At 62.1% G+C, this 56,702-nt stretch carries 54 protein-coding genes (2 of these 54 cut by a window edge); 26 read left to right on the top strand and 28 right to left on the bottom strand.

The genetic code is table 11. The features are described 5' to 3' along the window. Positions 1–1,114, bottom strand: partial view of a cardiolipin synthase gene (gene cls, locus C8C89_RS23330; protein ID WP_101480349.1) — the 5' portion only. It extends 278 nt beyond the left edge of the window; only the first 1,114 of its 1,392 coding nucleotides appear in the window; the start codon lies at positions 1,112–1,114; the stop codon falls past the left edge of the window. After that, complete coding sequence (locus C8C89_RS23325) at positions 1,111–3,222, bottom strand: site-specific recombinase (protein ID WP_101484431.1); 2,112 nt, start codon at positions 3,220–3,222, stop codon at positions 1,111–1,113. The genes cls and C8C89_RS23325 overlap by 4 nt, the downstream gene beginning before the upstream one ends. Positions 3,223–3,541: 319 nt before the next feature. Between C8C89_RS23325 and C8C89_RS23320 the strand changes: the two genes are divergently transcribed. Beyond that, positions 3,542–4,651: a porin gene (locus C8C89_RS23320; RefSeq protein ID WP_101480350.1), complete on the top strand. Its 1,110-nt coding sequence runs from the start codon at positions 3,542–3,544 to the stop codon at positions 4,649–4,651. On the opposite strand, the gene C8C89_RS23315 is transcribed toward C8C89_RS23320, so the two are convergent. The 3 genes from C8C89_RS23315 to C8C89_RS23305 all read right to left on the bottom strand — a co-directional run bounded on the left by C8C89_RS23315 (position 4,639) and on the right by C8C89_RS23305 (position 7,192). After that, complete coding sequence (locus tag C8C89_RS23315; RefSeq protein ID WP_101484432.1) at positions 4,639–5,217, bottom strand: DUF3617 domain-containing protein; 579 nt, start codon at positions 5,215–5,217, stop codon at positions 4,639–4,641. The two genes, C8C89_RS23320 and C8C89_RS23315, sit on opposite strands and share 13 nt — an antisense overlap. Before the next feature lie 67 nt (positions 5,218–5,284). Next, a complete protein-coding gene (locus C8C89_RS23310; RefSeq protein ID WP_101480351.1) occupies positions 5,285–6,832 on the bottom strand; it encodes a TerC family protein in 1,548 nt (515 codons plus the stop codon). Between the two features lie 84 nt (positions 6,833–6,916). After that, entirely contained in the window at positions 6,917–7,192 is a 276-nt protein-coding gene (locus C8C89_RS23305; protein ID WP_133992793.1) for a hypothetical protein, read from the bottom strand. A gap of 301 nt (positions 7,193–7,493) precedes the next feature. On the opposite strand from C8C89_RS23305, the gene C8C89_RS23300 reads away from it, so the two are divergent. Next, a complete protein-coding gene (locus tag C8C89_RS23300) occupies positions 7,494–10,340 on the top strand; it encodes a pitrilysin family protein (protein ID WP_133992792.1) in 2,847 nt (948 codons plus the stop codon). Positions 10,341–10,410: 70 nt separating this feature from the next. On the opposite strand, the gene C8C89_RS23295 is transcribed toward C8C89_RS23300, so the two are convergent. The 4 genes from C8C89_RS23295 to C8C89_RS23280 form a co-directional block, all read right to left on the bottom strand. Then, complete coding sequence (locus C8C89_RS23295; protein ID WP_243858203.1) at positions 10,411–11,094, bottom strand: OmpA family protein; 684 nt, start codon at positions 11,092–11,094, stop codon at positions 10,411–10,413. Between the two features lie 167 nt (positions 11,095–11,261). After that, a complete protein-coding gene (locus tag C8C89_RS23290; RefSeq protein WP_121670992.1) occupies positions 11,262–11,408 on the bottom strand; it encodes a lmo0937 family membrane protein in 147 nt (48 codons plus the stop codon). 185 nt (positions 11,409–11,593) lie between these two features. Continuing rightward, positions 11,594–11,839 carry a hypothetical protein gene (locus tag C8C89_RS23285; protein WP_101480354.1) on the bottom strand — a complete coding sequence of 82 codons (246 nt, stop codon included), beginning with the start codon at positions 11,837–11,839 and terminating at the stop codon, positions 11,594–11,596. Positions 11,840–12,004: 165 nt separating this feature from the next. Further along, positions 12,005–12,658: a glycine zipper 2TM domain-containing protein gene (locus tag C8C89_RS23280; RefSeq protein ID WP_133992790.1), complete on the bottom strand. Its 654-nt coding sequence runs from the start codon at positions 12,656–12,658 to the stop codon at positions 12,005–12,007. A gap of 197 nt (positions 12,659–12,855) precedes the next feature. Here C8C89_RS23280 and C8C89_RS23275 point away from each other — a divergent pair, with 197 nt between their 5' ends. After that, entirely contained in the window at positions 12,856–13,611 is a 756-nt protein-coding gene (locus tag C8C89_RS23275; protein WP_243858201.1) for a Crp/Fnr family transcriptional regulator, read from the top strand. Positions 13,612–13,689: 78 nt separating this feature from the next. Here the strand turns inward: C8C89_RS23275 and C8C89_RS23270 are convergent, their stop codons facing one another. After that, a complete protein-coding gene (locus C8C89_RS23270) occupies positions 13,690–13,908 on the bottom strand; it encodes a glycine zipper 2TM domain-containing protein (RefSeq protein ID WP_034758955.1) in 219 nt (72 codons plus the stop codon). A 174-nt stretch (positions 13,909–14,082) separates the two neighbouring features. Then, positions 14,083–16,131 carry an AsmA family protein gene (locus C8C89_RS23265; RefSeq protein WP_133992786.1) on the bottom strand — a complete coding sequence of 683 codons (2,049 nt, stop codon included), beginning with the start codon at positions 16,129–16,131 and terminating at the stop codon, positions 14,083–14,085. A 268-nt stretch (positions 16,132–16,399) separates the two neighbouring features. Here C8C89_RS23265 and C8C89_RS23260 point away from each other — a divergent pair, with 268 nt between their 5' ends. From C8C89_RS23260 to C8C89_RS23230, 7 genes are all read left to right on the top strand, one after another. Next, positions 16,400–16,804 (top strand): DUF4398 domain-containing protein, encoded by a 405-nt coding sequence (locus tag C8C89_RS23260; RefSeq protein ID WP_101480358.1) that lies wholly within the window; start codon positions 16,400–16,402, stop codon positions 16,802–16,804. Positions 16,805–16,841: 37 nt separating this feature from the next. Then, positions 16,842–17,741 carry an OmpA family protein gene (locus tag C8C89_RS23255; RefSeq protein ID WP_101480359.1) on the top strand — a complete coding sequence of 300 codons (900 nt, stop codon included), beginning with the start codon at positions 16,842–16,844 and terminating at the stop codon, positions 17,739–17,741. Between the two features lie 91 nt (positions 17,742–17,832). Further along, positions 17,833–18,369 carry a ferritin-like domain-containing protein gene (locus C8C89_RS23250; RefSeq protein ID WP_070304102.1) on the top strand — a complete coding sequence of 179 codons (537 nt, stop codon included), beginning with the start codon at positions 17,833–17,835 and terminating at the stop codon, positions 18,367–18,369. 58 nt (positions 18,370–18,427) lie between these two features. Beyond that, positions 18,428–18,730: a DUF883 family protein gene (locus tag C8C89_RS23245; RefSeq protein ID WP_034786336.1), complete on the top strand. Its 303-nt coding sequence runs from the start codon at positions 18,428–18,430 to the stop codon at positions 18,728–18,730. Positions 18,731–18,748: 18 nt separating this feature from the next. Further along, positions 18,749–19,135, top strand: a complete 387-nt coding sequence (locus C8C89_RS23240; protein WP_101480360.1) for a phage holin family protein — start codon at positions 18,749–18,751, stop codon at positions 19,133–19,135. A 73-nt stretch (positions 19,136–19,208) separates the two neighbouring features. Then, positions 19,209–19,547 carry a hypothetical protein gene (locus C8C89_RS23235; protein ID WP_133992784.1) on the top strand — a complete coding sequence of 113 codons (339 nt, stop codon included), beginning with the start codon at positions 19,209–19,211 and terminating at the stop codon, positions 19,545–19,547. A gap of 156 nt (positions 19,548–19,703) precedes the next feature. After that, complete coding sequence (locus C8C89_RS23230; protein WP_101480361.1) at positions 19,704–20,858, top strand: patatin-like phospholipase family protein; 1,155 nt, start codon at positions 19,704–19,706, stop codon at positions 20,856–20,858. A gap of 136 nt (positions 20,859–20,994) precedes the next feature. Here the strand turns inward: C8C89_RS23230 and C8C89_RS23225 are convergent, their stop codons facing one another. The 3 genes from C8C89_RS23225 to C8C89_RS23215 all read right to left on the bottom strand — a co-directional run bounded on the left by C8C89_RS23225 (position 20,995) and on the right by C8C89_RS23215 (position 22,008). Beyond that, a complete protein-coding gene (locus C8C89_RS23225) occupies positions 20,995–21,297 on the bottom strand; it encodes a hypothetical protein (RefSeq protein ID WP_133992782.1) in 303 nt (100 codons plus the stop codon). 44 nt (positions 21,298–21,341) lie between these two features. Further along, positions 21,342–21,494, bottom strand: a complete 153-nt coding sequence (locus tag C8C89_RS23220; protein ID WP_010396415.1) for a DUF3309 family protein — start codon at positions 21,492–21,494, stop codon at positions 21,342–21,344. A gap of 67 nt (positions 21,495–21,561) precedes the next feature. Beyond that, positions 21,562–22,008, bottom strand: a complete 447-nt coding sequence (locus C8C89_RS23215) for a glycine zipper 2TM domain-containing protein (protein WP_070278587.1) — start codon at positions 22,006–22,008, stop codon at positions 21,562–21,564. Between the two features lie 266 nt (positions 22,009–22,274). Between C8C89_RS23215 and C8C89_RS23210 the strand changes: the two genes are divergently transcribed. The 3 genes from C8C89_RS23210 to C8C89_RS23200 all read left to right on the top strand — a co-directional run bounded on the left by C8C89_RS23210 (position 22,275) and on the right by C8C89_RS23200 (position 24,491). Further along, the gene (locus C8C89_RS23210; RefSeq protein ID WP_046682431.1) at positions 22,275–22,829 is read left to right on the top strand and encodes a hypothetical protein; all 555 of its coding nucleotides are present in this window, start codon (positions 22,275–22,277) and stop codon (positions 22,827–22,829) included. 81 nt (positions 22,830–22,910) lie between these two features. Beyond that, on the top strand, positions 22,911–23,222 hold the full coding sequence (locus tag C8C89_RS23205; protein WP_034786324.1) for a BON domain-containing protein: 312 nt from the start codon (positions 22,911–22,913) through the stop codon (positions 23,220–23,222). A gap of 177 nt (positions 23,223–23,399) precedes the next feature. Beyond that, complete coding sequence (locus tag C8C89_RS23200) at positions 23,400–24,491, top strand: AI-2E family transporter (RefSeq protein ID WP_133992780.1); 1,092 nt, start codon at positions 23,400–23,402, stop codon at positions 24,489–24,491. A gap of 62 nt (positions 24,492–24,553) precedes the next feature. Here C8C89_RS23200 and C8C89_RS23195 read toward each other — a convergent pair whose 3' ends face one another. Both C8C89_RS23195 and C8C89_RS23190 read right to left on the bottom strand, forming a co-directional pair. Continuing rightward, a complete protein-coding gene (locus C8C89_RS23195) occupies positions 24,554–25,501 on the bottom strand; it encodes a YihY/virulence factor BrkB family protein (RefSeq protein ID WP_133992778.1) in 948 nt (315 codons plus the stop codon). Between the two features lie 70 nt (positions 25,502–25,571). After that, positions 25,572–26,597: an OmpA family protein gene (locus C8C89_RS23190; protein WP_101480364.1), complete on the bottom strand. Its 1,026-nt coding sequence runs from the start codon at positions 26,595–26,597 to the stop codon at positions 25,572–25,574. 471 nt (positions 26,598–27,068) lie between these two features. Between C8C89_RS23190 and C8C89_RS23185 the strand changes: the two genes are divergently transcribed. From C8C89_RS23185 to C8C89_RS23175, 3 genes are all read left to right on the top strand, one after another. After that, the gene (locus tag C8C89_RS23185; protein WP_243858199.1) at positions 27,069–32,831 is read left to right on the top strand and encodes an MG2 domain-containing protein; all 5,763 of its coding nucleotides are present in this window, start codon (positions 27,069–27,071) and stop codon (positions 32,829–32,831) included. 11 nt (positions 32,832–32,842) lie between these two features. Further along, positions 32,843–34,948: a penicillin-binding protein 1C gene (gene pbpC / locus C8C89_RS23180; protein WP_347876599.1), complete on the top strand. Its 2,106-nt coding sequence runs from the start codon at positions 32,843–32,845 to the stop codon at positions 34,946–34,948. Positions 34,949–35,233: 285 nt separating this feature from the next. Further along, a complete protein-coding gene (locus C8C89_RS23175) occupies positions 35,234–35,800 on the top strand; it encodes a hypothetical protein (protein ID WP_133992776.1) in 567 nt (188 codons plus the stop codon). Positions 35,801–35,818: 18 nt separating this feature from the next. Here C8C89_RS23175 and C8C89_RS23170 read toward each other — a convergent pair whose 3' ends face one another. The 9 genes from C8C89_RS23170 to C8C89_RS23130 all read right to left on the bottom strand — a co-directional run bounded on the left by C8C89_RS23170 (position 35,819) and on the right by C8C89_RS23130 (position 44,021). Then, a complete protein-coding gene (locus tag C8C89_RS23170; protein WP_133992774.1) occupies positions 35,819–36,052 on the bottom strand; it encodes a hypothetical protein in 234 nt (77 codons plus the stop codon). Positions 36,053–36,108: 56 nt separating this feature from the next. Beyond that, positions 36,109–36,789, bottom strand: coding sequence for a hypothetical protein (locus C8C89_RS23165; RefSeq protein ID WP_133992772.1), 681 nt, complete (start codon positions 36,787–36,789; stop codon positions 36,109–36,111). A 69-nt stretch (positions 36,790–36,858) separates the two neighbouring features. Continuing rightward, complete coding sequence (locus C8C89_RS23160) at positions 36,859–37,149, bottom strand: hypothetical protein (protein ID WP_133992770.1); 291 nt, start codon at positions 37,147–37,149, stop codon at positions 36,859–36,861. Between the two features lie 105 nt (positions 37,150–37,254). Continuing rightward, positions 37,255–38,601 (bottom strand): sigma-54 dependent transcriptional regulator, encoded by a 1,347-nt coding sequence (locus tag C8C89_RS23155; protein ID WP_101480370.1) that lies wholly within the window; start codon positions 38,599–38,601, stop codon positions 37,255–37,257. After that, positions 38,601–40,487 (bottom strand): ATP-binding protein, encoded by a 1,887-nt coding sequence (locus tag C8C89_RS23150; RefSeq protein ID WP_133992768.1) that lies wholly within the window; start codon positions 40,485–40,487, stop codon positions 38,601–38,603. Before C8C89_RS23150 ends, C8C89_RS23155 begins: the two co-directional genes overlap by 1 nt. 234 nt (positions 40,488–40,721) lie before the next feature. Continuing rightward, on the bottom strand, positions 40,722–41,513 hold the full coding sequence (locus C8C89_RS23145) for an ABC transporter ATP-binding protein (protein ID WP_034786306.1): 792 nt from the start codon (positions 41,511–41,513) through the stop codon (positions 40,722–40,724). A gap of 11 nt (positions 41,514–41,524) precedes the next feature. Beyond that, positions 41,525–42,346, bottom strand: a complete 822-nt coding sequence (locus C8C89_RS23140; RefSeq protein WP_101480372.1) for an ABC transporter permease — start codon at positions 42,344–42,346, stop codon at positions 41,525–41,527. A 30-nt stretch (positions 42,347–42,376) separates the two neighbouring features. Next, entirely contained in the window at positions 42,377–43,378 is a 1,002-nt protein-coding gene (locus tag C8C89_RS23135) for an ABC transporter substrate-binding protein (protein ID WP_101480373.1), read from the bottom strand. Positions 43,379–43,784: 406 nt separating this feature from the next. Beyond that, a complete protein-coding gene (locus C8C89_RS23130; protein WP_133992766.1) occupies positions 43,785–44,021 on the bottom strand; it encodes a hypothetical protein in 237 nt (78 codons plus the stop codon). Positions 44,022–44,468: 447 nt separating this feature from the next. On the opposite strand from C8C89_RS23130, the gene C8C89_RS23125 reads away from it, so the two are divergent. Both C8C89_RS23125 and C8C89_RS23120 read left to right on the top strand, forming a co-directional pair. After that, positions 44,469–44,969 carry a winged helix-turn-helix domain-containing protein gene (locus tag C8C89_RS23125; protein WP_010396453.1) on the top strand — a complete coding sequence of 167 codons (501 nt, stop codon included), beginning with the start codon at positions 44,469–44,471 and terminating at the stop codon, positions 44,967–44,969. Between the two features lie 274 nt (positions 44,970–45,243). After that, positions 45,244–46,116 (top strand): M90 family metallopeptidase, encoded by an 873-nt coding sequence (locus C8C89_RS23120; protein ID WP_101480376.1) that lies wholly within the window; start codon positions 45,244–45,246, stop codon positions 46,114–46,116. A gap of 12 nt (positions 46,117–46,128) precedes the next feature. Here the strand turns inward: C8C89_RS23120 and C8C89_RS23115 are convergent, their stop codons facing one another. Together C8C89_RS23115 and C8C89_RS23110 are read right to left on the bottom strand one after the other, a co-directional pair. Then, complete coding sequence (locus C8C89_RS23115; RefSeq protein WP_101480377.1) at positions 46,129–46,818, bottom strand: LytTR family DNA-binding domain-containing protein; 690 nt, start codon at positions 46,816–46,818, stop codon at positions 46,129–46,131. Then, positions 46,806–48,488 carry a sensor histidine kinase gene (locus tag C8C89_RS23110; protein WP_133992764.1) on the bottom strand — a complete coding sequence of 561 codons (1,683 nt, stop codon included), beginning with the start codon at positions 48,486–48,488 and terminating at the stop codon, positions 46,806–46,808. Before C8C89_RS23110 ends, C8C89_RS23115 begins: the two co-directional genes overlap by 13 nt. A gap of 164 nt (positions 48,489–48,652) precedes the next feature. On the opposite strand from C8C89_RS23110, the gene C8C89_RS23105 reads away from it, so the two are divergent. From C8C89_RS23105 to C8C89_RS23075, 7 genes are all read left to right on the top strand, one after another. Continuing rightward, complete coding sequence (locus C8C89_RS23105) at positions 48,653–50,767, top strand: serine hydrolase domain-containing protein (RefSeq protein WP_133992762.1); 2,115 nt, start codon at positions 48,653–48,655, stop codon at positions 50,765–50,767. A 95-nt stretch (positions 50,768–50,862) separates the two neighbouring features. After that, positions 50,863–51,693 (top strand): transporter substrate-binding domain-containing protein, encoded by an 831-nt coding sequence (locus C8C89_RS23100; RefSeq protein WP_101480380.1) that lies wholly within the window; start codon positions 50,863–50,865, stop codon positions 51,691–51,693. A gap of 20 nt (positions 51,694–51,713) precedes the next feature. Beyond that, on the top strand, positions 51,714–52,391 hold the full coding sequence (locus C8C89_RS23095; RefSeq protein ID WP_133992760.1) for an amino acid ABC transporter permease: 678 nt from the start codon (positions 51,714–51,716) through the stop codon (positions 52,389–52,391). Beyond that, positions 52,391–53,083, top strand: a complete 693-nt coding sequence (locus tag C8C89_RS23090; protein WP_133992758.1) for an amino acid ABC transporter permease — start codon at positions 52,391–52,393, stop codon at positions 53,081–53,083. The genes C8C89_RS23095 and C8C89_RS23090 overlap by 1 nt, the downstream gene beginning before the upstream one ends. Next, the gene (locus tag C8C89_RS23085) at positions 53,080–53,823 is read left to right on the top strand and encodes an amino acid ABC transporter ATP-binding protein (protein WP_133992756.1); all 744 of its coding nucleotides are present in this window, start codon (positions 53,080–53,082) and stop codon (positions 53,821–53,823) included. The genes C8C89_RS23090 and C8C89_RS23085 overlap by 4 nt, the downstream gene beginning before the upstream one ends. 98 nt (positions 53,824–53,921) lie before the next feature. Further along, the gene (locus C8C89_RS23080) at positions 53,922–54,488 is read left to right on the top strand and encodes a glycine zipper domain-containing protein (protein ID WP_133992754.1); all 567 of its coding nucleotides are present in this window, start codon (positions 53,922–53,924) and stop codon (positions 54,486–54,488) included. Positions 54,489–54,674: 186 nt separating this feature from the next. Next, positions 54,675–55,031 (top strand): hypothetical protein, encoded by a 357-nt coding sequence (locus C8C89_RS23075; protein WP_101480385.1) that lies wholly within the window; start codon positions 54,675–54,677, stop codon positions 55,029–55,031. Between the two features lie 21 nt (positions 55,032–55,052). On the opposite strand, the gene C8C89_RS23070 is transcribed toward C8C89_RS23075, so the two are convergent. After that, complete coding sequence (locus C8C89_RS23070) at positions 55,053–55,919, bottom strand: universal stress protein (protein ID WP_101480386.1); 867 nt, start codon at positions 55,917–55,919, stop codon at positions 55,053–55,055. Positions 55,920–56,087: 168 nt separating this feature from the next. Between C8C89_RS23070 and phbB the strand changes: the two genes are divergently transcribed. Beyond that, positions 56,088–56,702, top strand: partial view of an acetoacetyl-CoA reductase gene (phbB, locus tag C8C89_RS23065; RefSeq protein WP_101480387.1) — the 5' portion only. The gene runs 132 nt beyond the window's last position; the window shows 615 of its 747 coding nt (coding positions 1–615); it begins with the start codon at positions 56,088–56,090; its stop codon lies beyond the right edge, outside the window.

The raw sequence follows: 56,702 nt of genomic DNA, 5'->3' as shown, positions 1-56,702 counted from the left end.
TGCGGATGCCGCCAGCCAGCAGCTGGTCGTATAGCGCGTGTCCCGCATGAAATACCAGGCCGCTGTCGGACACGCCGGGCAGCACCACAGTGACATCCACGCCCCGCTTGGCGGCTGCGACCAGCGCGTCGACTGTCTGCTGGTCGGGCACGAAATAGGCGGAGGTGATGTGGATGGACTTTTTTGCTTCCTGGATGGCTAAAATATACGCCTTGTAGATTTCAAAGCCGCCGTCCGGCTCGCTGGCCACCACGCGCACCAGCTTGTCGCCCACTTCGGACAGCACGGGGAAATAATTGGCGTCCGGCAAGTCGGCCTGGTCTTGCTGGGCCCAGGTGCGGATGAACAGCCACTGGAAGGCGGCCACGGCCGGGCCTTCCACTTTCACGTGCGTATCGCGCCAGCCCACGTCCTTCTTGTCGGTGGGTTTCGATTTCGAGCGGAACAGCGAGCTCTTGGCATAGGTATCGCTGATATTGATGCCGCCCGTAAATGCCATCTTGCCGTCGACGATCAGCACCTTGCGGTGATCGCGGTTGTTGATCTTCCAGTCGTCGCCCTTGAGCTTGGCGGGATTGACGGGGTTGAACGCCACCAGGTGCACGCCGGCCGCGCGCATGCGGTCAAAGAAGGCTTGCGGCACGCCCAGGGTGCCCACGCTGTCGTAGATGACGTTGACCGTCACGCCCGATTGCTGCTTTTCGATCAGCATGTCGGCAAATTTCAGGCCCAGCGGGTCCTGGTCGAAAATATACGTTTCCAGGTTGATGCTGTTCTTCGCTTCGCTGATGGCCTGGAACATGGCGGCCATGGTTTGCGGGCCGTCAAACAGCAGGGTTACCTTGTTGCCCTTGATCAAAGGCACGCCCGTGGCCGCCTCTTCCAGTGCGGCCTGGGCCTTCAAGTCCATGCCGGACTTGGCCCAGCGCTTGTTGAGCAGGGCGGCGCGGCTGTTGACGTTCAGCAAGGCGCCCTTGCCCGTGATCACATTGGGCTTGGCTACGGGTTCCAGGGTGGTATTGAGGTTCTTGACATTGGGCAGCGAGGCGCATGCAGCCAGGGTCCAGCACAGCAGTAGGGCGGTGAGACAGGGTTGCATGCGCCTGGCGGTCATTTTTGAGCCTTGGTCGTGGGTGACAGGTTTGCCGAATCATCGGCCAGTGCCAGTGGTGGCGGGTTTTTCGAGCCGAAGAAGAAGACGATGGGCGAGCGCAGGAAGCGCTTGCCCAGAATCTTCAACAATTGCATGCCGTGCTTGAAACGCACCTGGCGCGAACGCAGTGCCACCCACAGGGCCAGACCGAAACTGACCAGCAGGTTGGCCGTGCCGATGGCGAAGATGCCCGACAGCGACTTGACGGCCAGCTGCCAGCTCATGTTGTGGTCGAGTCCCACCAGCGCGGTCGCAAAGTTGGCGGCCGAGAAAGTGATGTGGCGGATATCGATCGGCAAGCCGATCAAAAAGCCCAGGGTGCCGATGGATCCCAGCAGGATACCGAAATAAAAATTACCCATCAGGCCGCCCAAGTTGTTTTCCAGGTACAAGCCCAGCCGTTGCAAGCGATCCTGGCCGATCACGCGGCCCAGGCCGCGCAATTGCGCGATGCGCTGCGCCCAGCGCGTGTACAGCGCCTGGTTGTCATAGTAGCCCGAAATCAGGCCTGCCACGAACAGGCACACGCCGGCGATCATGGCGTAAAAGATGGCGGGGCTGCCGATGGGGTCGATATCGTGCAGCAGATGCATGGCTTTTTCCGGCGACACCAGGTGGTGGCCCGTGATTGCCTTGTAGCCGAGCGCGATCAGCCAGGCCGTGGGGATAGCCGTGGCAAGGTTGCCCAGCACGGCCATGTTTTGCGTGCGGAAGACCTTGTTGATCAGTTCCGCCATGCTGTCGAGGTCGATATTTCGCCCATCCTTGCTGTGCAGGCCGGCGGCGATGCGCGAGGCCGTCATGGCCGGCTGCTTGGTAGCCACCGTAAAGTGCAGCAAGTGGATGAACATGAAGCCGATCGAGTAATTCATGCTGAACATGAACGCTTCGACCAGTGGCGCCGAGCGCAAATACGACATCAATATCTTGAACAGGGCCATGAAGCCGATGATGATGCCCGCGCCCGCCGAGGACAGGAACATGGCGCCCATTTCGCGCCGGCTTTCCGCGATGTAGTGCTCGCCCGTGCGGCTGGCGTTTTCCGTCACATTGCGTGCCAGCAAGTTGATATTGTCGGAAAACAGGTCGCTGACCTTGTACTTGTGGTTATGCGCGCGTATCAGTTCCAGCGCCAGTCCGACGGCGCCTGCGCGGCGGCGGCTGACAGGCTGCGGGTGCAGCAAGTCCTGCGTGGCGTCCACCGTGATGGCGGCGATGTCCACGTTGCTGGATGCGGGCAGCTCGCCGCTCGTGTCGACCAGGAACAGCAGCTTGCGCAGGCGGTCGATGCTTTGCGCCAGCGCCACCAATAAATACGTGAGGGGAATGCTGGTGCCCTGGTACAGGGCCTTCTTGCGGATCTTGGCGATGACGGCGTCGCACTGGTCCAGCATCACCAGCAAATGGCGCGCATCCTCGATGTGCTCGATATTGCCGTGCAGTAAATTCGTGTAGGCGTCCAGGTAGGCGTTCACTTCCGTGTTCTGCACCATGAACGGCGACTGGAACACTTCGATTTCATTGTGGAAACGCGTCAGTTCCGGTTCCAGGCCCATGGCGCAGACGCGGTAGGACAGGGTGCGGATGGCGTCCAGCATGCCCGGCAGCATGATATTGCCATCGCCGACGGCCAGTTCGATATCGTCGCTGGTGAGCACGTCGAACAGTTCCAGCCAATCCGTAGCGGGCACGTTGCTGATCCACAAATAATCGGTCTTCAGGTACAGCACCTGGTCGAGCGCGTCGTTCAGGTACTCGTCGCCCAAGGCGGGCGGCAGCATGCGGTAGGCGATGCGGCGTTTCAATTCCGTGAAAAAACCGCTGTTCGACAGCACGCCGATGTCCGTGTACAGGCTGGCGTGACGACGCGCGGCCAGCACGCGCAGCACGTATTCGTGCAGGGCGCGCGCTTGCGCGGGGTTACCTTTGAGAAGCTGGCGCAGGGTGCGCACGTTGGCGATCGCGGTAGCGCTGTCGTGGGGGCGCTTGGGACGCAGTGAGTTGAATAATTCCACCAGCAAGTCGATATTGCTGGAGTTGGGGTCAATGCGTTCGAGGATAGCTAGCATGCAGAAAAAACGGGCGAGCCGCTGTCGGTAAAACCAGTAGTGTACCGCCTGCGTCAAATCGCGCAACGTTCGCCACCGAACATTGCTTTGCGGCAGGGCCTGCTTTTAACGCCATTTTGCCGTAAGTATCCCAATCATGGTCAAACTTGCGTGTGGTCAGTGCGCGACTCTTTTCCCGGGGCTAAGCTGAAGTTTTCTGTTGTACAACGCACTGATGGCTGGACAAAAAGCGAGGATAAGGTAACACTAAGATCAGACACACAGCGCATGTCCTGATCAATACCGGAAAGTTTCAACTCACGTGACCGAGATATTTATCATGAAGACCTCGTATTTTGCGCTTGCTGTGATAGGGATGGGGCCATTTGCGCTGGGCGCACCGGCCCAGGCTGCCGATGGCGCGGGCAGTGCCGCATCCAGTAACGTTGCCGTGTATGGCGTGCTTGACGCGGGTGTCGTGGCCGAACGGGGCTGTGCAGCCAATTGCGCCGGCACCAAGGTGTCCGGCGGCGCTGCGTCCGGCTCGCGCCTTGGGCTGCAGGGCCGCGAAGCGCTAGGCAATGACGTGTCCGCCGTATTTACCCTGGAAGCGGGCGTGCAGAACGACACGGGCCAGTCGGAAGACGGCCGTCTGTTCGGCCGCCAAGCCTATGTGGGCCTGGACAGCCGCCTGGGCGCGCTGACCCTGGGGCGCCAGTACAACCTGCAATACCTGACCCTGACCGACGTGGCCGACCCGTTCAAGGGCGGCATGGCCGGCAGCGCCAGCAACCTGGCCGGCTACAGTGTGAAACGTTACGACAATACGGTCAAATACGTGACGCCCGCCTTGCGCGGCGTCTCCGCCAGCGCCATCTACAGTTTTGGCGAGTCGCCGTACAGCAGCGCCAACAACCGCGCGTATGGCGCCACCCTGGGCTATTCGGCCGGCGCCGTGAATGTCAGCGTGTCGCACCAGCGCAAGAACAACTTCATCCTCGCTTCCGGTACCTTGCCCGCCATCGACATGTCGTCGCGCAACACCCTGATCGCGGCGAATATCGACCTGAAAGTGGCCACCGCCTTTGTCGCCGTGGGCGTGAACAAGGGCTATGGCAGTTCGCCGTGGGACCCCAGCAATGCGTACAGCTCGCTGGCCCTGTCGATGTCGTCCTCGGACAGCCGCGACACCTTGCTGGGCGTGTCCGTGCCCGTGGGCGGCTTCAAGCTGCTGGCGTCATGGGTGCGCAAGGATGACCGCGACCTGGCCAACCGCGACGCCAGCCAGGTGGCCGTCGGCCTCACGTATTCCCTGTCAAAGCGCAGCGATTTCTACGCGTCCTACGCGAAGATCCACAACAAGAACGGTGCCCGCTACACGGTGGGCAATGCCAGCGACGCGGGACGTGGCGACGCCGCTTTTAATATAGGCTTCCGTCACGGCTTTTGAGCTGCCGTCGTAGCAGGGGCAGGGCAGCTGGCACCCAGCCACTTGCCGTTGCTCGTCACGTTCACCTGTTCCGGCGTGCCGCGCGCGCTGGTCGTCACCGCCAGCTGCATGCTGAAAGCCTGGTCGCCACTGAAGCGTACCTGGCCTTCGCCGCTCGATTTCGGGTTCGCGCAGGTGAACGATATATTCATGCCGCCCGCGATGTCGGTATTCTTCGACTTGCAATCGCCGGGCTGGCCCGTGGGAATCTGCTTGCGCGCAGCCATTTCCGGCGTCACGCACGCCGTCACGCGCACGGCGCCGTCGGCGCCTACGGTGGGCATGGCCATGCCGCGGCTGGCGGCCATGCTTTCGAGCTGCTTGCGTTGATCGGGAGGAAGGTTGCCCAGCTGCTGCAGCACCATGGACATGGCGTTGTCGGTGGCGGCATCGGGCGATGCCATCTTGCTGTCGACTTGCCACAGGCCCGGCTTGATGGCGGTGGATGGCGAGGCGGCCTGGGCGCCGGCCTGGGCGCCGATGGCGGCGCAGGCCAGCAAACTCAGGCGTAGCAGGGAGTGGTTCATGTTGGCATCTCCAAAAAAGGCAGACTCCAGCATACGGCATGGCAAGCGGTGCACGCTTGCCATTGTGTTACAAACTGTGATCGGGCTCGATGCGGCGCACGTCCACGCAGGCGATGCGGCGCTCGTCGGCTTCGACGATTTCATAGCGCAAGTCATCGAGCTCCAGCACCTCGCCCACGGCCGGCATGTTTTCAAAGTGCGCCAGCAGGAAGCCGGCCAGCGAGTTGTACTCGCCGTCGTCGCTGACCAGCGATTCCGTCTCGAAGACTTGCTCCAGGTAATGCAGGTCGGTGGCGCCGTCGATGCGCCAGTGGCCGGGCCCCAGCACTTCCACGTCGGGTAGCTCGTCCTCGTCGGGGAATTCGCCGGCGATGGCTTCCAGGATGTCGATGGGCGTGAGCACGCCTTGCACGGTGCCGAACTCGTCCACCACCAGCACCAGCTGCCCGCGCGAGCGCTTCAGGGTTTCCATGGCTTTCAGTACGCCGGCCGCTTCCGGCACGACGACGGCTTCGCGCATGCTGGCCGGGTCGATCTTGCCATGCGAGACCAGATCCTCGATCAGGTCCTTGCTGCGCGCGATGCCGATCACATTGTCCAGGTCATCATTGCAGACAGGAATCATGCTGTGCGGCGTTTCGCGCAGCAGTTGCAGCATCTTCGCGCTGCTGTCGTTCAGGTTGACCCACGAGACGTCGCCGCGCGGCGTCATCACGGAGCGGATCGAGCGTTCGGCCAGGGTCAGCACGCCGCTGACCATGTTGCGCTCTTCCACGCCAAAGGCGGAGACGTCGGGTATTTCCTTGACTTCATGCTCTTCGACGGCTTCGCGGCCCTTGCGTCCGCCCAGCAGGCTCAGGACGGCTTGCGCCGTGCGGTCGCGCAACGGCGCGTTCGACTGCAGCTTGAGGAAGTTGCGGCGGGCAAGTTGATTGAAGAACTCGATGACGATCGAGAAGCCGATAGCGGCGTACAAGTATCCCTTCGGAATATGGAAGCCCAGGCCTTCGGCCACCAAGGAGAGGCCGATCATCAGCAAGAAGCTCAGGCACAACACCACGACGGTGGGGTGGGCGTTGACGAAGCGTGTCAGCACCTTCGAGGCGAGCATCATGACGACGATGGAAATGACGACGGCCGCCATCATCACGTACAGGTTGTCCACCATGCCGACGGCCGTGATGACGGCGTCGAGCGAGAAGACGGCGTCGAGCACGACGATCTGCGCCACCACCAGGCCGAAGCCGGCGTACACTTTCGGGCCCGTCTGGGCATGGGTGACGCCTTCCAGGCGCTCATGCAACTCGGTGGTGGCCTTGAACAGCAGAAACAGACCGCCGATGAGCAGGATCAGGTCGCGTCCGGAGAACGAGAATGTCCATAGGGAAAACAGAGGCGTGGTCAGTGTCACCAGCCAGGAAATCAGCGAGAGCAGGCCCAGGCGCATGACGAGGGCCAGGGTCAGGCCCAGCACGCGCGCCTTGTCGCGCTGGTGCGGCGGCAGCTTTTCGGCCAGGATGGCGATAAAGATCAGGTTGTCGATACCCAGTACGATTTCCAGTACGACCAGCGTCAGCAGGCCGACCCAGATTGTCGGGTCAAATAACCATTCCATGTGTGTAACCTTGTAAAGTCAATCAATATAAAGCGTGCCCGGCGGCGGATTGCCCCGGGCCTGAATGCGATGCGTGCTGCGGTGTCAGTGGCGGACACGCGGCGGCCGGGTGGCCTGCCGCGCGTCCGCTTCGGCAAGTGCGCCCGGTCCCGCTTGCCAAATGATGGCGCAAAACGGCGCCCCCTGGCGCGAGGGCGGGTACAGCGTGATGGGGTCGTTGTCGCATTCTTCGGCGTCGCAGTTGTCGCCGGGCTGGCCCGCATGGGCGCCGGGGTCAAGGCAATCCGCGACGAAGGCAGGCGTGGCAGTAGTGCCGGCCGCGATTGCATGCTGGAATGGGGAAGGGCTGGCGTAAGCCATGCTGGCGAACGCCTGGGGTAAGGCGATGAAAACAAAAAGGCAGAGCAGGACGAGAGCTCGTCTCATATACAGGCAGATAGTTCTGGAACTGAGGAGTATAACACGGGCAGATAACAGCTCCATGACAGGACTTGCGTAACTGATAAGTATGCCGTAAATTGGGAGGGCAATCATTTCCCTGGGCGGCGAAGACGCAGCGCGGGCCTGTGGCAATTCTTGCGTTTGTATCGCATTGTGCTTACGCATCTTTCGTTTGTGCATCTTTCGCACTTTTATATCGTAGTGTTAATAGGACTCCGACTTGAAACCAATTACCGCTCTCCTGCTTGCCGCCGGCATCCTTTCGCCTTCCTTCATCCTGGCCGCCACCCCTGTGGAAACCGCACCTGCCCAGAAAACCGGCAAGGCTGCACCCAACCGCAGCGCCGCCGTCAAAGTCACCTCCGTCGAAGGCATCACCGAATACCGTCTGGCCAATGGCTTGCGCGTGCTGCTATTCCCCGACGCCAGCAAGCCTACCTTGACCACCAACATCGTCTACCTGGTCGGCTCGCGCCATGAAAACTATGGCGAAACGGGGATGGCCCACTTGCTCGAGCACTTGCTGTTCAAGCCCAGCGCCAACTTCGGCGTCAAGAAGGGCACGAAAACCCCCGTCGAGATCCTGAACTCGACGGGCGCGCAGTTCAACGGCACCACCTGGTACGACCGCACCAATTACTACGCCACCTTCCCCGCCAACGACGACAACCTGCGCCAGATGCTGGCCATGGAAGCGGACCGCATGGTCAACGCGGCCATCGACCAGAACGATCTGTGGAATCCGAAGACGCAGAAGGGTGAAATGACGGTCGTGCGCAACGAGTTCGAGATGGGCGAGAGCGATCCGATCGGCGTGACGAGCGAACGCATCCAGGCCATTGCCTATGATTGGCACAATTACGGCAAGTCGACCATCGGCGCCCGTTCCGACATCGAGCAGGTGAACATTCCCCGCTTGCGCGCCTTTTATCATAAGTACTACCAGCCGGATAATGCCGTGCTGATGGTGGCGGGCCGTTTCGATGAAGCCAAGGTCTTGAAGCAGATCAATGAGCTGTTCGGCAAGATTCCAAAACCGACGCGCGTGATCGAGCCGACCTACACGGCCGAACCGGTGCAAGATGGCGAGCGCGCCGTGACGGTGCGCCGCAGTGGCGGCACGCAATTCGTCGGCGCCGGCTATCACGTGGCGCCGTCCGGCAACCCCGATGCCGTCGCCATCGAGGTGCTGGGCCACGTGCTGACGGATGCTCCTGCCGGCCGTTTGCACAAGGCGCTGGTGGAAACCAAGCTGGCCAGCAAGATCGAATACAACTCGGTGAGCAACCTGGAGCCCGGTTACAACCTGTTTGGCGCGCTGGTGCCACTCGATGGCAACCTTGATGCAGCGCAAGCGGCCATGTTGAAGGTACTGGAAGAGCTGAAATCGCAACCGGTCACGGATGCGGAAGTGGCGCGCGTCAAGCAGCAATTGAACAAGCAGATCGAACTGGCCACCTCGAACACGGCGCGCCTGACGATTGCCCTGACGGAGTCCCTGGCGGCCGGCGACTGGCGTCTGTTCTTCCTGCAGCGCGACCAGCTCGACAAATTGACGACGGCGCAGGTGCAGGCGGCGGCCGAGAAATACCTGAAGAGCTCGAATCGCACCCTGGGCCGCTTCATTCCTACCGATGCGCCGGACCGCACTGTCGTGCCGGCCTACGCCGACGTGGCGCCGCAGCTGGCCGGCTATACGGGCCGCGCTGTGGTGGCGCAAGGCGAAGCGTTCGATCCCAGCCCGGACAATATCGAAGCGCGCACCACGCGCTTCACTTTGCCGAACGGTTTGAAGGGCGCCTTGCTGCCGAAGAAAACCAAGGGCAGCACCGTCAGCGTCGTGCTGAAATTGCAGATCGGCAGCGAAGAGAGCTTGCGCGGCAAGGGGGCAGTGGGCAGTTACACGGCTAATCTGCTGTCGCGCGGCACGGATAAACTGTCGCGCCAGGAAGTGAAGGACAAATTCGACCAGCTGGGCACGCAAGTGGCCATCTCGGGCGGCGCCGAGGGCGTCACGGCAATGCTGACGGGCAAGCGCGAGAACTTGCCGGCCGCCATGGACCTGCTGGCGCAAGTGCTGCAAAAGCCGGCCCTGAACGAAACGGAATTCCTGGAATTGCAGCGCGAACGCGTCGGCCGCGCCGAGCAGGAATTGCCTGAACCGCAACCGCAGGCCGTGAACGCCTTCCGCCGCCTGCTCGATGCCACGCCGCCAGGTCATGTGCGCCATATCGGCACCTTGCCAGAAGAACTGGCGCAATGGAAAGCCATCAAGGTAGCCGATGTGCAAGCCTTCCATGGCGCCTACTATGGCGCATCGAACGCCACCTTTACCGCCGTGGGAGACTTCGACCCTGCCGCGCTGAAGGCGCAAGTGGCCAGCCTGTACGGCAGCTGGAAGGCGAAGCAGCCGTATGTGCGCATTCCTGACGCCGTCAAGCCCGTCAGTGGCGAGAAAGTCACGCTGGAAACGCCGGACAAGGCCAATAGCGTGCTGTTCGCCATCCAGCCGATTCCCCTCAAGGATGACGCCGCCAGCTATCCGGCCTTGCTGATCGCCAATCACATGCTCGGTGGCGGCGCCTTGCGCAGCCGCCTGGCGGACCGCATCCGCCAGAAGGAAGGCCTGTCGTACGGCGTCGGCTCGCAAGTGACCGTGCCATCGCGCGAGCCGGCCGGCTTCTGGATGGCGTATGCCATCAGCGCGCCGCAAAACACGGTCAAGGTGGAAGCGGCCCTGCGCGAGGAAATCGCCAAGGTGCTGGCTGACGGCTTTACGCAAGAGGAATTGGTCGAGGCGAAGAAAGGCTGGCTGCAATCGGAAGAAGTGGGCCGCACGCAAGACAGTGGCCTGGCGCGTGGTCTGGCCGAATACCTGGCGCAAGACCGTACCATGGCTTACGACAAGGACCTGGAAGCGAAAGTGGCAGCATTGACCCTGGCGCAAGTGAACCAGGGCTTGCGCGAGTACCTGAAGCCATCGGCCATCTCGATCGTGACGGCCGGCGATTTTGCCAAGGTGGCGAAAGAGGGTGAGAGCGGCGCGAAGGCAACGACGTCGAAATAAGCTGTTTTACAGACAAAAAACCCGCCGGCAATGACCTTGCCGGCGGGTTTTTTTATTGATGCGTGTCAGCTTAGCGTGGTGCCATTTCGGCTACGTAGATTTCCACGCGGCGGTTGCGTGCGCGTCCCGAGGCATCGGCGTTCGAGGCGATAGGCTCGCGGGCGCCGCGGCCTTCCGTGACGACGCGGGTCGGCGAGACGCCGCGCATGGACAGGTAGTCGCGTGTGTGAGCCGCGCGTTCCACCGACAGCGGTTCGTTGATGGAAGCGCTGCCCGTGCTGTCCGTATGGCCGATGATACTGACCGTGGTGTTCTGGTTTTCGTTCAGGGTGGCGGCAAAACGGTCGAGAATGGGGCGGAAGTTGCCCTTGATGTCGGCGCGGTTGGTGTCGAAGGAAATGTCGCTTGGAATTTCCATTTTCAAGCGGTTATCGGCCGTCTGCGACACTTGCACACCAGTACCCTGTGTAGCTTGTTCCATCGCGCGCTTCTGGTTTTCCATGCGGTTCGACCAGATATTGCCGATGACGGCGCCCGCTGCCGCGCCGATCAGGGCGCCGCCAGCCGTGCGGCCGCCGCTGCCGCCACCGGTGGTGCCGCCGATCAAGGCGCCCAGGCCTGCGCCCACGCCTGCGCCCGTGGCCGTGCCACGTTGTGTGGCGGACATATCCGCGCAGCCGCTAGCGGCCAGTGCGATAACCAGCATGCCGATCAGGGATTTGGCGCCAGGGCCTTTTTTGAATGTTTCTTTCATGGATTTTCTCCTTGTGTTGTTATTGGGACATACCCAGGAATTACCTGCACACGTTACTGCAAAATGCCGCGGCTTGCCAGCGTGTGCACACTGTACATAAAAGGCGACAAAAAGGCGGCGCCCGTTTGCACGTGCGCCGCCCTGTCACCCTGCGCTAACGGCCTGGGCTATAAGCCGCGCCCGCTGATCAGGCGCAACAGGATCATGATGACCGCCACCACCAGCAGAATGTGGATGAAGCCACCGATGGTGTAGGAAGTTACCAGGCCTAGCAGCCAAAGAATAATGAGTACGACGGCGATTGTATACAGCATGATATGTCCTCCGAGAGTAATGTGTGGATAACGGCGACTGCCTTGGCCTTGTGAGGCGCTGGCGTCTGGCGCTGTCATCGGCTTTTTGTCATTGCGCGGCGACTGGGTCGCTGAACGCTGATGCCATGACTCAGTGTCTACTTTGTTTCCCTTGTGTTCTGTACGCTGTCGTACACAAGGATCAACTATTGGGGCCGGTCGGCGTGTTCGTCTGCCATGCCCGGTATCCAGGCCAACATGCCGGCCATGCCGACGGCGCCCGCCAGGCAACTGACCATGCCGCCCGTCAGCAGCAGCATGACGCCGAACACGGGCGCGCTTGCTTGCAATTGCGCCAGGTCCAAGGCGCAGAAGCCCAGCGCGGTGGCCAGGATGCCGCCACCGATAAAGCCGAGCCAGATCCGGTTGGCGCCTGTCTTGTCGTTTTTCATCGCATCTCCTTGAAGATATCCGTTGAGCTTTCCTGAGTGCATCATCTCGCGGGACGGCAAGCTCATCTGTACGCCAACGAACATGGCCAAAAAGAAAACGCCCGGACAGGCCGGGCGTGTGTGTAATGTGCCACATTGTCGGGCGGCGCGCTGGCCGCCGACCGCTTAGCCGATGGCGCGCAGGCCGCCATTGACGACGCGCACGCGGTCGCCCTGGCGCCAGTTCGGCGCGGCGCTCTGGTGTACGGTGCGCGTCTTGCCGTTGTCGAGGCGCACGACGATGTTGTAGCTGCGCGTGGCGCGCACGCTGCCTTCGATCTGGTTGCCAGCCACGGCGCCGCCAACAGCGCCCAGCACGGTGGCCAGCTGCTTGCCATGGCCGCCGCCCACCTGGTTGCCCAGCAAGCCGCCAACGACGGCGCCGCCGGCCGCACCCACGCCGCTGCCTTCGGCGCGCGTATTGACTTCATGGATGGCCTCGATCACGCCGCAATTGCCGCACACCTGCGGCGCCGGGGCTGCCGCGTATTGCTGCTGTGGTTGCTGTTGGGGCTGCGGCTTGCGCACGGGTTCCTGCTGTTGCTGCGGCGGCAGGGCAGCCAGCGCTTGCGCGCCGGCAGGCTGCAAGTTCGTTTGTGGCTGGTTCGCCTGCAGGCTGGCCAGCTGTTCCGCCGAAGTGCTGGCCGCCAGTGGCTGGGCATCGCGCTGCGAAGAGGGCAGCCAGCCCATCAGGGCCGCCGTGCCCACGCCGCAAAACAGCAGGACGGCGACGGCGGCGGCAAGCACCAGCGGATGAAGGGATTTGGTGGTGGTGGTCATGGAGAGCTCCTTGGTTTTTTTAAATAATGAAATGGGTAGTGCGTGTTATCCGTGCATGCAGCCAGTGTGCTGTGCTGCGTGCCCCGCTTCCGTGCGTCACCGTACATACAGGGACGGTACTGCACCGTAGGCTAAGTAAAAATTATGTCGAGTTGTAACGACACCAAGGAAAAGCAATGCCACCAAGGAACGCCAGCATGACCCTGTCCCGCGACACAGGCCGATCCGGCCTGGGCACGCCTGCGGGCACGCTTGACGCTGGCAACCGTTTGCTGGCCAGCCTGCCCGAGCCCGACTTGCGGCACCTGACGGCGCTGTTCGATACGGTCACGGTCGAGGTGGGCGAGGTGCTCTACGAACCGGGCCAGCCTATTGGCCACATCTATTTCCCCAGCGACTGCCTGATCTCGCTGCTGGCCGTGGCGGAAGGCCGGATGACCCTGGAAGTGGGCTCCGTCGGCCGCGAAGGCGTGCTGGGCGCTTCCGTCGCGCTGGGCCATGACTTGGCGCAGGTGCGTGCCGTGGTGCAACGTTCCGGCAGGGCCAGCCGCATCGGCCGGGCCGAGTTCTGCGCCGAGTTCGCCCAGCTCGATTCCCTGCAGCGCCTGCTGTATCGCTATACGGACACCTTGCTGGCGCAAGCCATCCAGATTGCCGTGTGCAGCCGCTTTCACGTACTTGAGGCGCGTCTGGCCCGTTCGCTGCTGATCACGCGCGACCGCCTGCAGTCGGAAAAATTTCACCTGACGCATGAATTCCTTGCCCATACCCTGGGCGTGAGGCGGGTTGGCGTGACCAAGGCGGCCAGCGCGCTGCAACAGCAAAAACTGATTACCTACAGCCGCGGCAATATCGAAATCCTCGATTCGGCCGGCCTGGAAGCCGTCTCCTGCCGTTGCTACGCGCTGGTCAAGGACAGCGGCGCCATCGGCATGGCCAACGTCTTCGTCTGATTTTCCTCATCCTCGTGCCGCAGACGCAAAAAAGCGGGGCGGGCGCCTGGGCACCCACCCCGCTTTCTTGATCTGCGATTACTTCGGCTTGACCTGGTTACCGATCACGCCGCCGACGGCGGCGCCGCCGACTGCGCCGACGGCGCTGCCGCCCGTCAGCACGGAACCGGCAACGGCGCCGACACCGGCGCCGATGGCCGTGTTTTTATCCTGGCCCGACATGTTGGCGCAAGCGGTCAAGCTCAGCAGCAGAGCTGCAACGGAAGTGGTAGCGGCGATTTTTTTAATGATTTGCATGATAGTTCTCCTATGAATTCGGACCTCGTGGCGCCGGCTTGGTAGTGGCCGGTGGAATTTCGTATCGCCACGTGTTCAGGCACGATCACAGAATAGGATTGTGACAAGGCAGGGTCTGTTCGGCAACGCACATAGGGGTGTAACAATTGTAAATGCCCCCGGTTGTCGTACCGTTCAGCGGCTTTTGCCCGCTGTCCTGCCTGGTTTTGGCGCCACCGGCTTGACGCGCGCCTGGGCCAGCAGGCTTGCACATTCGCTGTCCTCGCCGGGACCGGTATTGACCAAGGGCAGCAGGGCGGCCACGGGCGCCACCACGGCCAGCGCCAGGGCGCCGCCGGCGCGCAGGGCCAGCACACCCTTGTCGACGCTCACGTCGGGCTTGCTGAAAGTTCCCTGCACATACAGGGGCGAACGTAGCGAAAAGACGCGCAAGCCCTTGCTGTCCGGCTGCAGAGTCAGGTTCAGCTGCTCATTGGCCAGGTTCACCGTGCCATCGACATGCAGCAGGGCATCGTCCGTGTCGACGATGAACTGGCGCGTGCGCATCATGCCCTTGGTGACGACGAAATCGGCGGCCATGCAGTTCAGCTTGACCTGCTTGTCGCCCACCAGCTTGGTCAGCACAATACTGCCGATATTCAATCCCATTTCTTCCAGTAGCAGCTTGCTGATGCTGCCCCGGTTGATCAGCGCCCGCACTTCGCCATTCGAACTGCCCAGCAGGCTGGCGACGGAATTGCCCGTGGCCGACAGCGAAGCATCGCCATTGATTTCACCCATGCTCGCTTGCAGCGCCGGCAGGCGGGGAAACAGTTGCTGGATGTGCAGATGGCGGGCACTGGCCTTGAGCTCGGCCGCGATGCCGTTGGCAATGACCTTGCCGCTGCCGTCGAGCTTGATCTGCGAGCTCAGCGTGCCGCCCGCCACATTGAAGTTGAGCGGCGTCAAGGACAGCACGCCATCCGTCAGCACCACATGCGTGTCGAGCTTGCTGATCGGCAACTCGGCATCGCGCGTGATTTTATCGGCCGTGTAGCGCACGTCGGCGTCCAGGCTGGTCCAGCGTTCCGTCTTGAATGTTTCTACCGGCAGCACGCGGCCGGCCGGCTGCGTCGACGGCACGCCCCGCTCCTTCTTGCTGGCGCTGGAATCGGCACCCACCAGCGGGCCAAGGTCGGAAAACTGCAGCAGGCGCGAGTGCACTTCGCCCGTCAGGCGCTTGCGCGGCGTGTTGGCCGAAAACGCCAGCTTGCCGCTAATGTCGCTCGACCCCACCTTGCCGCTGAACTTGTCGTAGACCCATTCGCCGCCGCGGGGCGCCAGGGTGCCGGTCAAATGGCCTTCCGTGCTGAAGTGCGGCGTTTCCGGCAGCAACACGCCCGTCAATGGATACAGGCGCGCCATGCTGGGCCCGGATATTTTCAGGCGCACGTCGAGCGCGGCAAGGTCTGCCGGGCGCGTCAGCGTGCCTTCGATGGCCACGCTGCTGCCGCTCGCGCGCATGTCGGCCTGGATGGGGAAGGGTGTGCCTTGCTGCTGCAGCGACAGCACGCTGCCCGCCTTGCCGCCGCCCTGGATGTTTTCGCCACGGTATTTGCCGGCCAGCTTCCAGGCGATGCCGTAGCGCGCATCGTCCGCGATGGTGTCGACATCGGCGCGCATCGCCGTGTGCGTGACGGCATCGTCCAGCGTCACAGTGCCCTTGCTGAAGACCACGCTTTGCAGTTCCAGCTGCCACGGCGATGGCTGCTCCTGCTTGTCGAAGGTCCAGTTGTTTTTGCCATCTTTGTTGCGCAGCAGGCGCACCTGCGGCGTGTCGAAGCGCAATTGCGGGATGATGATTTTCTTGTCCAGCAGGGCCAGGGGATTGAGCGTAAACGCCAGCTGGCTCACGCTGGCCAGTGGCGCCTGCTCATCCGCCGCTGCCATGGTACTCGGGTTGCCCAGGCGTACGTCTTGCGCCTGCAAGTGCGGCCACGGCAGGTAGGTGCGCCAGCTTTGTTGCCCCGCGGCGGGTGGCTGCTGCCACGTCAGCGACAGGTCGCCCGCGATGGCGAAGGGCCGGCCCAGCGCTTCGCTGGCGCGCGCATTGAGCCAGGGCTTGGCGCGGTTCCAGTCCATATTGAGCAGGACGACGGCGGCCGTGACGGGCAGGGCGACCAGCACGGCGGCGCTGGCGAGGGCGATTTTCTGGCGGCGCGAGAGAGAGATAGAACGTGGCATAGGGTGTGGGGTAAGAAGTGTTTCTTTCTGAACAGAAGCACGATGCTACAGGAATCGCTTAAAAACCGGGCCCGTTTCAGGTTTTGCTGTCGCAGGCGTGCGCTGGCGCACGTTGCCCATGCAAGTATTGTCGATTTCTTACTCTATGTGCGGCACCGAACGGATATGCGGTGAGCCGGAGCCTATAACGTCATACATCAAACGCAGTTCCTGATTCCAGATGCATTGACATCACCCCTCACGCTTAACATTCTCCAGGAGAAGAAAAATGACAAACCGAGATTTCAAGATTTCCCCGCTGGCCGCTTTCGCCGCATGTGCCACAGCCGTCGTCCTGATGACGGGCTGTTCCAGCATGAAAACGCCTGCCACGGCCGACGTCGCCGTGTCGCGCGCCGCCGTCGATAACGCTGCCAGCGCCGGCGCCGCCGAACTGGCTCCCGATGAAATGCGTTCGGCCCGCGAAAAAATGCGCATGGCCAACCAAGCCTTGAAAGACCGCGACTACAAGACGGCACGCGACCTGGCCGACCAGGCGCAAGCCGATGCCAAGCTGGCGCAAAGCAAGGCCAACTCGGCCAAGGCCACCAGCGCCGCCGATGAAATCAACGAGAACATCCGCGTCATGCGCGAAGAGCTCGATCGTGCCAACCAGCAAGCCCCAAAACAATAATTAATCAATAACTAATAACAATAACCAGGACCCCATCATGAAAAAAACTACTTACACCACACTTCCCGGCCTGTTGGCCATGGCCGCTTTTGTAGCCGCCTGCAGCTCCGCACCGACCACCACCAGCCTGCTCGACCAGACGCGTGGCGACTACATGGCGGCGCAATCGAACCCTATCGTGTCGACCTATGCGCCACGTGAATTCCGCGAAGCGAGCGCTGCGCTGGAAGCGGCGAACGCGGCTGCCACGCGCCAGGAAGATAGCGAAAAAGTCGACAAGCTGGCCTACCTGGCCAAGCAAAAGATAGCCACGGCGCAAGAAGTCGCCAAGCAGAAGGCAGCTGAGGCGGATATCGCCAACGCCGGCAAGCAGCGTGACCAATTGCGCCTTGATGCGCGCACGCAGCAGGCTGACCAGGCCACGGCCCGCGCCCAGGCGGCGCAAGCCGATGCGGAAGCAGCCAAGGCCCAGGCGCAATCGGCCGAAGCGTCGGCGCGTGACGCCACCGCCCGCGCCGCCGCGCTGGAAGTGCAGCTGGCCGACCTGGCCGCCAAGAAAACCGAACGCGGCATGGTGATCACCCTGGGCGACGTGCTGTTTGGCACGGACAAGGCGAACCTGACGGCCGATGGCGCGAATACGGCGCGCAAGCTGGCCGACGTGCTGAAAAACAACCCGCAGCGCACCGTGCTGATCGAAGGCTTTACGGATAGCACAGGCGGTTCCGCGCACAACCTGGAATTGTCGCAGCGCCGCGCCGAATCCGTGCGCAATGCGCTGCTGGAGCAAGGCATCAGCCGCGACCGCATCGCCACGAAAGGCTACGGCGCCGCGTATCCGGCCGCCGGCAATGACAGCGCGGCGAATCGCCAGCTGAATCGCCGGGTGGAAATCGTTCTGTCGGAAGATAACACGGCGATTCCCGCCCGCCGATAGTATTGGGTCGCCGCCGAGTGCGGCAGTACCCAGGCAGCACCGGCCGCAGGTCGGCCGGTGGATACCCATGCAAGACTTGAAAGGAAACATCATGACACCAACATCTGTTGAGATTCCAGCTGGCATCGATACGGCCGCCATCCGAGCTGCCGCCAAAAACCTGGACGACGGCGCCGTGACGGCCGGCTACCAAGCCGACCGTGAGGAGTTGATCACCCTGTTGAATGGGGCGCTGGCCACCGAACTGGTGTGCATTGCGCGCTATAAACGCCATTACTACACTGTGAGCGGGCGCGACAATGGCAGTATCAAGGCCGAGTTCCTCGAGCATGCGCAGCAGGAGCAGGAACACGCCGATTGGCTGGCCGAACGCATCGTCCAATTGAATGGCAAGCCAGATTTTAATCCTGCAACATTGCTTGCGCGTAGTCATGCCGAGTATGATGACTCTGAAGACGTGCAGAGCATGGTGCGTGCCAATTTGATCGCGGAACGGGTAGCAATCGAGTCGTATCGCCAGATGATCGTGAAAATTGGCGACAAAGACCCGACCACACGCCATTTGTTGATCAAAATCATGGCTGTCGAGGAAGAGCACGCCGATGATATGCGCGATCTAATGGAATAGTGTTTTTGAGTAAAGTAGGTATAGTAACTACATTCATCCACAGCTAAGGAGCTAAACCATGTTGGAAAACAATATCACCACCGTCAATAACGATGTCAAAACCCTGGTCAAGGATGCGCAAGCCCTGTTCAGCGCCGCTGCCGCCCTGACCGGCGAAAAAGCCGATGAAGTGCGCGTCAAGGGTATGAAAACCCTGGACGCCGCGCTGGCCAAGGCGCATGAGGCGCAAGCATCGGCCATCGTTGCGACCAAGCAGCTCGCCTCCCAGGCTGACGGTTATGTCAAGGAAAACCCATGGCGCACGGTGGCCGTCGCCGCTGGCGTCGGCGTGCTGGTCGGCTTCATCCTGGGCCGCAAGTAATCCACTGTCAGGAGCGATATGGACAAGTCTGCTTCGTCTCACCAGGGGCCGGGATTGATCGGCTCGGTCGCCGGCCTGGCCAAGAACGCCGTCGGACTGATGTTGTCGCGGCTGGAACTGGCCACCATCGAACTGTCGGAAGTGCGCAATCACATGCTGCAGCTGGTGGTCATTTTCGCGCTGGCGACGGTGGCGGGCTTGTTTGCCATCGCTTACGGCAGCGTGCTGATCGTTTTCCTGGCCTGGGATAGCCTGGGCTGGAAGATCCTGGCGATCATGACGGTCGTGTTCGTACTGCTGGCTATCGCGCTGGTCACGTATGCGCGCGCCATGCTGCGTCAAGGAAAGTTGTCCATGCCCGCCACCATGGCGGAATTGAAGGCCGACCGCGACATGCTGATGTAAGCTGCTGGCGGGAACCAGCCGGACCTGTGCCGGCGGGTCTCGCCATGTCCAGCCTGCCTTACGAGGAGAATTCATGTCGGAACACGACAAACTGGCGGCGCAAGCCGCCCGCAAGCGCCTGCTGATCGCCCAGGGCGAAATGTACCGCGTGGGCATCGTGCATGCGCGCGCCAACGTGGGTTATGCATTGCGTCCCGAATCGCTGCTGCAGGGCGTGGTCGAGACGGCCGTCGGCTTTGCCGGCCACCGCGTCGAATCCTTGCTGGCGCCTGGTGGCATGCGCTTGCAAGGCGCCATGCCCTACGTGCTGACGGCGCTATCGTTTATCGGACGCAAGAAGCTGGTCAAGCCGGCCCTGGTCCTCTTGGCCGTGGCCGCCGTTGCCGCCAGCTGGCTGCGCCGCAAGCGCTGACGCTGGAATTGCCTGGAACGCCGTCATCGACGGCGTTTTTTTTTGCCCGTACACAAGGTCCGCCACATGCCGATGCAAGCGCGGACGCAAGCGCGGGGACAATCCCTTACAATGATTCACGCCGCATTTCCCGCGGCAAACAGAGGGACCATCTTGATGACGCATACGAAGACACCGATCAATCAGTTAAATCCCTCGCGCCTGCGCATCGTGCTGGTGCTACAGGGCGGCGGCGCACTGGGCGCCTACCAGGCCGGCGTCTACCACGCGCTGCACGAACATGGCCTGGCGCCCGACTGGGTGGTGGGCACTTCGATCGGCGCCATCAATGCCGCCATTTTGGCCGGCAACAAGCACGAGGACAGGCTGGTGCGCTTGAAACAGTTCTGGCAGCGCGTGGCGCACCGCGACAGCATCGACATGAACCTCGTGTCAGACCAGCAGCGCCGCTCGAACATCTGGCTGGCCACGCTCGATACGGTGCTGCGCGGCGTGCCCGGCTTCTTCAAGCCGCGCGCCTTCAGCCTGTTTTCCGCAGGAATCGCCGTCAAGCCGGAAGAAGCGAGTTTTTATGACACCAGCGAACTGGCCAGCACCCTCGATGAACTGGTCGATTTCGATTACCTGAACCAGCCGGGCGGCATGCGCCTGACGGTCAACGCCCTGCGCGTCAAATGCGGCAGCCTCACCAGTTTCGACAGCCTGCAACAGCCGCTGACGGCGGAGCATATCCGCGCCAGTGGCGCCTTGCCGCCTGGCTTTGCCGGCGTGCGCGTCGATGGCGACCTGTACTGGGATGGCGGCCTGTATTCGAATACGCCGCTGGAAACCGTGCTCGACGACACGCCCCACGTCGACACCCTGGTCTTCATGGTCGACCTGTGGAGTTCGGAAGGCCCGGAACCGACCACACTGGATGAAGTGCAGACGCGGCAAAAAGATGTGACCTTCGCTTCGCGGTCGAAGCGGCATATCGCCGATTATGTCAGTACGCACACCTTGCAGCGCAAATTGCGCGAACTGTACGCCAAGCTGCCTGATACGGCGCACAACCGCCAGCAGACGGAAGAACTGGTAGCGCTGGGCTGCGACAGCACCATGCACATCGTGCGCCTGCCATATGCGGGGCGCGACTGGCATATGGCGGCCAAGGACATCAATTTCTCCAGGGGCTCCATCGAGTGGCGCTGGGAGCAGGGCTACCAGGATGGCTTGCGCGCGATCAAGGCGGCCGGCTGGCTCGCTTTTGTCACGCAAGACACGCCACTCGTGGTGCACGAGTTGCCCCCGTACGAACGCGACGCCGTTTAGTGACGCCTGTCAAAACCTGCTGCGTGTCGGTATAGGCGGCCTGCGATGCGCACCGTACCTTCGTGCGGTGGCGCTTCCTGGCCACCTCTCCCTTCCGCTGGCGACGGTTTTGTCAGACGTCGCAATAATGTGTTCATCACTGCGGATGGGCCGCTACGCGCAGTTTTTCCGCGTTCGCCATGTCTTGCCGGTAAGTGTCTTGCGCATCCTTCAGGCAAGTGGCCTGCGTGGCAGACGGTTCCAGACGGCAGGCTTTTTTTGCCTCCGCCAGGGCGGCGGCAATCTCCTTGCGCAAGGTGCGCAGCTGGGCTTGCACCGTGCTGTCTTCCTGGTACCAGCGTTGCGGGTCGCCCGGCTGTGGCATGGCTGTCTGGGCCAGCGCCAGTGGGGCCAGGCTACAGGCGAACAGGACGCTCAATAGGGTGTTGTGGGTAGTCATGATCTTTCCTCCTCAAAATAAGAAAGGCGCCGCAGCGCCTTTTTTTACAACCTGCCTGTCAGTAATAGCAGGATCAGTATCACGACGACCAGGCCGGCGATGCCGCTGGGGCCGTAACCCCAGTTGCGGCTATGCGGCCAGGTAGGCAGGACGCCGACCAGGGCCAGGATCAAGATGATCAGAATGATGGTGCCCATGGCAACTCCTTGTTATCGTACGATGTATGCGGGATGGCGGACGCCTGCTGGCAAGCTCCGCCGAGAATTAATAGCGGTAGACGCGGCCATCAACGACGCGCACGCGGTTGCCTGGGCGCAAGTCATTCGCATTGTCCTGCACCACGGTGCGGTATTCGCCGTTGTCGAGGCGCACGCTGATCTGGTAGGCCTGCGCTTGCTGCCTGCGGCCTTCCACCTGGTTGCCGACCACGCCGCCGGCAACGGCGCCCGCGACGGTGGCGGCCGTGCGTCCACCGCCCGAGCCTATGGTATTGCCCAGCAGGGCGCCGGCAATGCCGCCGACCACGGCGCCGGCGCCACTGGTTTGACCGCCACCCTGCACGATCTGGATGGAATCGACGGTGCCATACATGGCGGACTCAGGCTGGTTGGCCGGATAATATTGTTGTGACTGGGAAGGGCCGGTGGCGCAACCGCTCAGTACGGCGGTGGCAGCGAGCATCAGTGCAGCCAAGGTGGCATTGGTTTTCATTTTATTCTCCTGACGAGGTGAGGGTGTAGTGCCATCTTAGTCATGCCCCTGTCCCCGGTCTGTACGCTGCCGCACGCACTTATTTCGTGTCGAAATGATATTTTTTCCCCCGTGCGATTCACCAAAACGTTGTTATTTATCCCAGTCTGCCTCCAAGTTCTAAAATAAATTACTTGTGTACGGCAGCGTACAGAAGAGAGGCGACGATCCACGTAAAACGGTAGTCATGCCAAGCAGACATGCTTGTCACCACCAGGGAGAAATACATGAATAAAAATAAGCTTTTCACCGCCATCGTTGTCAGCCTGGCGTGCGCCGCCTGGGGCGGCCAGGCAGTGGCCGCCACGCCGGAAGCGAAAGCAGCCTACAAGGCGGCCAATGAACAGGCTGGCCTGAATTACAAGCTTGCACATGCGGAATGCGAAAAAATCACGGGCAACCCGAAGGATGTCTGCATCGCCGAAGCGAAGGCCGTGCGCACTTACGATGAAGCAGTGGCGCAGGCCCAATATACGAATACCCTGCGTGCCTACACCAAGGCGCGCATCAAGATTGCCGATGCCAATTACGACGTCGACCTGGCCCGCTGCAATGCGCTGACGGGCAACGACAAGGATGTCTGCGTCAAGCTGGCCAAGTCCACCAAGGTGGCGGCCCTGGCCGACGCCAAGGCGGACAAGAAAGTCATCGAAGCGCGCAGCGATGCGCGTGAAGCAAAAAGAAAAGCCGAGTACAAGGTCGCTACAGAAAAATGCGATGCATTAGCCGGCGCAGCCAAGGATGACTGTATCAAGGCTGCAAAAACCCAGTTTGGCTACTGAACGCCATTTGGCGCGCAGTCACCACACTGGTATAAGAAGCTCATTGTGAGCACATTGATTGACCACTCCTAAGGAAAAACCATGAAATTTACTAAATCTATCGCTACTGGCCTTTTCGTCGCTTCCCTGTTCGCTGTTGCAGGTTGCGCTTCGACGCCAACCAAAGAAGGCACGGGCGAGTACATCGACGACGCGGCCATCACCACCAAAGTGAAAGCCAGCATCTTCAATGAGCCTACCCTGAAATCGACGGAAATCAACGTTGAAACCTTCAAGGGTGTGGTTCAGCTGAGCGGCTTCGTTGCCCAGCCAGCAGATGCCGCCAAAGCGGGCGAAATTACCCGTGGCGTCAAGGGCGTGAAGTCGGTGAAAAACGACATCCGCGTCAAGTAATGGCATGACCTGCCGCAGTGCCCGGCTCCACGGCTGGCACTGCGGCCCTCCACCGACCGTCGCGGGAATCGCATGCATATCCAGCCTTCAGATACCCCGCCCGAGCCGGTGGTGGCTGCCTCCACCGAGCCTGCCGGGCCACCCTCAGGTATGCCCACAGAGCACCTGGACCCATCCTTGCGCCTGCCTCTGCATGTCAATGCGCGAGGCCTGGCCCTGGGCATCATCGCTACTGTCAGCTTCATCTATGCGCTGCAGTGGGCGCAGAAATTCCTCATTCCCGTCATCTTCGGCATTTTTATTGCCTACACCCTCAATCCCGTCGTCGGCTGGCTGGAAAAGCTGCGCCTGCCGCGCGCCATCGGCGCCACGGCCGTCACGGCCCTGATACTGTTCGGCTCCATCGTCGTGGTCGAGCGCGTGCAGGGCGAATTTGAATCCATCGTTGAAGAGTTGCCAGCCGCCACGCACAAGCTGTCGCGCCTGATTGCCGCCAGTACGGGCGGCAAGAACAGCACCTTCCAGAAGATGCAGGCCGTCGCCAATGAAATCGAGCAAGTGGCCGCCGGCGCCGAAGCGCGCCGCAACAACCGCCGCGCCGCCGCTGCCGAGGCACCCAATTTCAAGATCATGGACTGGGTCTGGGCCGGTTCGCTGGGCCTGGTGGGCTTCCTCAGCCAGGCGACCATGGTCATCTTTCTCGTGTTTTTCCTGCTGCTGTCGGGCGATACCTTCAAGCGCAAGCTCGTCAAGCTAACGGGACCGTCGCTGAGCCGCAAGAAGGTCACCGTGCACATCCTGGAAGACATCAACAGCTCGATTCAGAACTATATGTTCATGCTGCTCGTCACGAATGGCTTGCTGGCCGTCCTGATGTGGATCGCCTTGCGCGTGATCGGCCTGGAAAATGCGGGCGCCTGGGCCATCGTGGCCGGCTTGCTGCACATCATGCCGTATTTCGGCCCCTTGCTTATCACCATCGCCACGGGGCTGGTGGCTTTTTTGCAGTTCGAATCGCTGCAAATGGTCTTGCTGGTGACGGGTACTTCGATGGCCATCGCCACCCTGGTCGGCACCTTTGTTACCACCTGGATGACGGGGCGTATTGCCCGCATGAATCCCACTGCCGTCTTCATCAGCCTGCTGTTCTGGGGCTGGCTGTGGGGCGTCTGGGGCTTGCTGCTGGGCGTGCCCATCATCGTCATCGTGAAGGTGGTGGCCGAGCGCGTGCAGGGCATGGAAGTGGTGGCGGAACTGCTGGGCGAATAGCTTGCCTCAGCGCCAAAGCCAACGGCGCCCGCGGGCGCCGTTGTTGCATCTGGAATGCTGATTTACGACTGGTGGCGTTTCAGTATCTTGACTTGCACATCGCCGTCGTCCGTCTTCGGCATATCCTTCATGCTGCCCAGCTGGAGGGCGAACTGGCGCGTGAATTCGGCGCCCAGGAAGAAGATTTGCGCCGAGTAATACACCCACAGCAGCAGGGCTACCAGCGAACCGGCCGCGCCATAGCTGCTGGCCACGCCGCTATTGCCGATATACACGCCTATGGCATATTTGCCCAAGGAAAACATGAAAGCCGTGCCCACGGCTCCGATCAGCACGTCGCGCCAGGACAGGCGCACGCGCGGCAGCATTTTATAGATGACGGCGAACAGGCTGGCGATGACGGCAAAGCCGATCAGGTTCGACAATATGGTAAACAGCACGGCTGTGTCTTTCCACACGCCTTCCCAGAAGTTGGCGAGGATGGCCATGGCGGCGTTGACTACCAGCGACACCATTAGCAGGAAGGCCAGCACCAGCACCAGGCCGAAGGACAGCAAACGCGTGCGCAGCATGTCCCAGGCACCCGCTTCCTTCAGCGGCGGCACTTGCCAGATTTCATCGAGACTGGCTTTCAGTTCGGCAAACACGCTGGTGGCGCCAAACAGCAGCAGGGCGCTGGCGATCAGGGTGGCGATGCGCCCCTGTTCATGGTTCTTTGCGCCGGCCAGCACCAACTGGATGGCTTCGGCGCCCTGCGTGCCCAGCAAACCTTGCAGTTGCCCCATCAGCTCGCCGCGCGCGGCGGCCGGTCCATAGAAAAAGCCGGCGATGGCAATCACCAGCACGAGGATGGGGGCGATGGAAAACAGGGTGTAGTAGGCGAGGGCCGCGCCCTTGCTTGAAGCGCGGTGTTCCAGCCATTCGGTGACGGAACAGACGAGGACACTGCGCATCTGTTTGCTGAACGGTGCCAGGCCGGCCAGTCTGGGATAGCGGGTAGAAAAATTCATGATGGCTTTCAATGCAAAAAAGGGGCGCGAGCCCCTTTTTTTATTCATAAGTGGCGTACCACTGTTCAGCTTACTGCACGCGGCGTTCGATAGTGATTTGTTCCACTTCAACGCGGCGGTTTGGTTCCAGGCACTTGATCAGGTCGGCACGCTTCTTGTTATTGCAGGTGACGACAGGATTGGTGGAGCCCTTGCCTTCGGCCGTCAGGCGGTTGGCGGCGACACCGTTAGCGACCAGGTATTCCTTGACTGCATCAGCGCGCTGCTGCGACAGTTTCAGATTGTACTTGGGCGAACCGATGCGGTCGGCATAACCACTGATGACGACGTTGTTGACGTCCGGCGCTGCGTTCAGCACGCGGGCGATTTCGTCGAGCTTGGTCTGTGTCGGACCCAGCTTGGCGCTGTCGAACGCGAACAGTTCCGTTGCGGCCATCGTCACTTTTTCAAAGCGCGGTGGCGGTGGTGGCGGTGGCGGCGGCACGACCACGACGACTTCCTCGCGTACTGGCGGCGGTGGCGGTGGTGGTGGCGGTGCAGGTGGTTTGTCGAACGCGAAGTTCAGGCCCAAGGTCACGTAGTAGTTGTTGGACTTGCTGCTTGGATCGAAGGTATTGCCGCGCAGGAAACCGTGCACATTGCGCACGTCGGCCTGGAACGACAGTTGATCGGTGATGGTGGACTGGAAGCCCAGGCCCACGCTCGCGTATGGCGAGCTCTTGCTGCGTTCACCGAAAGCGAAGCTGGTGTCCTTGTCGCGCTGCATGCCGGCACCGACCAGCAGGAAGGGGCGGAAGGCTTTGCGAGAGAACATGTACAGACCGTCTACGCCCAGCGTATTTTGCTGGTAGCGCTGACCGCCATCCTTGGAGCGGGCATACGTGGTGCCCAATTGGATATCCCAGTCCTGGGAAACGGGTTTACCGAAACGCAAGCCTGCGCCATAGCCGGTTTTATCCGTGGCGAAGTCAGAATCTGGCTTGAGTGCGTTGAGGCTAGGTTGAATGTACCAGGAAGGATTGATTTCCTGGGCCTGTGCGCCGAGGGCGGAGCACAGAACTGCGGCGGCAACGGCGATTTTTTTTAGTTTATTCACAAGTAACTCCCAACGTTGATAAGAGATTTTCTCTATTGCATCAATGCGACTACTGCCAGACATGCTATTGCTAGAGATAGACAACAATTCCAGGTGCGCTTTCTTGCGATAAATGCACTGCTGTTGGACTAGAGAATACGATGGCAGGTTCGCAAGTTCCGTGCGTTAGCGCACAAAGCATTGTGGTATATCAATGATGTTGCAGATTCACGACAAAGACTTCAGTGTTGAAAAAAACTAATTTGCCTCGGGAAACTTTTGCAATTACAGGCACTTCCCGGGGGCGCGACCAGCGGCAATCGTACGACTTGTTACCCGCGTGCCACTGTATATTAGCAACAATGATGAGCTTGATAACTAATATTACATTGATGTTGTATTCTTGCCGCGTTCTGTTGCCTTGCCGGGCTTCCTCCGGGCAACTTTTGCGCGCCGCAGCCAGCTCCGCCACTTTTCATCAAGGAGTCACCCGTGCCTGACCTGTCCCGTATCTTTTCTTCCCCGCTTGCTGGCAAAGTGGGCCCGCTGGGTCTGCTGTGCCTGCTGCTGTCACCGGGCATGGCGACGCCGGCCTGGGCCGATAGCGGCGTGTCCCTGTTTTCGCCCAGTGGCACGGTCAAGGCCGTGCGCCAGGTGCGGGCCCAGTTCGCCACGCCGATGGTGCCGTTCGGCGACATGGGTTTGCCCGCGCCGTTCGCCATCGATTGCGGCAAGGCCGAGCCTGCCGTCGTGGCGGGTGCGGGGCGCTGGGCCGACGAGCGCAACTGGAACTATGATTTCGAGCGCGACTTGCCGGCCGGCGTAGCGTGCAGCTTTACCTTGAAAGCGGGGCTGAAGGACCTGGCGGGCAAGCCCTTGCAAGGGACGACGTCCTACCGCTTTTCCACGGGAGGCCCGGCCATCGTCGAGGCTGTACCCTATGACGGCCAGCCGTATATCGATGAAAACCAGATCTTCGTGCTGGGTCTGGACGCCGTGCCAAACGAGGCCAGCGTGGCCGCGAATGCATATTGCCGCGCCGATGGCATCAATGAAAAGATTCCCGTGCGGCGGCTTGTGGGCAAGGAGCTGGAGCAGGTATTGACCCTGCGCAAGAGCTTTCTCGACCGCTACTTGACCGTGTACTTCAAGAAGCGGGGGACGCTGTGGAAAGTGGGTATGCCCGTCGCCAGCAAGGGTGCGCCGCCGTTGCCCGTCACCGTGCTGCAATGCAAGCGCAGCTTCCCCGCCAACGCCAAGGTCTCCCTGGTGTGGGGCGAGGGCATCGCCAGCGCCAGCGGCATCGCCACGGAGAAGGCGCAAACCCTGCAGTTCAAGACGCGTCCCGATTTTACGGCCAAGTTCAGTTGCGAACGCAGCAACCCGAAGGAGCAGTGCATCCCCTTCCTGCCCATGCGCTTGCAGTTTTCCGCGCCCGTGAAAGCGTCGCTGGTGCGCGCCATGACCCTGACAGGGGGCGGCAAGACGTATGCGCCAACGATCTCGAAGGAAGAGGAAAAAGCGGAATTCGTACAAGACGTGACGTTCAACGGGCCATTTCCCGTGCAAGCCAGTTTTGTCCTGAACCTGCCGCCGAAACTCACGGATGACGCGGGCCGTGCCTTGCTCAACCGTGCGCGCTTCCCCATGACGGTGCGCACGGGCGAACAGCCGCCGCTGCTGAAGTTCCCGGCCCCGTTCGGTATCATCGAAGCCAAGGGCGACGGCTTGCTGCCCGTCACGGTGCGCAATATCGAGCCCGTGCTGTCGGGCAAGGAAATCGCCAGGGAATCGGCACCGGCATCGGCCGCCACGGGCGCCACCTTGCGCGTGCCCGACAATGACGACAAATTCATCATCGAGTGGATGCAGCGCCTGGCCGGCAATGGCGACGGGGGAGAATACTGGCAACCGTATGCCCAGTATGCTGGCAACATGAGCAAATCCGTGCTGGCCGGTGCCGCCGGCACGCGCCCCATCAGCCTCCCGCGCCCCGATGGCAAGAAAACCTTTGAAGTGATCGGCATTCCGCTGCAGAAACCAGGCTTTTACGTGGTCGAGCTGGCCAGCCCCATCCTGGGCAAGGTGCTGCTGGGTAAACCGACCACGGCCTACATCCGTACTGCCGCGCTGGTGACCAACCTGGCGGCCCACTTCAAGCACGGTGCGCAATCGTCACTCGTGTGGGTAACGTCGCTGGACAAGGGCGCGCCTGTTGCGAAAGCACAAGTGGCCGTGCGCGACTGCGCCGGCAAGCTGCTGTGGCAAGGCGCCACGGGCGCGGACGGCGTGGCGCACATCCCCGGCGAGCTGGCCAATTCCAGCTGCAAGAACAATGGCCGCTACTTTATCAGTGCGCGCAGCGGCGGCGACATGACGTTCACCCTGTCGGACTGGGTGGGCGGCATCGAAGCCTGGCGCTTCAATTTGCCCACGGACGACACGCGCGCCGACAACACTTTGCTTGCCACGGTATTTGACCGCACCTTGCTGCGCGCCGGCGAAACCGTGCACATGAAGCATTTCATCCGCAAGCACACGGCCGAAGGCATGAGCCTGGTCGACAGGAACAACGGCCCCGGCAGCGCCACTTCCGTCGTCATCACGCACCAGGGCAGCGACCAGAATTACCAGCTGCCCCTGCGCTGGTCGGCCAGCGGCACGGCGGAAAGCGACTGGCTCATTCCCGCCGACGCCAAGCAGGGCGAATACAGCGTGACCATGGCGGGCCGCCCGTCCGGCAGTTTCCGTGTGGAAGCGTTCCGCGTGCCCACCATGAAAGCCGTGCTGCAGGGCCCGAAAGCGCCCGCCGTGCAGGCGAAACAGCTGGCCCTGGATGCGCAAATCACGTATCTGGCCGGCGGCGCCGCCACCAACGCGCCCGTCAAGCTGCGCACGGTGCTGCAGGACAAGAGCGTGACTTTTCCCGATTATCCCGATGTCAGCTTCAGCAATGGCGACGTGAAAGAAGGCCTGGTGAAACAGGGCACGGGCTATGACGACGATGAGGGCGAATGGCAGGACGAAGGCAATGGCGGGCCAGCGGGCCCCGGCGCCACGGCCGCGCGCACGCAAAGCTTGACCCTGGACAAGGCGGGCGGCGCGCGCATCGTCATCGACCAGCTGCCGCAGCTGTCCGCGCCGCGTGACCTGGTGGCGGAAATGGCTTTCCAGGATGCGAATGGCGAGACGGCTTCCGTCGCCACGCGCGTGCCGCTGTGGCCATCGAACTATGTGATCGGCATCAAGCCAGACGCCTGGGCCTTGAGCAAGGATGCCTTCAAGTTCACAGTGGCCGTGCTGGGCACCAATGGCAAGCCCGTGGCAAACGCGGCCGTGGCCGTCGACTTCTTTCAGCGCAACAGCTATTCGCACCGCCGCCGCCTGATCGGTGGTTTCTATGCGTATGAAAACAGCAGCGAAATCGTCAAGCTGGGTTCCGCCTGCACTGGCAAGACGGACAACAAGGGCTTGCTGGTCTGCGACGTGAAGGCACCGGCCAGCGGCAATTTGATTCTGCGCGCCCGCACGCAGGATGCGTCCGGCAACGCGGCAGTCGCCAATCGCGAAACCTGGGTGGCCGGCAGCGGCGACTGGTGGTTCAACGCCAGCGACAATGACCGCATCGACGTTTTGCCTGAAAAGAAACGCTATGAACCGGGCCAGGAAGCGAGCTTGCAAGTGCGCATGCCGTTCCGCTCGGGCACGGCGCTGATCACGGTCGAGCGCGAAGGCATCCTCGACACCTATGTGCGCCAGCTCAATGGCCGGGAACCGGTGGTAAATATCCCGGTCAAACCGAACTACGCGCCAAATGTGTATGTCTCCGTGTTTGTCGTGCGGGGCAGGGTGGATGGCGTGCAGCCGACGGCCCTGGTCGACCTGGGCAAGCCAGCCTACAAGATGGGCATCGCGCCCCTGAACGTGGGGTGGCAGGCGCATGAGCTGAACGTCATGGTGGTGTCCGACAAGGAAGTGTACAAAACGCGCGACAAGGCAGAGGTGTCCGTGCGCGTGCGTCGCGCCGATGGCAAAGCCCTGCCAGCAGGCGCGGAAGTGGCGCTGGCAGCCGTCGATACGGGCTTGCTGGAACTCATGCCCAACGATAGCTGGAAATTGCTCGACACCATGATGGCGCAGCGCAGCCTGCAGGTGGAAACGGCGACGGCGCAGATGCAGGTGATCGGCAAGCGTCACTTCGGCCGCAAGGCCTTCCCGGCCGGCGGTGGCGGCGGCAAGGGCGCCAGCCGCGAACTGTTCGACACCCTGCTGTTCTGGAAAGGTACCGTCAAGCTCGACGCCAAGGGCGAAGCCACGGTGCAAGTACCGCTGAACGACTCGCTGACGGCGTTTCGCATCGTCGCCATCGCCAGCGCGGGCAAGGAATTGTTTGGCACGGGCAGCACGGATATCCGCAGTTCGCAAGACCTGATCCTGATGTCGGGCTTGCCGACCCTCGTGCGCGAAGGCGACCAGTTGCGCGCAGGATTCACCGTGCGCAACACCTCGGCCGCATCCTTGAGCGTGGAACTCAATGCAACGGCGGCCGGCAAGGCGCAGCCGCGCCAGAACTTGACCTTGGCGGCGGGCGAAGCGCGCGAAGTGGGCTGGGATTACCAGGTGCCGCTGGGCGCGCAAACTGTCGTGTGGGAGATTAGCGCGAAAGCGGGCAGCCATACGGATAAACTGAAAATCACGCAAAAGGTAGGCCAGGCCACCCCCGTGCGCACCTACCAGGCCACCTTGCTGCAGTTAGAAAAGCCGGTGAATATGTCGGTGCAGATGCCGGCCGGTGCCTTGCCTGGCCGGGGCGGTATCCAGACCAGCTTTGTCGCCAAGCTGGGCGGCGAGCTGCCCGGAGTGCGCGAGTACATGGCCGCCTACCCCTACACCTGCTTCGAGCAGAACACGTCGAAAGCCATCGCCCTGCAAGACCAGGACGCGTGGAACAAGCTGGCCGCCAGCTTGCCCGCCTACCTGGACAGCGATGGCATGCTGAAATATTTCCCCATCATGGAGCAGGGCAGTGACAGCCTGACGGCGTACGTGCTGTCGGCAAGCAGGGAAGCGGGCTATGCAATTCCCGAGCAGACGAAGAACCGCATGGAAGAAGCCTTGACCGCCTTCGTGCAGGGCCGCATCGTGCGCCGCTCCGCGCTGGCCACGACCGACCTGGCCGTGCGCAAGCTGGCCGCGCTGGAAGCACTCTCGCGTTCCAACAAAGTGCCACCCGATGCCTTGGAGAGCATCAGCATCAGTCCGAACCTGTGGCCCACTTCCGCTGTCATCGACTGGAGCTTGTTGTTGCAACGCACGCCAAGCCTGGCGCGCCGCGATGCGCTGCTGGCCGAGGCGCAGCAGATTTTGCGTTCGCGCCTGAATTTCCAGGGCACGACCATGGGCTTTTCCACCGAGCGCAAGGATAACTGGTGGTGGCTGATGGTCTCCGGCGACGTCAACGCCAACCGATTGCTGTTGGCCGTGATGGACGACCCGGCGTGGAAGGATGACATCGGCCGCCTCGTGCGCGGCAGCATGGGCCGCCAGAAAAAGGGCCGTTGGGATACCACGGTGGCCAACGCCTGGGGTACCCTGGCGATTGCCAAATTCTCGGCCAAGTTCGAGTCCACGCCCGTGACGGGCGCCAGCGCCGTGAAGCTGGGCAGCGATACGCAAGCGCTCGTGTGGAACGGCGCGGCGAAAGTCGGCCCCGTGCTGCAAGCGTGGCCGAAGGGCATGGATACCCTGGGCCTGGCCCACAGCGGCACGGGCAAGCCTTGGGCCACCGTGCAAAGCCTGGCGGCCATCCCGCTCAAGGCGCCCGTGTCGAGCGGTTACACGATCAAGAAGACCATTACGCCCGTGGAACAGAAAACCACTGGCGTATGGTCGCGCGGCGATGTGTACCGCGTGCGCCTGGACTTGTCGGCGCAGGCGGACATGAGCTGGGTGGTGGTCGATGATCCGATTCCCGCCAGCGCCACAGTGCTGGGCAATGGCCTGGGGCGCGATTCGCAGCTGATGACGGCCGGCGAAAAATCCACGGGCTGGGTCTGGCCTACGTTCGAGGAACGGGCCTTCGACGCCTTCCGCGCCTATTACGCCTTCGTGCCGAAGGGTAACTGGAGCGTGGAATACACGGTGCGCCTGAACAATGCGGGCGACTTCAGCCTGCCTGCCACGCGCATCGAAGCCATGTATTCGCCCGAGATGTTTGGCGAGTCGCCGAACGCGAATGTGAAGGTCGGGCAGTGAGAGGTAAGACTGTGAAGCGGTTGATTTTTGTCATGGGCTACGTGCTGGCTGGCCCCGCATTTGCGCAAGCTGTGCTGACGCCGGCCCAGGTGCAGGCCGCCTACCGCAGTTCGGAAGCGCAGCTGCTGGACCGCAGCGGCGCCCCGCTGCAATCCTTGCGCGTTGACATGAAGGTGCGGCGTTTGCCGTGGGTGCCGCTGGCCGAAATCTCCCCCGCCGTGCAGCAGGCCGTGCTGCTGGCGGAAGACCAGCGCTTCATGCGCCATGGCGGCGTGGATGTGTCCGCGCTGGCCACGGCCGCCTGGGACAATCTGTTTTCAAAAAAGCCCCGGGGCGCCTCGACCATCACCATGCAGCTGGCGGGCCAGCTCGACGCGGACTTGCAGGCTCAAGCGGGCGGGCGCAGCCTGCGCCAGAAATGGGACCAGATGCGCGCGGCGCAAGCCATCGAGGATAGCTGGAGCAAGGCCCAGATTTTCGAGGCTTACCTGAATCTCGTCTCGTTCCGCGGCGAGCTGCAAGGCATCGCGTCCGCCTCGTACAGCCTGTTCGGCAAGGCGCCATCGGGCCTGAACCAGACGGATGGCATCATTCTGGCCAGCCTGGTGCGGGCGCCGAATGCGCCGCCGGCCACTGTCACGCGCCGTGCCTGCGCGCTGGCGAAGGAATGGCGCATGGACAGCAGCTGCCAGCTGATCGGCCAGCGCGTGCAGACGGCCTTGCAGCGCACGGCCCTGTACGCCGACCTCGCACCGGCGCCGCAGGTGGCGCAGCAGCTGCTCAAGCAATCGGGCGCCTCCGTGCGTAGCACCCTCGATGGCCCCTTGCAGCGCTTTGCGCAGGAAAATCTGCGCCAGCAGTTGGCGTCCTTGCGCGAGCGCAATGTCAACGATGGCGCCATCATCGTGCTCGACAACCGCAGCGGAGAAGTCCTTGCTTATGTGGGCAATGCGGGCGGCAGCCATGTCGATGGCGTGACGGCTCTGCGCCAGGCCGGTTCCACTTTGAAACCATTCCTGTATGAACTGGCCATCGAGCGCCGGCTGATGACGGCCGCCTCCGTCATGGACGATTCGCCGCTGGACGTCGCCACGGCGTCGGGCATGTATGCGCCGCAAAACTACGACCGCAACTTCAAGGGATACGTCAGCGCCCGCACCAGCCTGGCCAGTTCGCTCAACATTCCCGCCGTGCGCACGGTGCTGCTGACGGGGCAGGACGGCTTCTACAATCGCCTCAAGGAAGTGGGCTTGTCCAGCCTGACGGAACCGGCCGAATATTACGGCCCTTCGCTGGCGCTGGGCTCGTCGGAAGTGACCCTGCTGGAACTGGCCAATGCCTACCGCGCGCTGGCGAATGGCGGGCTGTACAGCACTGCCAGCCTGCAGCCGGGGCAGGCGGGCAAGGATAGGCGCCGCGTGATGGAGCCGGGCGCCGCCTTCATCGTCGGCGATATCCTGGCAGACCGCGCCGCGCGCAGCATGACGTTTGGCTTGCGCAACGAGCTGGGGACGAATTTCTGGAGCGCCGTCAAGACGGGCACCAGCAAGGACATGCGCGACAACTGGTGCATGGGCTACTCGGAACGCTACACGGTGGGCGTGTGGGTGGGCAACTTCGACGGCAAGCCCATGTGGGACGTCTCGGGCGTGACGGGCGCCGCGCCCGTGTGGCGCGACGTCATGGACTACCTGCACAAGAACGTCCCCAGCCATGCACCAAAAGCGCCGCCCGGCGTGCTGCAGCAGATGGTCGCTTACCAGCCCGCGCTGGAAGCGCCGCGCCGCGAATGGTTCATCGCTGGTACTGAAAGCCCCGTCATCGCCGTGCTGGGCGACACAGTGAAGCCAGCCGTCATCGTGTATCCGGCCGAGGACAGCATCCTTGCCATCGACCCCGACATCCCGCCCGCCCTGCAGCGCGTCTTCTTCCAGGCGCAGGGCAGCCACGGCTTGCGCTGGGTGCTCGACGGCAAGGATCTGGGCGCGGCAACTGAGAGCATCAGCTGGCGCCCCGTGCCGGGCAAGCACGCGCTGGCTCTCGTCGATGATGCCGGCAAGACGGTGGCGCGGGTGGCGTTCCAGGTGCGGGGGAATGCGCTGGCGCAGAGGCATTAGTTCTGACGGTATTGCGGCTGCCATTCGCCTGTCCTGCTGTTTGAATCATGCGCGTTGACTCATTGATCAGAAAAGTGTGCTGCTGTGCCTGTCATGGATGCTGTCTCTGTTGGAATAGTGTGTGGAATATCAAAGTGGAAATATCGGCAAAAATGTGTAGATGAAAAGCTCCAAAAAAAGCGGGAAAAAAATAGATACATTTCAATAGGGGGAGTATATTCTCGCTGTCTTCTGCTGCAAGATCGCTAGCGGCTGGTGTATGGCAAGAGAGGATGTGGAACAACCTTGCCCTATTTTTATGTTGAAAATAAATTTCAGAAATATTTTGCGGTAATTAAGATGCGGAACTTCTATTTTCTTGTTATTTTTTTGGGGTTTGGAATAATGCTGCCACCAGGGCATGCTACAGAGAGAGTAGTAGCTACTGAGGAAAGAACTGCCAATGCCAAAGCATTGGATTTTAGCTTTATGAAAGAGCCACCTGATCGGAAGATAAAAAACAGGGTGGATCTTTCTGCAATCAAGACTGCCGAAGATTTGGCTGTGGTGAAAGATGCTATTAATCCTGTGATGGACTTTTTCCAGGTTTATAGCCAGGTTCGAGCAACCCCATCATCATTTTCCGCGCTTGCTTCCAGTGACGGGATTAAGCAGATGCGATTTCCTCCGAAAATAGATCACCTAAATTATTACATATCGAAAAAAATATGGAATTGGGTGGTGCACGATCCCCAGACTATTTTCTTGACCGTGGATTTTCGCGGCATGCCGCCCGACACCGGCGTTCATCGCGATACTTTTGTATTTGTGAAAAGGGATGGCGTATGGTTGTTTGATCGCCATGATCTCTAGCTGCGGCGGGGGACGGCCCTATCGCTGGGCCAGTTTCTTGACTGCCAGGCCAGGCGCCAGCCATAGCAGCAATATCCAGAGCAGAAAAGAAAGGCTACGCTGCAGCGGCACGCAGCACAGGCTGAAAATATTGATCCAGGCCAAAGAAAACGTGCGTGGTACTTGCGCGCAATCTAGCAGCCACAGCGTCGCGCCCATGGCGAGAAACATGACTGGCATGGCAAACCACCATTTGCGTTCGATCGGCGACATGATTTCCTGATAAGAGAAGTATGTGTCCCCGATTCTAACGTAAAAGTTGTCAAAAATTACGGCGCGCTGATGATTTTCGTCAATGCGATACGGTAAGCCGGCTGCACATCGCCATCCTTGTCCAGCTTGTCCGTCATGATCACGCCGTAGCCTTGCGCGTACCACACGTATTCGCCGCTTTTGCCTTTGCTTTTTCCACCGACGTCACGCAGTTCGAACTTGCAGGCGTCGGGGAAGCGGCGCCCGCCCAGTTCCAGGCGTTCCCAGCCCAGGAAGGTGATGGAGAAATCGCGTTTATCCGTGCGCGTGGAGGTGGTGATTTTGTCGGACAGGCCCGCCAGCGGGTAGTGGGTGCTTGTTTGCGTGTCCGTGAACTGTACGCGCACTTCCTGGCCGGGGCGCATATTGGCGGGGATGGCCGACTGCGGCGCGTAAACGTTCTTGCTGCGCACGCTGCCGTCTTCATTGTAATGGACCGTGCCCGTCAGGAATACCTGGCCGTCGCGGATGTCCTGGTAGGACGTGGCCAGCAGGACGCCGCCGTCGAGGATCAGCTGCGTACCCTTGAGTTTCTTGCCCTCGAAGGTTTCCTCGACGTTGACTTGCGCGTCGCCATTGTTCTTGCTGAACTTGATGCCCGTGGTCAGTTCCATGCACTCGCCCACCGTGGGGGCCGCCTGTACACCGGCGGCGGCCAGCACGCCTGCCGCCATCATCGTTTGCCATGCTGCTTTCATTGCCATCCTAGCTATCTTGTAAAGTCGCGATGATAGCGTGCCTGGAAGCAACGTGGCGCAGCGCTGATACTATTTCGTAGGGGAGATGGGGATGCTGGGCATAGCGGGTGTGGACGCTGGCGTGGCCGTCGGCTTGTTACGCCGCGTGCGCTTGTCCGTGCGCGCCTTGGCTGGCTTGCCGTCGTGCACCAGCTTGCCTTTGTTGTCCAGTTTGTCGGACTGATCCGATTTCTGGCCCGGATCATTCGGATTGTTGGTGTGGTTGCCCGTCTGGTTGACATTTGTCGTCGACTGGGCTTGTACCCAGGCGCCGCCGACGGTCATCAGGGTGGCGGCCAGCAAGAGAGCGGCGGTTTTCATGGCAGTGTCCTGTGCAAGTGTTGATTCGAGCTGGCATTGTCACACAGGAGTCCGCCCGCACGGGTAGGACGGCGCCTCATGCTTGTGTCGGTTAGTTGCCAATGATTATCGGAATTGCTCCGTCGAGATATCAAAGCGCTTGAGCTTGTCGTACAGGGTTTTCTTTGGGATATTCAGTGCGGCCGCCGCCTCGATGACGTTGCCATTGTGGCGGCGCAAGGCTTCTTCGATGATGGAAATCTCGAAGGTGTCGACTTGCTCGGCCAGCGACGCTTCGCGGCAGCCGGCCGGGCTGAGGGTGTCGTCGAGCAAGCCCAGCACGAAGCGGTCGGCCACATTGTGCAGCTCGCGCACGTTGCCGGCCCAGCGCTGCGCCATCAGGGACGCGATCAGTTCGCCGCTGACGAGGGCGGCCGGCTGGCCATAGCGCAGCGCCGCCTGCAGCACGAAAAACTCGAACAGCAGGGGGATATCCTCGCGCCGGTTGCGCAGCGCCGGCAGGGTCAGGCTGGCCACGTTCAGGCGGTAATACAGGTCGGGGCGGAACTTGCCCTGTTCCGCCAGCACACTCAAGTCTTCCTTGGCGGCCGCAATCACGCGGAAATTGACGGAAATGAGCTTGTTCGATCCCAGGCGTTCGACTTGCCGTTCCTGCAGCACGCGCAGCAGTTTTACTTGCAGGGCCAGCGGCATGCTTTCGATTTCGTCCAGGAACAAGGTGCCGCCGTTGGCGTACTCGATCTTGCCGATGCGCTGGCGTTGCGCGCCCGTAAAGGCACCTTCCTCGTGGCCGAACAGTTCCGATTCAAAAATCGATTCGGGCAGCGCGCCGCAGTTGATCGCCACGAAAGGGTGGTCGCGCCGCTCGCTGAAGTCGTGCAGGCAGCGGGCAATCAGTTCCTTGCCGGTACCCGTTTCGCCCAGGATGATGATGTCGGCCGACTTCGGCGCCAGGTTCAGCACCAGCTGGCGCACCTTGGCCATGGCCGCGCTGCGCCCCACGATGCGCGCCTCGATGCCCACCCGCTGCTCGAGCTGGCGGCGCAAGTTCATGTTTTCCAGCACCAGATGGCGTTTATCGAGCGCGCGCCGGCACACTTCCACCAGCAAGTCGGCGGAAAACGGCTTTTCGATGAAATCGTAGGCGCCACGGCGCATGGCGCCCACGGCCATCGATACGTCGCCATGACCGGTGACGAGGATGACGGGCAGGCTGGCATCCTGCGCCACGGCGATGTCGAGCAGTTTCAAGCCATCCATGCCGGGCAGTTTGATATCGCTCAATAAAATGCCCGCAAATTCGGGCACCAGGTAGGGCAGCGCTTCTTCGGCCGTGGCGACGGCCGTCACTTGCAGCCCTGCCAGTTCCAGCGATTGCCGGGCGCCCTTGCGCACGACGGCATCGTCTTCCACCAGCAGCACTTGCATGCCTTCAAAATTATTCTCGTGCATCAGATGTGTCCTTCGTCTCTCTCCCCCGGGTCGCAGCTCAGGGTGATGGTAAATTGTGCGCCGCCCCCTTCCTGCGCGCTGCGGTTGCGCACGGCCAGTGCGCTGCCGGCCGCGCGCAGTATGCCTGCACTGATCGACAATCCCAAGCCCAGCCCGTGTTCCTTGGTGGTATAAAAAGGGTCGAAGATCTTGTCGAGCGAGGCCAGCGGGATGCCGGGGCCATTATCGGTGATATGCAGCACGGCGAGCTCGCCTTCGCGGCGCACCTGGAACCATATATGCACGGGCTCGCTTTCCGGCACGGCATCCATGGCGTTGGTGATCAGGTTGGTAAACACCTGCTCCAGCCCGATGGCGTTGCACAGCACGATGATGTCGTCCTCAAGCCAGCTTTCATGCAGGGTCAGGCGTTGCGAATGCTTGCGCGTGCGGATTTGCAGCATGGTTTGCGCAAACGCCTGGCGCACGCTGACCGGTTTGCGCGCATCGTCGCTGCGCCGCGCAAAGCCCTTCAGTTGCGAGGTGACATAGCCGAGGCGCTTGACGAGGTCGGAAATGGTGGACAGATTGTCCAGCGCATCGTCGATGCGACCGCGTGCCAAAAAGACTTTGGCATTGTCGGAAAAGGTTTGCAGGGCGGCCAGCGGCTGGTTCAGTTCGTGCGTGACGCCGGCCGCCATCTGCCCGATGGCAGCCAGCTTGCCGCTTTGCACCAGTTCCGCCTGGGCATAGCGCAGGGTCTGTTCGGCCCGCTCGCGTTCGGCCACTTCCGCCTGCAGGCGGCCATTCGCGTGCACCAGGTCGGCCGTGCGCTGTTCGACCTTGATTTCCAGCTGTTCATAGGCGCGCGCCAGGGTTTGTTGCGCATTGAGCTTGTCGGCGATGCGGCGCCGGCGCTGGCGCGCATACATCTGGGCCAGCAGCAGCAAGGCCCAGCCCAGCGCGGCGGCCATGGCCGCGTTGCGCGCCGCCTCGTTGACCTGGTCGAGTTCGGCCAGCACGGTGATTTGCCACTGCAGCGGACCCAGCGAGCGGTTCACGGCCAGGTAGTCGGCGCTGCCGGACAGGGCCGGCGTGTCGCCCGACTGCTGGCGCTCCAGGGTCATGACGCTGGCGCCGTCGGCGAACTGGCGCAGCACCTTGTGCGGCAAAATGGGCAGGTTTTCCTGCAGGAACTGGCGTTGTTCGCTGATATCGTTCTTGGCGGCCGGCGACAGGGGCGCCAGGGTCTTGAACTTGAAGGCTTGCGTGGTGGCCAGGATGATCACGCCATTCGCATCCTTGACCCAGATCTGTTCGCCCGCACCGGGCGTGCGCCACGATTGCTCGATCCAGTCCAGGTTGACCTTGGCGGCGACGATGCCGATGATGCGCCCGTCGCGCAACACGGGCTGGGAAATGAAATAGCCAGCCTCGAAGGTGGAGAAGCCGATGCCGTAGAAGCGGCCGATGCCGCCCGCAATGGCGTTCTTGAAATAGGGACGGAAGCCGTAGTTGACGCCCACGTAGGAACTGCGGTCTTGCCAGTTGCTTGACGCCAGGGTCGTGCCCTTGTCGTCGAGCACGTAGACGGCAAAGGCGCCCGCGCGGCGGTTCATGTCGACCAGGTAGGCGTTGATCTGCGTGACTTTGTCGGCGCTGGGCTGCTCCAGCAGCTGCGCCACGGCATCGCTCTGGGCTACGGCCAGGGGCAGAAATTCGTATTTGTTGAGGGCGCCGCCGATGGATGCGGCATACAGTTCCGCGCGCGAATCGAGCGTGCGGTGCAATTCATCGAGCTGGCGCTGCTTGACCCAGGCATACGACGCCCATGTCAGCATGACCAGTGAACCCACGGCCAGCAGGGGGGCGAGCGCGGGTCTCAGGGGCCATTTGCCGAATGCCATGGTGCTCCGTGTGTCGGGTTGATCTTGCGTGCGCCGCAAAGTAGGAATGGTAGTGTACGGCGGGATTCACCCGAGAGGGTGAATCCTGATTTACGACTGACATGCAAATTTGCAGTGTCTGACAAAACCGTAGCGAGCGGAAGGTAGAGGTGGCCGAGAAGCGGAGCCGTACTCTAGTACGGTGAGCATCGCAGGCCGCCTATACCGACGCGCAGTAGGTTTGGTCAGACACCACTAATCAGCGGTACTCGCCATCGTTTCTGCATTATGGTGCCTTTGCTGCTCTTCCATCACCATCTCGCCCAGCATGCGCTTCAGGCGGTTGAACTCCGGGTCGCTCGGGTCGCGCGGGCGAGGCAGGTCGATGGCCACGTCGCGCTTGATGGTGCCGGGACGGTAGGTCATGACGATGGTGCGGTCGGCCAGGTAGATCGATTCCTCGATCGAGTGCGTGACGAAGACGATGGTGGTGCCGAAGACTTTCCAGATTTTCAGCAATTCATCTTGCAGGTTGCGCCGCGTCAAGGCGTCCAGTGCGCCAAACGGTTCATCCATCAGCATGATGGGCGAATCGAGGGCCAGCACGCGGGCAATGGCCACGCGCTGGCGCATGCCGCCGGACAAGTCTTTCGGGTAGCGGGCACGGAATTCCGTCAAGCCCAGCATGCTCAGCAGCATGTCGACACGTTCCTTGATTTCGGCCGGCGTCTTGCCGGCGATTTCCAGGCCGAAGGCGATATTGCTCTCGATGGTCATCCATGGGAATAGCGCGTATTCCTGGAACACCATGCCGCGGTCGGGACCGGGCTCGGTGATCAGCTTGCCGCCGGCCAGGATCTGGCCGGAAGTCGGCTGCGAGAAGCCGGCGATGGCATTGAGCAGGGTCGACTTGCCGCAGCCCGATGGCCCCAGCAGGCAGATGAACTCGCCGCTGGCAATTTCCAGGTTGATGTCCTTGAGGGCGATGACGTCGGCGCCGCCCGTGGTGAAGATTTTATTGACTGCATTGATATTGATCGTGGTCATGGCCGTTCCTCTCAGTGTTCCAGGCCGCGGTGCCACTGCAGCAAATGATTATTCAGGGCATTCATGGCCATATCGATGGCCAGGCCGAACAGGCCGATGGTAAACATGCCGGCGATAATTTTGTCAGACCAGAAATACTCGCGCGCTTCCAGGATGCGGAAGCCCAGGCCGCTGTTGACGGCGATCATTTCCGCCACGATCACGACGATAAAGGCCGTGCCCATGCCGATGCGCGCGCCGGCCAAAATATACGGCGTGGCCGCTGGCAGGATGACGCGGCGGAACATCGTCATCTGGCTGGCGCCCAGGTTGCGCGCGGCGCGGATATAGATGCCGTCGACCTGGCGCACGCCGGCGATGGTATTCATCAGCACGGGGAAGAAGGAACCGATGCTGATCAGGAAGAAGGCGGGCGGATTGCCCAGGCCGAACCACAAAATCGCCAGCGGGATGTAGGCGATGGGCGGAATCGGGCGCAGCACCTGCACCAGCGGGTCGAACAGTTTATAGATGGTCTTGTTGGTGCCCATCAGCAAGCCCAGCGGCAAGGCCAGGCCGGCGCCGATGGCGAAGCCGCCCAGCACGCGCGAGAGGCTGGCCCACGCGTCGTGCGGCAGTTCGCCGGAGAACATCCACACCAGGTAGTTGCCCGCTTCCGGCGTGTACGCTTGCATGGGAATCAGGTATTCATACCACTTCACCAGTACGGCCACGGGCGAGGGCAGGATTTGCGGATTGATCCAGCCAAACGTGGACAGTGCTTGCCAGAACAGCAACACGACCACGGGCACGATGGCACCGTGCGCGAAGCGTTTCATCATTTGAATATTCATCGTGACACTTTCAGATTAGCGTGGTCGTGTTTAGCGTGCTACGTAGGACTTCTTGGCTTTTTCCAGCAAGTCCAGCTTGACCCAATCCTGGGCGGCAGGCGCCTTGGCCATGCGGCCCACGCCAAATTTCACCATGTAGTCGGTGGTCAGCTGCACGTGGCTTTGCGTGATGTCTTCCGTGAAGATGGCGTTGTCGATGGCATCGCGGTAATCCTCGGACGTGATCTGGTTCTTGAACATCGATTCGCGCACGTATTTTTCCGCCAGTTTCGGGTCGGCCAGGAAGGCGCGGGTGGCGGCGACGAAGCAATCCATGAAGCGCTGGGCCACGGCCGGCTTTTCCTTGTACATCTTTTCCGTCATCACGAGGGCGCGCACGGGCTCGCCCAACGGCGTGTCATACGGCTTGATGATGGCCGCACCGTATTTCTTGTGGATGGCTTGCGTGGAGTAGGGCTCGGACTGGCTCATGACGTCGATATCCTTGGTCAGCAGCGCCTGGTTCAGGTCCGGGTAGCCCATGTACAGGATTTGCACGTCCTTGCCCGGCTTGTCGGACCAGGTCAGCTTGGCCTTGGTGAGTTCGGCAAACAGCAGGATTTCCTGTGGGCCGCCGCGCGTGACGCCGACTTTCTTGCCTTTCAGATCGGCAATGCCCTTGATGTTCAGGTCGGGACGCCCGACGATTTGCACGCCGCCCTTGGCGAAGCCGCCCACCAGGTACACGGGCAAGCCCGTGGCGCGGCCCGTGATGGCCGCTTCCAGCGCGCTGGCGGACACGTCGATTTCGCCGGCGATCATGGCCGGCACGATGTCGAGGCCCTTGGCGAAGATGCGTTCTTCGATCTTCAGGTCGTATTTGGGCGCGATTTCCTTCATGTAGGCGACGGCGCCGTAATGGGCGAATTTCAGGTTGCCCAGGCGTACCAGGTCGGCCGCGTGGACGGCCAGCGGGAATTGTGCGGCCAGTGCGACGGCCACGGCCAGTGCCTTGGTGTTCAGTAAGGACGAGATGCGGAAGGTGCTTGCCATGCTGTTGTCTCCAAAAAGTAGATGGTTTTTATATAGTGGGTCAGGCTGCCGCTCTGGTGGCGGTTATGAAAATATAAAAGCATCTTCCGTGCCAGTGGAGCGCATTTTGGCGTTTATTGCAAGTGATTGTTTATAAAGGTTTAATTTGATTTTGTTGAAAGCGGGAAATATGGATATTCCGTCTTTCCGCACGGCGAGGGTAAAGCTCGTGCGGAATGCCGCATTCTTGGCGGGTGGATTTCATGCTGGCCGGTGCTGCGCCTGCCGTGGAACCTTCATGGCGTGACCGACTCCAATCGTAAAAAAACGCGTTGCAAACAGGCTGGCAACGCGTAACTCCCCCGAGGAGTAGGGGCGGCGCCGCGCGGGCGCCTGCGGGATCGCCGTCTGGCGGCCCTCGTCTGACTTATTTTGGCGTGGTGGCGGGCGGCAGTGCTGGCGCGGTGGCCGGATCGGTCAGCGGCGCGGGCGGTGTCACGTGGCCGGGACCCGTCTCCGGCATGGCCGGGGTCACGGGAGCAGGCATCACTTGTGGGGCGGACGTGGGGTTGGGCGCCGTTTCGGGTAGCGGCGCTTCTGCCGGTTTTTTACAGGCGGACAGGGTGACGAGCAAGGCGGAGGCCAACAGGGCAGGTATTTTCATGATGTTTCCTTTGCAAGAGTCGAAGGTTCGCGATGCGGGCGGCGGCGCCGCGCGCGAAGCTTAAATTTATTGCAAGATTGTCGACGCATCTGTTCGCTACTTCACCATGAACGCAGAAATGTCACCGTGTTTAGATGTCGTATGGAAATAATTCAGTAGGGAAATATTTTTCACTTTCTTGCTTCTAATGTTCGTTAACGCACAGACCAAGGAAGAGCAGGGTGGCATTCTGTGCCCAGACGCTCAGGATTCGTGGTGTTCTGGTATAAAAATTGCCAAGAACTTAACAATCCGGGCTACCGGCAATCGTTTAAAAGGAGTATTCAAATGCATGCAATGACTCAGTCTCACGTGAAGAGCGAATTAAAGGCAGCGCACCAGGAACTTCGTAGCCCCGAAAAAGGCTCGCAAATGGTAGAACGCGCAGCACCCATCCCCCCGGAGCGCATGAATCCCATTTCCATGGCACCGATAGAGCGCGTGCGTTCGACGTCGGCCACCCTGCGCCGCATCGAAAACATGCAAAAACTGATCGGCGAACTGTCGCTGCACGAGATGCTGGCCGATGAAATCGCCTGGTTCCTCAAGTTTTCGCCATCGGGTGCCCGCAAATACATCCGCGACCTGCGCGAAGCGGGCGTGATCGAACTGGCCCGCTACATCGAAGGCACCGCCACTTATCTGGGCAAGGCAGTGTACCAGCTGACGCCAGATCCAGAGCGCGTGCGTGCTTTCCTGGCCGCTATCGTCCAGCCAAAACGCGAAGGCGCGCCACCGCGCAAGGATCGTCCCGGCCTGCGCGAGCAAAGCATGGCTGGCAGCGGCCGCCACTTCCACATCCTGGCCGATGACACGCATTACGCCATCCGCGTCAACCGCGGTCCCGTGACGCGCGATCCATTGGTTGCCGCCCTGTTTGGTGCGCCTCAGCAGAAGGCTGCAGAGTAAACAATATTGCGCCTGACTGGCCGCGCGGCGGCTGGCGGGCCTGATGCTTGTCGTGTGCATTATCGGAAGCATGTTGAAAGCCGGGTTAAGCCCCGGCTTTTGGCGTTGGACCAGGCCCTTTGATCTTGGCGGATTGAAAAGAAGTTAATCAACCCCATGTGGGCTGGACTGCCCGCCCGTCCCGATGCGGGTTCATTCGAAGGAGCTTGTCCTTGTCTGCCTACGCCGTTTCCCTTGGTCTCATTTCCCTCCTTGTCCTGAAGCGGGCCGTCCCATGAATCCGCTGCTATGGATCGTCCTCGTCACGGCCGCCATCGTCTTTTCGCTGTGGTTCCCCCGCTGGCGTTTGAGGCGTGCCCTGGCCAGGCCCTTGCCGCCCGAAGGCCTGGCCGTGCTGGAAAAGAATATTCCCGTGTATGCGCACATGCCGGCGCCGCTGCAGGAACAATTGCGCCGTCTCGTCGTGCAATTCCTGTACCAGAAGAAATTCGTCGGCTGTGGCGGCCTGGAGATCACCGATGAGATGCGCTACACCATCGCCGGCCAGGCCTGCCTGCTGCTGCTGAATCGTCAGACGCAGGTGTATCCTGAACTCGACACCATCCTTGTGTATCCCACGGAATTCATTGTCACGCGCAATGAAGTGGGGCCGGGCGGCGTGGTGACGCCATCGGCGAATGGTTTATTGGGCGAATCCTGGGGCGATGGCCGCGTGGTGCTGGCCTGGGACCACGTGCAGCGCGGGGCCGCCGACTGGACTGATGGCCACAATGTGGTGTTGCATGAATTCGCCCACCAGCTCGACAGTGAATCGGGCGCCGCGAATGGCGCGCCTTACCTGCCCAGCGTGTCCAGCTACCGCAGCTGGGCCACGGTGCTGTCGCGCGACTTCGACAATCTGCGCCACGACGCCATGGTTCAGCAGCAAAGCGTGATGGACCATTACGGCGCCACCAATCCCGCCGAATTCTTTGCCGTGGCCACGGAAACCTTTTTTGAAAAGCCCTACCAGATGGCCGAGCACCATGCAGAGCTGTATGCGCAATTTTTGCAATACTACAAGGTCGACCCGCGCGACTGGATGGCGCCGCCCGTGGAAGCCGAGCACATGGCTTCGCCATTTCCCAACTTTGCCCAGCATTGGTAGCCGGCCTGCATTTCAGCCCAGCAGCCGCTGTTTCAGCGCCGGATAGCTGCTGCGCGACACGGGGATGCCCGTGCTGGTCTGCGTGTCGAGCGCGTATTTTCCGCCCGCGGCGATCTGCAGCCGCTTGAAACCCAGGCTGTTGACGATGTAGGAGCGGTGCACGCGCAGGAAGTGGGGCGGCAGCAAGGCCATGAGCTTGTCGATAGGCAAGTCGTGAAAGCAGTGCTCGCCGCTGCGCAGCACGATATTGCTGTAGTGGCCATCGGCTTGCACGTGGTCGATGTCTGCCATGGCGATCCATTCCAGCGCGCCCCGTTTCTTGACGGCCAGCGAGGCCGCTTCCGTGTGCCGCCCGGTATAACGTTGCAGCGCCTTGTGCAGGCGCTCGCGGCTGAAAGGCTTGGCGACGAAGTCGAGTACGCCAAATTCGAACGCGGTGATAGAGCGTTCTGCGTGGGCCGAGACGATGATGGTCTGGAACGGGGCTTTTTGGACCTGGCGCAGCAAGTCGTAGCCGTCCGCGCCGTGCAGGTGCAAGTCCAGCAGCAACAAGTCATAGTCATGCTGCCGCAAGGCGGCCAGCGCCTGTTCCACATTGTCATGTAGCGCCAGCGCCGCCAGGCGTGCGCCGAAATGCGCGCGCACCTCGCGTTCCAGGCCTTGCGCGATCAGCGGTTCATCTTCCAGTATCAAGACATGCATGGTGTCACCGGCAAGGTGAAGGTGAGGCGCCAGCCTGCTGGCTGTTGTTTGCTGGCATATCCGCTGGCATAGCTTGCGGCATCGCCGAAGACGGCATGCAGGCTGGCGCGGATGTACTGTTCACCCACGCCGCTGCCCGCATGCGGGCGCGCCTCGCCTTCGGGCAAGATCAGGGTAAGTACTTGCGTCTGCGCAAGCCTGGCAATGTGCAGGACAAACAGGGCACCCTGGCGGTAGCGGTTGTGGCTGAACGCATTTTCCAGCGCCGTCAGCAGCATGGCGGGCGGCACGGTGATGCCCGCCGCCTCGCCATCGAACTGCAAACGGCACGGCTGCTGCAGCCGCGTGCCCATGATGCTCAGGTAATTCTCGCACAGGGCCAATTCCTGCGTCAGGGCAATGCTGGGCTGCTGGGCAAACTCGTTGAGCATGCGCAACTCGGCGCCCAGCGCCTCGATGAAGGTTTCGGCCGCCTGCGGCGACTGCGCATTGAGTTCGCTGATCAGGCTGAGGGAATTCATCAGGAAATGCGGTTGCATGCTTTTGCGCAAGAGCTGGTTTTCCAGTTGCTGGGCGCGCGCCGCCTTGCTACGTTCGTGCAACAGCTGTGCCAGCAATTGCGCGCACAGGGGCAGCAGCAAAAAGCACACGACGAGGGCGAAGCCGCCTTCGGCAAACTGGCTGCCCGTCAACAGAAACAGGGCACACGAGGCCAGCGCGATCAGCGCGCCGCCGCGGCTGCCCGGCAGGCGGCGCCACAGGGCAAGCAGGTTGAGCGCCAGGCTCGCTGCCAGGCCCGTCAGAAACATCAGCCAGCAGCGCGCGTCGAAATGCGCGGGCAGCGCGCCGGCCAGCGCGATGCATGCCAGCAGCACTGCCGCCGCCAGGGGCCAGCGCGGCAGGCGCCAGGCCGTATAAAAATACAGGGGCAGCAAGGCGGAAAACAGCCAGGTCAGGGCGCTGACGGCATACAGGCGCGGCAAGTGCCAGGGATAGGCATAGCCGGTCAAGCTGCGCCAGATCTCCACCACCAGCAGCAGCGCCGCCACCAGGCACAGCGCGGAAAACATGGACCAGTGCCGTTGCCGCTGGTACAGCACCGTCAAGGCCAGGAAGAGCAGGGCGACGGCGCCCAGCGCCCCGGCCAGCAGCAGCGGCGGCAGCCGGTACCAGGCCAGCCCCGCGCGGTAGTCTTGCCGGTCGACCAGGTACAGCGCATAAAATGGCGACGCCAGGTGCGCCGGCACCTGCTGCGTCGATAACAGCAGGCGCAGGTGGTGCTTGCCGGCGGTCAGCTGCTGTGGCGTCAGGTGGATGGCGAAATCGATGTCACCCGCACGTTCCCCGCTGGCCTGACGGGCCGGTTGGCCATTGCTGCCGATCAATACGCCATCCAGCCACAGCTCGCTGGAAGTCAGCGCGGACAGTACCAGCAGCTGCGTCGACGATGGCGTGGCGGCCAGGGTGACGTCGCGCTCGACGCACAGCAGCTGGCCCGGCCGGACCAGCTGCTGCAGTGAGGCGGCTGGCGCAGATGGTGTGTTGCCGCAAGTGCGCCAGCCTTCGTCCAGCCATAGCGGCTGCATGGCGCAGGCAAAGGTGGGCAAGGCCAGGCAGCAAGCGAGGCAGTACCGCAGCAGGTAGTGGAAGTAAGAGGGCATGGCGGGCATTGTAGCTGCTCATTTGCGACCCCTTTGCAACATTTTCATCAACTTCGGTGCCGTTCGTGCGGGGCAAGTGCATTTCGTGCACCGCCCGCCAAAAATGTGTAAAAGACACTTACCATGCATCAGCGCCGCGTGGTGGACGCGGCCCTCACCAGGAATGATTGACTATGCAAAGCAGCAAACATTACGGTTTCGCCGGCGCACTGGCGCTATTGTGCGGCGTGGCGCAGGCCGCTTCCGAACCTGCCCCCGCTCTGGCCGCGCGCCTGGCGGACTTCGACGGCTGGGCGGCCCAGCGCATGGCCACGCAGCGCTTGCCGGGCGTGACCGTCGGTTTCAGCCAGGGCGACGTGGAATGGGTGAAGGGTTACGGCTATGCCGACCTGGAAAACCGCGTGCCGGCCACGGCCCGCTCCAGCTACCGGCTGGCGTCCGTCACCAAGCCCATGACGGCGGTAGCCATTTTGCAACTGGTCGAACAGGGCAAGGTCGACCTGGATGCGCCCGTGCAAACCTATGTGCCGTACTTCCCCGTCAAACCGTTCCCCGTGACGGTGCGCCAGCTGCTGGGCCACCTGGGCGGCATCGATGCCTACCGCAATAGCCAGGTGGAACAGCATTTCAAGGAGCACAAGGATACGCGCCAGTCCATCGCCGTGTTCGAGCAGTTCGACCTGATCGCCGAACCGGGCACGCGCTTCCGCTACACCAGCTATGGCTACAACTTGCTGGGCGCCGTCATCGAGGGCGCCTCGGGCGAAAGCTATGGCGGCTACATGCGGCGCCATGTGTGGGGGCCGCTGGGCATGGATGCCACCGTGCTGGATGACCCGGACGCCGTGATCGCCCATCGCGTGCGCGGCTACCGGCTGGCCGGTAAAGAGTTGAAGAATTCCGAATTCGTCGACATCAGCAGCCGCTTTTCGGCCGGCGGCACACGCGCAAGCGTGCCCGACATGCTGGCGTTCGGCAGGGGAGTCCATGCAGGCAAGATACTGTCGGCGGCCAGCGTGGCCGCCATGGTGCAGCCGATGGCCACGCGCGCCGGCCGCTTGACGCACTATGGCATGGGCTGGGAAATCTTCCCCACGGGTGGGCGCTACGCCATCGCCCATAGCGGCCAGCAGCCGGAAACCGTCACCTATCTGTACAGTTTTCCCTCGCGCAAGCTCACCATTGCCGTCGCCGCCAATCTCGAGCGCGTCAATCCGGAAGCGTTCGTGCAGCGCCTGTTCGAGGTGGTCACGGGCGAGCCGTGGCAGCTGAAAACGTATATCGCCGACGCGGGCGCGCAGCGCGCTTACCAGGTGGCGCAGGGCCTGTTCGAGGAGGGCAGGGCGCACGCCGAGCGCACGCATGAACCTTATGCCGATGCGGCCGCCACGCGCCTAGCCTTTACGCAAATCAACGGGCAAGCGCTGGCGCCGGACGCCACTGTGGCGCGCCCCTTCATCGAGGCGGCCCGCCATCCCGCCGGCGGGAGAGTCTTCCTGGCGGCCGGCGCCAGCATGGCCGAGGCGCTGCGCCAGTCGGGCATTGACCTGGACACCTATTCGCGCGGTGGCGCGCTGGCGTTTGCGCGCGACTATGTCCTGTTGTCGCGAAGCAAAGCGGCCGGCACCTTGCCCCGTTTTGACCCCGCCTTCGAGCAAGCCATCGTGGCCCTGGCCGCCAGTTGGGACCGCACGTCCGCCATCGCCTGGCCGGCCGCACCTGCACCCGCCTCCGCCTCCATCGCCGCAATCGACAGGCAGCTGCGTGCGGCCTTCCACGGCCAGCGCGCCTATCCCGATTTCGTGCCCGAGCTGCAAGAACTGGCGCAAGCGTCGGCCGGGCGCGGCGAGGCGGAATCGGCGCTGGCGGCCAGCCGCCTGGCAGTGGAGCTGTATCCGCTCAGCGATCGCGCACATGCGCTGCAGGGCTTGACCTTGCTGGGCGCCGGCAAGCGGGAACCGGCCCTTGCCGCCCTGCGCCTGGCGCTGGCCCGCGATCCGCTGGGTGCGGCCAGTCCGGCGGCGCTGAACCTGGAAGCTTACCGCTTGAAAGGCAGCGGCGCCGTGGCACAAGGCATGGCCGTGCTGCAGGCGGCCGCCAGCCTGCATCCGCGCGATGCGAATCTGCAGGACAGCCTGGCCGAGTTTTATGTCGAGCAAGGCTTGCGCCCGCAGGCGGTAGCAGCGTATCGCCAGGCGCTGCAGCTCGATCCCCGCTATCCGGGCGCTGTGGGCGCCAGGGCGGCAATCATTCGCCTCGGTGGCGAGACGAAGGCGCTGGCGCCTTAGATGAATTCTGCATAAACATGGGTGAAAAGATTCCTTTTTGGAAATAAGCGCGCCGCGGTCTAATGGCGGCATTCGTTATCCACCAGAGGAATTCCATGCAGACCCGTCTTCACTTCGCCGCGCTTCTTTTCACCTCCATCGCCTTCACGCAAGTGGCGCAAGCGGACCAGCTGGCCGCCATCAAGGCGAAGGGCGAGCTGGTCTGCGGCACCCTGGGAACGGACGAGCCGAACAGTTTCATCGACGCCAAGTCGCGCCAGCTGGTCGGCTATGAAGTGGACCTGTGCCGCGCCATCGCCCAGGGCCTCGGTGTCAAACCGGTGATCAAGCAGCTGGCCGTGGCTGCCCGCATCCCCGAATTGCAGCAGGGTCGCATCGATATCCTGACAGCGTCCCTGACGCACAACAAGGAACGTGAAGCCTTGATCGACTTTTCCCTCTCCACGTTTTACACGGGCCAGCGCGTGCTGGTCAAAAAAAGCAGCAATATCACGACGGTCGCGGGCCTGGCCGGCAAGAAAGTGCTGACCGTCAAGGGCGGCACGCAGGAACCGAATATCCGCAAGGCCGTGCCCGGCGTGGACGTGGTGACGTTCGAGACGGCGGGCCAGGCCTATCTGGGCTTGCAGCAAGGCAAGGGCGTCGGCTATGTCGACGATGAAGTCTCGCTGCTGAATAATTACGCCAAGCTGGGCGCCGCGCAAAAGGATTATCTTGTGCTGCCGCAAAACATCAGTCAGGAAGTGTTTGCCTTCGGCATCCGCAAGGGCGAGACGGGCGTGAAAACAGCCGTCGACCAGGTGCTGCGCGGGCTGGAAAAATCGGGCGAGGCAGAAAAACTGTTTTTCAAATGGTATGGCCCGACCAGCAATGTGAAATTTCAAAAACGCACATTCAAGATCGAATCGGACAAGATCGACGCCTGAACCTCGCCTGACTCTTCCGCATGTTTGATCTGAACTTTTTGCTGTCCGGCGACTACCGCGACTGGCTGGTTTCCGGCTTGCTGCTGTCATTGCACCTGATGGGCATCACCTTGCTGCTGGCCCTGCCGCTGGCGTGCGGTGTCGCCATGCTGCGCCTCGCCCCGTCGCGCCTGCTCAATGCCCTGGGCGCCGCGTATGTCGAGCTGATCCGCAACGTGCCCTTGCTGGCGCACTTCCTGTTCTGGTACTTCGGCGCACCAGAACTGCTGCCCGACACGTGGAAGGAGCGCTTGTATGCCGGCAATATCGAAGCCGTCAGCGCCGTCACTGCCCTGACTTTATACACGGCCGCCTACATGGCGGAAGACATCCGCAGCGGTATCCGCGCCATTCCTGTCCAGCAATTCGAGGCGGGCCGGGCGCTGGGTTTCAGTTTTCTCGCCACCATGCGCCTGTGCATCCTGCCGCAGGCGCTGCGCCTGGCCGCGCCGCCGTTGCTGTCGCAAACCCTGAACCTGTGGCAAAACACCAGCATCGCCACCGTCATCGGCGTGGCCGAGCTGATGTACCAGACGCAGCGCGTGGAAGCGGCCTCGTTCCGCAGCGTCGAGGCGTTCGTCTTCGCCAGCGTGGCTTACCTGCTCGTCTCCCTGGTGATCGCCGGCCTGGCAGCCTTGCTGCAAAGGAAGGTGTCCTGATGCTGGAACTGTTGCAGGACTACTGGCTGTATTTTCTCGTGGGACGCTATCCCGAGGGGCCGCTGGGCGGTTTGGCGCTGACGGTGCTGCTGGCCAGCCTGGCGCTGGTGCTCAGCTTGCCCTTCGGCCTGCTGCTGGGGCTGGCGCGCCTGAGTCCCTGGCGATTGTTGCGCTGGCCTGTCGCCGCGCTGATCCACGTGGTGCGGGGCATCCCCTTGCTGCTGGTGATCTTCTGGGCATATTTCTTCCTGCCCAGCATCACCGGCCACGAAAGCGGGCAGTTCGGCACCATGCTGGCGGCCCTCGTCATCTTCGACGGTATTTACCTGGCCGAGATCGTGCGCGCCGGCGTGCAAGCCGTGCCCAAGGGGCAGGTGGAGGCGGCCCGTTCGCTGGGCTTGAACTACCGGGACAGCATGCGCTCGGTGGTGTTGCCGCAGGCGCTGCGCCACATGCTGCCCTCGCTGGTCAACCAGTTCGTCTCGACGATCAAGGAAACGTCGCTCGGTACCATCATCGGCCTGGCCGAAGTGTCGTTCATCGCCTCGCAAGTCAATGGCCTGGTGCTGACGAAACCCGTGCAAGTGTATTTCCTGCTGGGCATGACGTATTTTGTTTTGTGTTTCAGCCTGTCGCGCGCCGCCTTCTGGCTCGAGCGGCGCCAGGCGCGACTCTTGAAAGCGGTAGCATGATTAGCTTTGACAACGTCAATAAATACTATGGCGAGTATCACGCCTTGAGCGGCATCAATGAACACGTCGCCAAGGGCGAAGTACTGGTCGTGTGCGGCCCGTCCGGTTCCGGCAAGTCGACCCTGATCCGCACCATCAACCGTCTGGAGGCGATCGCCTCGGGCCGCATCACGGTGGCGGGCCAGGACATTTACGCTCCGGGGCTGGACGTGAATGCCTTGCGTTCGCACATCGGTTTTGTGTTTCAGCAATTCAACCTGTTTCCCCATTTATCGGTGCTGGACAATTGCGCGCTGGCGCCGCAGCGCTTGCGCGGCCTCAGCCGGCGCGAAGCGCAAGAGCGGGCGCTGGCCCTGCTGGAACGGGTGGGGCTGGCGCACAAGGCGCACGCCATGCCGGCTGCCCTGTCGGGCGGGCAGCTGCAGCGGGTGGCCATCGCCCGCGCGCTGGCCATGCAGCCGCCGCTGATGCTGTTCGACGAACCGACCAGCGCGCTGGACCCGGAAATGGTGGGCGAGGTGCTGCAAGTGATGCGCGACCTGGCGCAGGGCGGCATGACGATGGTATGCGTCACGCACGAGATGGGTTTCGCGCGCGAGGTGGCGGACCGCGTCTGGTTCATGGATCACGGGCAAGTGCTGGAGCGGGCCACGCCCGAAGAGTTCTTTGCGCGGCCGCAACATGCGCGCGCCCAACAGTTCCTGTCCGATATCCGCAGCCCGTTCAGCGTGTCCGCATGATCGGCTGTGTGCGCAAGCGAACGGTATTTCGCTGTCGGTGAGCGCACTCTAGAAGAGTGGCGCATGGTGCGCCCGCAGCCGACCAGGAGGGCCGTATCATGTCACGCATCATTGCAGGTCATTTTCAGTTGCAGGAGCAGCTAGACGCCGCGCGCGCCGCCCTGAACCAGGCGGGCTTTCCCGATAGCCGCATCAGCGCCTTCTTCGTCAACCAGCCGGGCCAGCACGACTTGCACGCGTTTGGCGGCGACCGCGACGTGTCGCCTGGGGCCAAAGAGACGCCGGAGGGCGTGGTCGAAGGCGTGGCCGTCGGGGCCGCCGTGGGCGCGGGCATCGGCGCGGCCGCCACCCTGGCGACGGGGCCGCTGGGCCCGGTGGTGGGAGCGCTGGTGGGCGCCCACGTGGGCTCGCTCTACAGTTTCAATAAAATGAAGGAGGCGGGCGAATCCGAGAAGCATGGCGACAAGAACGGCGAAAACCGCCGCCAGCCACGCCATCCGGGCATGCTGATTGCCGTGGCACTGGGCGGCCTCGACGAGCGCGAACGGGCGCTCGAGGTGATGCACCGGCTGGGCGCCGAGCATATCGAGGAAGCGGAAGGCACGATTGCCAATGGCGACTGGTACGACTTTGATCCGCTCAGCATTCCCGTGCTGGTGGCGTGAGCCTGCGCACCAGCCGTGCAATATGCTTAAATGCCGCGCCGTACGAATTTTAGGTATGATCCTTGTTAGTATTGGTAATCAATGCCGACAGGGATAGTTTCCGCGCGCCCGTAGTGACACTGGACCAAGGTGACTGCCTGTAGTACTTGCCTCGCATGCTAACGAGTATGAATAGGAGGTCGCGTCATGACACAGGCATGGTTCATTCTGACACGGGCCGATGGGCGCGACATCTGCGCGCCCTCGCCGGCACAGCTGGCCGATGCGCTGGCCGAAGTCTACCGCGGCGGCGTCACGCCGGACGGTAGTCCGGCCGCTGTCTTGTTACGCTTTGGCTACGACGACGGCTTGATGTATCAGGTCGAGGTCGCTAGCGGAGGCGAAGTTACTTTCGAGGAATGGTCGGACCGCGATTGCGAAATCGCCCTGGCCAGTCCGCGCCATATGTCAGCCCTGCCGCAGGACGCCGCTCTGCAGCTGTGGCAGTGGCTGACGCAGCGCCAGGTGGCGAAGATCCGCAGCCAGCCCTGGCAGGGCGGTTAGCCCTGCCGTCTCTCCCAAGGCCTAGTGCGCCATCAGCACGGGGATCGTCATGCTTTGCAGTATCGTGCGCGTGACGCCGCCCAGGATGGTCTCGCGCAAGCGCGAATGGCCATACGCTCCCATCACCAGCAAATCGGCCGACAGGTCGGCCGCCTGCGACAGCAGCGCTTCGCCGATATCGCCGCGCCGCACGCCACCGCCATCGAGCAAATGCAGGCGCGCCTCCACGCCGTGCCGCGCCAGGTAGTGCGTCAGCTCGGCGCCCGGCTGTTCGCCATGCTCGGTGGCATGCACCTGGGCATCGAAGATGGCTACGTGGACTTGCCCCGCGCGCTGCAGCAGGGGCAGGGCGGCGCTCACTGCGCGGCTCGCTTCCTTGCTGGCATTCCAGGAAATGAGCACATTGCGCGCGGCCGCCGGCGGCGCCAGCAGGGGAAGCGGCGGCGCATACGGCACGATCAGCACGGGGCGGCCCGAATGCAGCAGCACATAGGCGGGAAAGTCGCGCATCACGGACGGCGATTTATCCTTGGCATTGTATTGGCTGATGACGACCAGGTCCGCATAGCGGGCCAGCTGGCTGATGCCGCCCGCCGCCTCGTCGTCGAGCACGCGCTGTTCGAACGAGGCGACGCCGGCCGCGCGCACCTGTTGTTCGAAACCGTCGAGGGCGCGCGTGGCCCGTTCGCGCAGGAAATTGAGGTGCAAGCTCAGGTTCGGGTCGGCATCGAGGTCGGGCTGGTTCTGGTACAGCAGGCGCGACACGCCCGTCAGCGCTACGCCCGTCAGGTGGCCGCCGCAAGCTTGGGCGATGCTGGCGGCCGTTTCGATGCGGGCTGCGCGCCCGGCGCTGTCGTCGATGTGGAGCAATACGGTCTTATACGTCATGGCCTGGCCTCTCGCTGTGCAGTAGTGGCCATTCTGGCACAATCCGGGGTGCCGGCCGCGCACGACTGCATCAGGCTGAGCACTTGATCTGGCGCAAAGCTGGCGATAAGAACTGCTCCTACACTTGATCCCACGCAGAATAACCATAACAAGCGGGGAGGGACAGCAATGAGGGAACAGAAGGTAGCGCTGGTCACAGGCGGCATGGGTGGGCTGGGCACGGCCTTGTGCCGCCGGCTGTATGCGGCGGGCTTTGCCGTCGTGGCGGCGCACACGCCTGGCAATGCGCGCGTCGGAAGCTGGCTCGACGAGCAACAGGCGCAGCAGTATTATTTTCATCCCTTGCCGCTCGACGTGAGCGATTTCGATGCCTGCAGCGTAGCCGTGGCAGGCGTGCTGGCGCAGTTTGGCCGCATCGACGTGCTGGTCAACAACGCCGGCATCACGCGCGACCAGAGCATGCGCAAGATGGAATTGCCGCACTGGGCCGAGGTCATGCGCACCAATCTCGACAGCCTGTTCAACATGAGCAAGCAGGTGCTCGAACCGATGCTGGCCAAGCGCTGGGGCCGCATCATCAATATCTCGTCCGTGAATGGCCAGAAGGGCGCATTTGGCCAGTGCAACTACGCGGCCGCCAAGGCGGGCGTGCATGGCTTCAGCAAGGCGCTGGCGCTGGAAGTGGCGCGCCACGGCATCACCGTCAACACGGTCTCGCCCGGCTACCTGCGCACGCAGATGGTGACGGCCGTGCCAGCCGATATCCTGGAAACGAAGATTTTG

The sequence above is a fragment of the Janthinobacterium sp. 75 genome (assembly GCF_004365495.1).
Lineage (GTDB): Bacteria > Pseudomonadota > Gammaproteobacteria > Burkholderiales > Burkholderiaceae_D > Janthinobacterium.
Note: the sequence above shows the minus strand (reverse complement) of the source record. Positions and strands in the feature narration are given on the sequence as shown.

Bases quoted from the DNA above. Each gene is read 5' to 3' on its own strand.
- C8C89_RS23315 (WP_101484432.1), bottom strand. From the start codon at position 5,217: ATGAACCACTCCCTGCTACGCCTGAGTTTGCTGGCCTGCGCCGCCATC.
- C8C89_RS23245 (WP_034786336.1), top strand. From the start codon at position 18,428: ATGTTGGAAAACAATATCACCACCGTCAATAACGATGTCAAAACCCTG.
- C8C89_RS23215 (WP_070278587.1), bottom strand. From the start codon at position 22,008: ATGAAAACCAATGCCACCTTGGCTGCACTGATGCTCGCTGCCACCGCC.
- C8C89_RS23235 (WP_133992784.1), top strand. From the start codon at position 19,209: ATGTCGGAACACGACAAACTGGCGGCGCAAGCCGCCCGCAAGCGCCTG.
- C8C89_RS23285 (WP_101480354.1), bottom strand. From the start codon at position 11,839: ATGAAAAACGACAAGACAGGCGCCAACCGGATCTGGCTCGGCTTTATC.
- C8C89_RS23265 (WP_133992786.1), bottom strand. From the start codon at position 16,131: ATGCCACGTTCTATCTCTCTCTCGCGCCGCCAGAAAATCGCCCTCGCC.
- C8C89_RS23130 (WP_133992766.1), bottom strand. From the start codon at position 44,021: ATGAAAATACCTGCCCTGTTGGCCTCCGCCTTGCTCGTCACCCTGTCC.
- C8C89_RS23205 (WP_034786324.1), top strand. From the start codon at position 22,911: ATGAAATTTACTAAATCTATCGCTACTGGCCTTTTCGTCGCTTCCCTG.
- C8C89_RS23310 (WP_101480351.1), bottom strand. From the start codon at position 6,832: ATGGAATGGTTATTTGACCCGACAATCTGGGTCGGCCTGCTGACGCTG.
- C8C89_RS23275 (WP_243858201.1), top strand. From the start codon at position 12,856: ATGACCCTGTCCCGCGACACAGGCCGATCCGGCCTGGGCACGCCTGCG.
- C8C89_RS23170 (WP_133992774.1), bottom strand. From the start codon at position 36,052: ATGTCGCCGATCGAACGCAAATGGTGGTTTGCCATGCCAGTCATGTTT.
- C8C89_RS23195 (WP_133992778.1), bottom strand. From the start codon at position 25,501: ATGAATTTTTCTACCCGCTATCCCAGACTGGCCGGCCTGGCACCGTTC.
- C8C89_RS23280 (WP_133992790.1), bottom strand. From the start codon at position 12,658: ATGACCACCACCACCAAATCCCTTCATCCGCTGGTGCTTGCCGCCGCC.
- C8C89_RS23150 (WP_133992768.1), bottom strand. From the start codon at position 40,487: ATGGCATTCGGCAAATGGCCCCTGAGACCCGCGCTCGCCCCCCTGCTG.
- C8C89_RS23085 (WP_133992756.1), top strand. From the start codon at position 53,080: ATGATTAGCTTTGACAACGTCAATAAATACTATGGCGAGTATCACGCC.
- C8C89_RS23220 (WP_010396415.1), bottom strand. From the start codon at position 21,494: ATGGGCACCATCATTCTGATCATCTTGATCCTGGCCCTGGTCGGCGTC.
- C8C89_RS23305 (WP_133992793.1), bottom strand. From the start codon at position 7,192: ATGGCTTACGCCAGCCCTTCCCCATTCCAGCATGCAATCGCGGCCGGC.
- C8C89_RS23270 (WP_034758955.1), bottom strand. From the start codon at position 13,908: ATGCAAATCATTAAAAAAATCGCCGCTACCACTTCCGTTGCAGCTCTG.
- C8C89_RS23095 (WP_133992760.1), top strand. From the start codon at position 51,714: ATGTTTGATCTGAACTTTTTGCTGTCCGGCGACTACCGCGACTGGCTG.
- C8C89_RS23260 (WP_101480358.1), top strand. From the start codon at position 16,400: ATGACAAACCGAGATTTCAAGATTTCCCCGCTGGCCGCTTTCGCCGCA.
- C8C89_RS23240 (WP_101480360.1), top strand. From the start codon at position 18,749: ATGGACAAGTCTGCTTCGTCTCACCAGGGGCCGGGATTGATCGGCTCG.
- C8C89_RS23320 (WP_101480350.1), top strand. From the start codon at position 3,542: ATGAAGACCTCGTATTTTGCGCTTGCTGTGATAGGGATGGGGCCATTT.
- C8C89_RS23165 (WP_133992772.1), bottom strand. From the start codon at position 36,789: ATGAAAGCAGCATGGCAAACGATGATGGCGGCAGGCGTGCTGGCCGCC.
- C8C89_RS23160 (WP_133992770.1), bottom strand. From the start codon at position 37,149: ATGAAAACCGCCGCTCTCTTGCTGGCCGCCACCCTGATGACCGTCGGC.
- C8C89_RS23075 (WP_101480385.1), top strand. From the start codon at position 54,675: ATGACACAGGCATGGTTCATTCTGACACGGGCCGATGGGCGCGACATC.
- C8C89_RS23115 (WP_101480377.1), bottom strand. From the start codon at position 46,818: ATGCATGTCTTGATACTGGAAGATGAACCGCTGATCGCGCAAGGCCTG.
- C8C89_RS23070 (WP_101480386.1), bottom strand. From the start codon at position 55,919: ATGACGTATAAGACCGTATTGCTCCACATCGACGACAGCGCCGGGCGC.
- C8C89_RS23090 (WP_133992758.1), top strand. From the start codon at position 52,391: ATGCTGGAACTGTTGCAGGACTACTGGCTGTATTTTCTCGTGGGACGC.
- C8C89_RS23120 (WP_101480376.1), top strand. From the start codon at position 45,244: ATGAATCCGCTGCTATGGATCGTCCTCGTCACGGCCGCCATCGTCTTT.
- C8C89_RS23140 (WP_101480372.1), bottom strand. From the start codon at position 42,346: ATGAATATTCAAATGATGAAACGCTTCGCGCACGGTGCCATCGTGCCC.
- C8C89_RS23295 (WP_243858203.1), bottom strand. From the start codon at position 11,094: ATGAAAGAAACATTCAAAAAAGGCCCTGGCGCCAAATCCCTGATCGGC.
- C8C89_RS23250 (WP_070304102.1), top strand. From the start codon at position 17,833: ATGACACCAACATCTGTTGAGATTCCAGCTGGCATCGATACGGCCGCC.
- C8C89_RS23100 (WP_101480380.1), top strand. From the start codon at position 50,863: ATGCAGACCCGTCTTCACTTCGCCGCGCTTCTTTTCACCTCCATCGCC.
- C8C89_RS23210 (WP_046682431.1), top strand. From the start codon at position 22,275: ATGAATAAAAATAAGCTTTTCACCGCCATCGTTGTCAGCCTGGCGTGC.
- C8C89_RS23155 (WP_101480370.1), bottom strand. From the start codon at position 38,601: ATGCACGAGAATAATTTTGAAGGCATGCAAGTGCTGCTGGTGGAAGAC.
- C8C89_RS23105 (WP_133992762.1), top strand. From the start codon at position 48,653: ATGCAAAGCAGCAAACATTACGGTTTCGCCGGCGCACTGGCGCTATTG.
- C8C89_RS23125 (WP_010396453.1), top strand. From the start codon at position 44,469: ATGAATCCCATTTCCATGGCACCGATAGAGCGCGTGCGTTCGACGTCG.
- C8C89_RS23080 (WP_133992754.1), top strand. From the start codon at position 53,922: ATGTCACGCATCATTGCAGGTCATTTTCAGTTGCAGGAGCAGCTAGAC.
- C8C89_RS23225 (WP_133992782.1), bottom strand. From the start codon at position 21,297: ATGACTACCCACAACACCCTATTGAGCGTCCTGTTCGCCTGTAGCCTG.
- C8C89_RS23290 (WP_121670992.1), bottom strand. From the start codon at position 11,408: ATGCTGTATACAATCGCCGTCGTACTCATTATTCTTTGGCTGCTAGGC.
- C8C89_RS23325 (WP_101484431.1), bottom strand. From the start codon at position 3,222: ATGCTAGCTATCCTCGAACGCATTGACCCCAACTCCAGCAATATCGAC.
- C8C89_RS23230 (WP_101480361.1), top strand. From the start codon at position 19,704: ATGACGCATACGAAGACACCGATCAATCAGTTAAATCCCTCGCGCCTG.
- C8C89_RS23255 (WP_101480359.1), top strand. From the start codon at position 16,842: ATGAAAAAAACTACTTACACCACACTTCCCGGCCTGTTGGCCATGGCC.
- C8C89_RS23145 (WP_034786306.1), bottom strand. From the start codon at position 41,513: ATGACCACGATCAATATCAATGCAGTCAATAAAATCTTCACCACGGGC.
- C8C89_RS23110 (WP_133992764.1), bottom strand. From the start codon at position 48,488: ATGCCCGCCATGCCCTCTTACTTCCACTACCTGCTGCGGTACTGCCTC.
- C8C89_RS23135 (WP_101480373.1), bottom strand. From the start codon at position 43,378: ATGGCAAGCACCTTCCGCATCTCGTCCTTACTGAACACCAAGGCACTG.